46 protein-coding genes (2 of these 46 cut by a window edge) are annotated in these 57310 nt (G+C 72.2%); 28 read left to right on the top strand and 18 right to left on the bottom strand.

Annotated elements, in window-relative coordinates:
- Positions 1-361, bottom strand: partial view of a Gfo/Idh/MocA family protein gene (locus LZ198_RS25535; protein WP_253974656.1) — the 5' portion only. It extends 758 nt beyond the left edge of the window; only the first 361 of its 1119 coding nucleotides appear in the window; the start codon lies at positions 359-361; its stop codon lies off the left edge, out of view.
- A 182-nt stretch (positions 362-543) separates the two neighbouring features.
- Between LZ198_RS25535 and LZ198_RS25540 the strand changes: the two genes are divergently transcribed.
- The 3 genes from LZ198_RS25540 to LZ198_RS25550 all read left to right on the top strand — a co-directional run bounded on the left by LZ198_RS25540 (position 544) and on the right by LZ198_RS25550 (position 5219).
- Entirely contained in the window at positions 544-1155 is a 612-nt protein-coding gene (locus tag LZ198_RS25540) for a TetR/AcrR family transcriptional regulator (protein WP_253974657.1), read from the top strand.
- A 94-nt stretch (positions 1156-1249) separates the two neighbouring features.
- Positions 1250-4447 carry a TonB-dependent receptor gene (locus LZ198_RS25545; protein WP_253974658.1) on the top strand — a complete coding sequence of 1066 codons (3198 nt, stop codon included), beginning with the start codon at positions 1250-1252 and terminating at the stop codon, positions 4445-4447.
- A 28-nt stretch (positions 4448-4475) separates the two neighbouring features.
- Positions 4476-5219, top strand: coding sequence for a hypothetical protein (locus tag LZ198_RS25550; RefSeq protein ID WP_253974659.1), 744 nt, complete (start codon positions 4476-4478; stop codon positions 5217-5219).
- Between the two features lie 45 nt (positions 5220-5264).
- On the opposite strand, the gene LZ198_RS25555 is transcribed toward LZ198_RS25550, so the two are convergent.
- The 4 genes from LZ198_RS25555 to LZ198_RS25570 all read right to left on the bottom strand — a co-directional run bounded on the left by LZ198_RS25555 (position 5265) and on the right by LZ198_RS25570 (position 9840).
- Positions 5265-6641 carry a right-handed parallel beta-helix repeat-containing protein gene (locus LZ198_RS25555; RefSeq protein WP_253974660.1) on the bottom strand — a complete coding sequence of 459 codons (1377 nt, stop codon included), beginning with the start codon at positions 6639-6641 and terminating at the stop codon, positions 5265-5267.
- Positions 6642-6729: 88 nt separating this feature from the next.
- Complete coding sequence (locus LZ198_RS25560) at positions 6730-7476, bottom strand: hypothetical protein (RefSeq protein ID WP_253974661.1); 747 nt, start codon at positions 7474-7476, stop codon at positions 6730-6732.
- A gap of 62 nt (positions 7477-7538) precedes the next feature.
- Entirely contained in the window at positions 7539-8315 is a 777-nt protein-coding gene (locus LZ198_RS25565) for a hypothetical protein (RefSeq protein WP_253974662.1), read from the bottom strand.
- A 76-nt stretch (positions 8316-8391) separates the two neighbouring features.
- Positions 8392-9840 (bottom strand): DUF3943 domain-containing protein, encoded by a 1449-nt coding sequence (locus tag LZ198_RS25570; protein WP_253974663.1) that lies wholly within the window; start codon positions 9838-9840, stop codon positions 8392-8394.
- Positions 9841-10004: 164 nt separating this feature from the next.
- Between LZ198_RS25570 and LZ198_RS25575 the strand changes: the two genes are divergently transcribed.
- From LZ198_RS25575 to LZ198_RS25590, 4 genes are all read left to right on the top strand, one after another.
- A complete protein-coding gene (locus LZ198_RS25575) occupies positions 10005-10652 on the top strand; it encodes an HAD family hydrolase (protein ID WP_253974664.1) in 648 nt (215 codons plus the stop codon).
- 22 nt (positions 10653-10674) lie between these two features.
- Complete coding sequence (locus LZ198_RS25580; protein ID WP_256559903.1) at positions 10675-11733, top strand: Rieske 2Fe-2S domain-containing protein; 1059 nt, start codon at positions 10675-10677, stop codon at positions 11731-11733.
- An 8-nt stretch (positions 11734-11741) separates the two neighbouring features.
- Positions 11742-12317 carry an RNA polymerase sigma factor gene (locus tag LZ198_RS25585; RefSeq protein ID WP_253974666.1) on the top strand — a complete coding sequence of 192 codons (576 nt, stop codon included), beginning with the start codon at positions 11742-11744 and terminating at the stop codon, positions 12315-12317.
- A 131-nt stretch (positions 12318-12448) separates the two neighbouring features.
- Positions 12449-13111: a methyltransferase family protein gene (locus LZ198_RS25590; RefSeq protein WP_253974667.1), complete on the top strand. Its 663-nt coding sequence runs from the start codon at positions 12449-12451 to the stop codon at positions 13109-13111.
- Positions 13112-13148: 37 nt separating this feature from the next.
- Here the strand turns inward: LZ198_RS25590 and LZ198_RS25595 are convergent, their stop codons facing one another.
- Together LZ198_RS25595 and LZ198_RS25600 are read right to left on the bottom strand one after the other, a co-directional pair.
- Complete coding sequence (locus LZ198_RS25595; protein ID WP_253974668.1) at positions 13149-13361, bottom strand: hypothetical protein; 213 nt, start codon at positions 13359-13361, stop codon at positions 13149-13151.
- Positions 13362-13510: 149 nt separating this feature from the next.
- Positions 13511-14923 carry a TolC family protein gene (locus LZ198_RS25600; RefSeq protein ID WP_253974669.1) on the bottom strand — a complete coding sequence of 471 codons (1413 nt, stop codon included), beginning with the start codon at positions 14921-14923 and terminating at the stop codon, positions 13511-13513.
- A gap of 319 nt (positions 14924-15242) precedes the next feature.
- On the opposite strand from LZ198_RS25600, the gene LZ198_RS25605 reads away from it, so the two are divergent.
- On the top strand, positions 15243-15725 hold the full coding sequence (locus LZ198_RS25605) for a MarR family winged helix-turn-helix transcriptional regulator (RefSeq protein WP_253974670.1): 483 nt from the start codon (positions 15243-15245) through the stop codon (positions 15723-15725).
- Positions 15726-15741: 16 nt separating this feature from the next.
- On the opposite strand, the gene LZ198_RS25610 is transcribed toward LZ198_RS25605, so the two are convergent.
- The 6 genes from LZ198_RS25610 to LZ198_RS25635 all read right to left on the bottom strand — a co-directional run bounded on the left by LZ198_RS25610 (position 15742) and on the right by LZ198_RS25635 (position 21819).
- Positions 15742-16542 (bottom strand): energy transducer TonB, encoded by an 801-nt coding sequence (locus LZ198_RS25610; RefSeq protein ID WP_253974671.1) that lies wholly within the window; start codon positions 16540-16542, stop codon positions 15742-15744.
- Between the two features lie 22 nt (positions 16543-16564).
- On the bottom strand, positions 16565-17002 hold the full coding sequence (locus LZ198_RS25615) for an ExbD/TolR family protein (protein ID WP_253974672.1): 438 nt from the start codon (positions 17000-17002) through the stop codon (positions 16565-16567).
- Between the two features lie 3 nt (positions 17003-17005).
- Complete coding sequence (locus LZ198_RS25620) at positions 17006-17716, bottom strand: MotA/TolQ/ExbB proton channel family protein (protein ID WP_253974673.1); 711 nt, start codon at positions 17714-17716, stop codon at positions 17006-17008.
- Positions 17717-17907: 191 nt separating this feature from the next.
- Positions 17908-18903: an aldo/keto reductase family protein gene (locus tag LZ198_RS25625; RefSeq protein WP_253974674.1), complete on the bottom strand. Its 996-nt coding sequence runs from the start codon at positions 18901-18903 to the stop codon at positions 17908-17910.
- A 110-nt stretch (positions 18904-19013) separates the two neighbouring features.
- A complete protein-coding gene (locus LZ198_RS25630; RefSeq protein WP_253974675.1) occupies positions 19014-19838 on the bottom strand; it encodes a helix-turn-helix transcriptional regulator in 825 nt (274 codons plus the stop codon).
- Positions 19839-19854: 16 nt separating this feature from the next.
- Positions 19855-21819, bottom strand: coding sequence for an alpha-amylase family glycosyl hydrolase (locus LZ198_RS25635; RefSeq protein ID WP_253974676.1), 1965 nt, complete (start codon positions 21817-21819; stop codon positions 19855-19857).
- Between the two features lie 244 nt (positions 21820-22063).
- Between LZ198_RS25635 and LZ198_RS25640 the strand changes: the two genes are divergently transcribed.
- From LZ198_RS25640 to LZ198_RS25680, 9 genes are all read left to right on the top strand, one after another.
- Positions 22064-23599 carry a hypothetical protein gene (locus tag LZ198_RS25640; protein WP_253974677.1) on the top strand — a complete coding sequence of 512 codons (1536 nt, stop codon included), beginning with the start codon at positions 22064-22066 and terminating at the stop codon, positions 23597-23599.
- Positions 23600-23620: 21 nt separating this feature from the next.
- Positions 23621-24619 carry an AAA family ATPase gene (locus tag LZ198_RS25645; protein ID WP_253974678.1) on the top strand — a complete coding sequence of 333 codons (999 nt, stop codon included), beginning with the start codon at positions 23621-23623 and terminating at the stop codon, positions 24617-24619.
- Entirely contained in the window at positions 24612-26396 is a 1785-nt protein-coding gene (locus LZ198_RS25650; RefSeq protein WP_253974679.1) for a hypothetical protein, read from the top strand. Before LZ198_RS25645 ends, LZ198_RS25650 begins: the two co-directional genes overlap by 8 nt.
- Entirely contained in the window at positions 26393-27373 is a 981-nt protein-coding gene (locus LZ198_RS25655; RefSeq protein WP_253974680.1) for an ABC transporter ATP-binding protein, read from the top strand. Before LZ198_RS25650 ends, LZ198_RS25655 begins: the two co-directional genes overlap by 4 nt.
- On the top strand, positions 27370-28869 hold the full coding sequence (locus LZ198_RS25660) for an ABC transporter permease (RefSeq protein ID WP_253974681.1): 1500 nt from the start codon (positions 27370-27372) through the stop codon (positions 28867-28869). Before LZ198_RS25655 ends, LZ198_RS25660 begins: the two co-directional genes overlap by 4 nt.
- Entirely contained in the window at positions 28866-29726 is an 861-nt protein-coding gene (locus tag LZ198_RS25665) for a DUF58 domain-containing protein (protein ID WP_253974682.1), read from the top strand. The genes LZ198_RS25660 and LZ198_RS25665 overlap by 4 nt, the downstream gene beginning before the upstream one ends.
- A complete protein-coding gene (locus LZ198_RS25670) occupies positions 29723-31459 on the top strand; it encodes a BatA domain-containing protein (RefSeq protein ID WP_253974683.1) in 1737 nt (578 codons plus the stop codon). Before LZ198_RS25665 ends, LZ198_RS25670 begins: the two co-directional genes overlap by 4 nt.
- A complete protein-coding gene (locus LZ198_RS25675; protein WP_253974684.1) occupies positions 31456-34227 on the top strand; it encodes a VWA domain-containing protein in 2772 nt (923 codons plus the stop codon). The genes LZ198_RS25670 and LZ198_RS25675 overlap by 4 nt, the downstream gene beginning before the upstream one ends.
- A 263-nt stretch (positions 34228-34490) precedes the next feature.
- Complete coding sequence (locus LZ198_RS25680; RefSeq protein WP_253974685.1) at positions 34491-36191, top strand: hypothetical protein; 1701 nt, start codon at positions 34491-34493, stop codon at positions 36189-36191.
- A 19-nt stretch (positions 36192-36210) separates the two neighbouring features.
- On the opposite strand, the gene LZ198_RS25685 is transcribed toward LZ198_RS25680, so the two are convergent.
- Positions 36211-37536, bottom strand: a complete 1326-nt coding sequence (locus tag LZ198_RS25685; protein ID WP_253974686.1) for a hypothetical protein — start codon at positions 37534-37536, stop codon at positions 36211-36213.
- 222 nt (positions 37537-37758) lie between these two features.
- Here LZ198_RS25685 and LZ198_RS25690 point away from each other — a divergent pair, with 222 nt between their 5' ends.
- The gene (locus LZ198_RS25690) at positions 37759-38811 is read left to right on the top strand and encodes a hypothetical protein (protein WP_253974687.1); all 1053 of its coding nucleotides are present in this window, start codon (positions 37759-37761) and stop codon (positions 38809-38811) included.
- Positions 38812-38840: 29 nt separating this feature from the next.
- Here the strand turns inward: LZ198_RS25690 and LZ198_RS25695 are convergent, their stop codons facing one another.
- Positions 38841-43562 (bottom strand): translocation/assembly module TamB domain-containing protein, encoded by a 4722-nt coding sequence (locus LZ198_RS25695; protein WP_253974688.1) that lies wholly within the window; start codon positions 43560-43562, stop codon positions 38841-38843.
- Positions 43559-45676, bottom strand: coding sequence for a BamA/TamA family outer membrane protein (locus tag LZ198_RS25700; RefSeq protein ID WP_253974689.1), 2118 nt, complete (start codon positions 45674-45676; stop codon positions 43559-43561). Before LZ198_RS25700 ends, LZ198_RS25695 begins: the two co-directional genes overlap by 4 nt.
- 183 nt (positions 45677-45859) lie before the next feature.
- Here LZ198_RS25700 and LZ198_RS25705 point away from each other — a divergent pair, with 183 nt between their 5' ends.
- Positions 45860-46150 carry a hypothetical protein gene (locus LZ198_RS25705; RefSeq protein WP_253974690.1) on the top strand — a complete coding sequence of 97 codons (291 nt, stop codon included), beginning with the start codon at positions 45860-45862 and terminating at the stop codon, positions 46148-46150.
- Between the two features lie 98 nt (positions 46151-46248).
- Here LZ198_RS25705 and LZ198_RS25710 read toward each other — a convergent pair whose 3' ends face one another.
- Entirely contained in the window at positions 46249-47799 is a 1551-nt protein-coding gene (locus tag LZ198_RS25710) for a 4-alpha-glucanotransferase (RefSeq protein ID WP_253974691.1), read from the bottom strand.
- A gap of 85 nt (positions 47800-47884) precedes the next feature.
- Here LZ198_RS25710 and LZ198_RS25715 point away from each other — a divergent pair, with 85 nt between their 5' ends.
- From LZ198_RS25715 to LZ198_RS25745, 7 genes are all read left to right on the top strand, one after another.
- Positions 47885-48517 (top strand): DNA-3-methyladenine glycosylase, encoded by a 633-nt coding sequence (locus LZ198_RS25715; protein ID WP_256559905.1) that lies wholly within the window; start codon positions 47885-47887, stop codon positions 48515-48517.
- Between the two features lie 35 nt (positions 48518-48552).
- A complete protein-coding gene (locus LZ198_RS25720; protein WP_253974693.1) occupies positions 48553-49167 on the top strand; it encodes an RNA polymerase sigma factor in 615 nt (204 codons plus the stop codon).
- 71 nt (positions 49168-49238) lie between these two features.
- Positions 49239-49478 (top strand): anti-sigma factor family protein, encoded by a 240-nt coding sequence (locus LZ198_RS25725; RefSeq protein WP_253974694.1) that lies wholly within the window; start codon positions 49239-49241, stop codon positions 49476-49478.
- The gene (locus LZ198_RS25730) at positions 49475-50551 is read left to right on the top strand and encodes a radical SAM protein (RefSeq protein WP_253974695.1); all 1077 of its coding nucleotides are present in this window, start codon (positions 49475-49477) and stop codon (positions 50549-50551) included. Before LZ198_RS25725 ends, LZ198_RS25730 begins: the two co-directional genes overlap by 4 nt.
- 176 nt (positions 50552-50727) lie before the next feature.
- Positions 50728-52029 carry a hypothetical protein gene (locus LZ198_RS25735; protein ID WP_253974696.1) on the top strand — a complete coding sequence of 434 codons (1302 nt, stop codon included), beginning with the start codon at positions 50728-50730 and terminating at the stop codon, positions 52027-52029.
- Positions 52030-52146: 117 nt separating this feature from the next.
- Positions 52147-52719, top strand: a complete 573-nt coding sequence (locus LZ198_RS25740; protein ID WP_253974697.1) for a hypothetical protein — start codon at positions 52147-52149, stop codon at positions 52717-52719.
- 108 nt (positions 52720-52827) lie between these two features.
- The gene (locus LZ198_RS25745) at positions 52828-54015 is read left to right on the top strand and encodes a DUF6183 family protein (RefSeq protein WP_253974698.1); all 1188 of its coding nucleotides are present in this window, start codon (positions 52828-52830) and stop codon (positions 54013-54015) included.
- Positions 54016-54047: 32 nt separating this feature from the next.
- Here the strand turns inward: LZ198_RS25745 and LZ198_RS25750 are convergent, their stop codons facing one another.
- The gene (locus LZ198_RS25750; RefSeq protein ID WP_253974699.1) at positions 54048-54392 is read right to left on the bottom strand and encodes a hypothetical protein; all 345 of its coding nucleotides are present in this window, start codon (positions 54390-54392) and stop codon (positions 54048-54050) included.
- A 120-nt stretch (positions 54393-54512) separates the two neighbouring features.
- On the opposite strand from LZ198_RS25750, the gene LZ198_RS25755 reads away from it, so the two are divergent.
- Together LZ198_RS25755 and LZ198_RS25760 are read left to right on the top strand one after the other, a co-directional pair.
- Positions 54513-55133 (top strand): DedA family protein, encoded by a 621-nt coding sequence (locus tag LZ198_RS25755; protein WP_253974700.1) that lies wholly within the window; start codon positions 54513-54515, stop codon positions 55131-55133.
- 68 nt (positions 55134-55201) lie between these two features.
- On the top strand, positions 55202-57310 hold the 5' portion of the coding sequence (locus LZ198_RS25760; protein ID WP_253974701.1) for a hypothetical protein. The gene runs 78 nt beyond the window's last position; only the first 2109 of its 2187 coding nucleotides appear in the window; it begins with the start codon at positions 55202-55204; the stop codon falls past the right edge of the window.

The following is a 57310-nucleotide window of genomic DNA, read 5'->3' on the forward strand; positions in this document are numbered from 1 at the left end:
CCAGCGACACCCCCAGCGGCCACTCGCAGAACACCTGCTTCCCCGCCGCCAGGGCCGCGCGCACCAGCCGCGCGTGCTCCGGCGCGCGCACGGAGACGACCACCAGGTCCACCTCCGGGTGCTCCACCAGCGGCTCGAAGCTCGAGAAGGCGTGCGGCACGTCGAAGCGCCGCGCCGTCTCCGCCGCGCTCTCCTGGCGCGTGGTGCTCACCGCCGTCACGCGGAAGCGCGGCGAGGTCTGGAGCGCGGGCAGGTGCGCAGACGTCGCCCAGCCCCCATGCGCATACGTCGACCCGCCCGATGGGGTGCTCGCCCCGATGATGCCCACCCGAATCCGGTCCGACCCGCTCGTCTTGCTCATGTCCCCGCTCCTGGCGGCGAGAGAACCCTCGGCCACGGCCGCCGGAGGGCAAGCTAGCGAGCGATTCCCCTGGATTCAAGATGACCGGTCATATTCATTGAAAACATCTGGAGAATCATGAGGTTGCCGCGCGTGGGCGCGCGCTTTTGACGCCCGCGGGGGAGGGCCCTAAAAGGGGAGGGATGCCAAGAGCCAGCGTTCGCGACAGGTTGCTCGCCGCCGGTCTGGAGACGCTGCGTCAGCAGGGCTTCAACGGCTGCGGCGTCCAGGACATCACCGATGCCGCCGGGGTGCCGAAGGGCTCCTTCTACAACCACTTCGACAGCAAGGAAGCGCTGGGCGCGGCCGTCGTCGACCACTACATGCAGGTGGGTGAGGCGCAGTGGACGCGGCTGGAGGACACGTCGCTGACGCCGCTGCGCCGGCTGCGCGCGTACTTCGCGGAGCAGGTGGAGACGCTCGTGGCGGGCCGCTTCGAGTGCGGCTGCCTGCTGGCGAACTTCGCCGCGGAGCTGGCGGACCACAGCCCCGCCATCCGCGAGCGGGTCGCCGCCTCCTTCGCCCAGTGGTCGGCGCGCATCGAGCGCGTGCTGGAAGCGGCGCAGGCCGCAGGCGAGGTGGCCCCGGACGTCGCGCCCGCCATGCTCGCCACGTTCCTGCTCGGCGCCTGGGAGGGCGCGGTGCTGCGCAGCCGCGTGATGAAGGACCGCGCGCCGCTGGACGCCTTCCTGCGGCTGGCCTTCGACCGCTCCCTGGAGATGGGCACCCCCGCCTGCGCCCCCGAGGCGACCTGAACCCGGGTCGCCGGCTGCACTGTCTAATTGGGGATTGTTGCTTTCTCGTGTCTTGAGACAGAGTGACTCCCGGGTTCAAGGGAGGGAGTCAGCTTTGTCCATACGTGTGGGTCTTGCTCGCGGGCTGTGTCTCGCGGTCCTGCTCTGTGGCGCGGGGGCATTCGCGCAGGGCGTCTCGGTCATCACCGGCACCATCACCAGCGCGGAGGACAAGCGCCCGCTGGCGGACGCGGTGGTGACGGCCACCTCGCCGAAGCTCCAGGGCGAGCGGGTGGTGGTCTCGGATGCCAGTGGCCTGTACCGCATCCCGCAGCTGCCGCCCGGCACGTACACGCTGCGCGTGGAGCGTGACGGGCACGAGCCCTACGTGCGGTCGGACATCGTCCTGCGCGTGGACCGGACCATCCGGGTCAACATCCAGCTGTTGCCCACGTCGTTCGGCGAGGAGATCTCCATCAGCGCGGCGCCCACGCTGGACATGGGCTCCAGCACGCAGGGCCTGAGCGTGGACGCGGACTTCCTGCGCAACGTGGCGGTCATCCGCCCGGGCACGAAGGGCTCCGCGTCGCGCTCCTTCGAGTCGCTGGCGGAGCTGGCGCCGGGCGCGACGGAGGACCGCTACGGCGTGAGCGTCAGCGGCAGCAGCTCCCCGGAGAGCCAGTACGTCGTGGACGGCCTGTCCGTGAACGACCCGAGCGTGGGCACCCTGGGCACGCCGCTGTCGGTGGAGTTCGTGCAGGAGGTCAACGTCATCACCGGCGGCTACATGCCGGAGTACGGCCGCTCCACGGGTGGCGTGCTCAACGTCGTCACCAAGTCGGGCTCCAACGAGTTCCACGGCTCGGTGTTCGCGAACATGGCGCCGGGTTCGCTGCAGCGCGACGGCACCGAAATCCGCCAGGAGGGCAGCGTCATCTCCGCGCAGGGCAAGCCCTGGCTCCAGGGTGACTTCGGCTTCGACCTGGGCGGCCCCATCCTCAAGGACAAGCTCTGGTTCTACGTGGGCGTCGCGCCGTCGTTCAATCGCGTCCGCGTGGACCGGCAGTTGAGCGCGCTGGAGCTGTGCGACGAGGTCGACCCGGCCAACGGCTGCTCCGCCGTGGGCGCGCGCCGCAAGGACCCGGCCACGGGCTTCACCGTGGTGAACCCCATCGAGGGCACACGCACCAGCCGCTTCGCCGACGAGCGCAGCGTGCAGTACATGACCAAGCTGACGTACCTCTTCACCCCGGACCACAACCTGTCCGTCTCCGTCTTCGGCACGCCGCGCTTCTCCGGCGGGGACGGCTCGTATGCCTTCAGCGACGACGGCGACCCGGAGGTCTGCCTGGGCCTGTCCTGCACCGCGTACGTGCAGGGCTCCTACGACTCCATCGCCACGAAGCGCACCAACGGCGTGCTCGACGTGGTGGCCAAGCAGTCCTCGTCCTTCTTCGACAAGAAGTTCCTCGTGGACGCCACGCTGGGCTGGCACCACCAGACGGACGACACGCTGCCGTCGGACGGCTCGAGCCTGGGGTCGGCGGAGGGGCTGGCCGGGCGCTCCAACATCGCCTGGCGCCGCACGCGCAACCCGGGCCCGCACTCCATCACCGAGTTCGAGGTGCTGCCGGACCCGTCCGTCTGTGGCGCCACGCCCGCCGAGCAGTCGCTGCGCTGTCCCGTCACGGCCTACTCCACGGGCGGTCCCGGCACCATCAGCGTCCAGGAGCTCAACCGCGTCCAGGGCAAGGTGATGGGCACGCTGCTGGTCCAGGCGCTGGGCCACCACATCATCAAGGCGGGCTTCGACGCGGAGCGGATGAGCTTCTACAACAACCGCGCGCGCACCGGCGGCACGCCCTGGCAGGAGTGCACCGGCGGCGACTGCTTCTTCACCCTCAACCAGTACGGCTACCTCGAGGGGCCGGACCAGCCGGTGTTCCTCGCGAGCAAGGAGGGCACGTCCACGTCGATGACGGTGGGCGGCTTCGTGCAGGACAGCTGGTCCATCCTCGACAAGGTGACGCTCAACGCGGGCCTGCGCTACGACGTGCAGACGCTGTGGGGCCTGGACGACAAGGTGGGCCTGCACCTGCCCAACCAGTGGTCGCCGCGCGTGGGCGTCATCTACGACCCGACGCAGTCGGGCCGCTCCAAGCTCTTCGTCAACTACGCGCGCTTCTTCGAGAACGTGCCCCTGGACATGGCGGACCTGTCCTTCCCGCAGCAGCAGCTCCTGTCCGCCACCTACGACGCGCCGCCGTGCAACCCCAATGACCGCAACTCGCTGCTCACGGACTGCGTGGCGCCGGTCAACCGCCAGCCCATCGGCAACCGCGAGAGCCCCAACCAGGTCTGGGACGCGCAGGGCGGAGACCGTGTGCCGGTGGACCCGGACATCCGCGCCCAGTCCGCGGACGAAATCATGCTGGGCGGCGAGTACGAAATCCTGCTCGGCCGCTTCGGCGTGACGTACACCCGCCGCGTCCTCAACGACGTCATCGAGGACATGAGCCGCGACGACGGCAACACCTTCTTCCTGGGCAACCCGGGCAAGGGGTACTCGTCCGACTTCCCGGAGGCGAAGCGCAAGTACGACGCGGTCAACGTCTACTACCAGAAGGCGTTCTCCGACGGCTGGCTGGCGCAGGCCAGCTACACGTGGTCGCAGCTGCGCGGCAACTACTCCGGCCTGTTCCGCGCGGACACCGGCCAGCTGTCGCCCAACCTGACGCGCGACTTCGACCTGCTGTCGCTCACCACCAACCGCGACGGCCCGCTGCCTGGGGACCGCGCGCACTCGTTCAAGTTCTTCGGCGCGCGCGAGTTCCGGCTGGGCAAGCTGACCAGCTTCAACGTGGGCGGCGGCTACCGCACCCGCTCCGGCACGCCGCTCAACTACCTGGGCGCGCACCCGCGCCGCAGCGGCTCGGAGACGTTCATCCTGCCGCGCGGCAGCGCCGGCCGGCTGCCGTGGGTCCACAACTTCGACACCCACGTGGGCCTCAACCAGAAGCTGTCGAACGACTACACCGTGGGCCTGTCGCTGGACGTCTTCAACCTCTTCAACTTCCAGCAGTACACGGCCGTGGACCAGACGCTCACCTTCACGCGCGTCTACGCCATCGAGCAGGGTGGGAAGCCGGAGGACCTGACGGCGTGCCTCACGGCGGACAACCCGGGTTGCAAGGTCATCTCCACCGCCACCAACAAGCCCATCACCCCCGCGGACATCAACCCCAACTTCAAGCGCCCGATTGCATACCAGGCGCCGCGCGCCATCCGCCTGGGCGCGAAGCTGACCTTCTAGGCCCGCCACCATGAGAGGAGAACGGAACATGACGATGCGTTGGATGGGCCTGGGCGTCGCGGTGCTGGCGCTGGCGGGCTGTACGGGCGAGGACCCGGAGGCCCAGTGTGTGGTGGCGCGCGCGGTGAGCGACGGCTCCATCGGCTCGTTCGCCACGGTGTACACGCTGCTGCCCGGACAGAACCCGGACCTGCAATGCGCCCAACTGCGGCCGGAGCCCGTCGGGCTGCAGAAGTACTACAGCTCCAACCCGGACGCGCCGGACACCGTCGCCGTCCGCAGCGCGCGGATGGGGCGGCTCCTGGAGGACTTCGACGAGCGCCCGGACACGGACCCGGGGCACACGCCGTACTCGGTGGGCGCGTTCGCCTCCGAGTCGCCGGGGGCGGACCACTTCTGCGCCGTGCCGGAGCTGACGTCCACGCGCCTGGACGTGCCCGCCACCGACACGCTGCCCGCGCAGAGCTTCGAGTACGCGTGGACGAACCTGCGCATCTACAACACGCCCGGCATCCCCGGGACGCAGTTCGTCGCGGACCTGACCTATACGGAGAATGGCTGCACCGCGCGCTACCAGGCCAAGGGCATCTGGCCGGTGGTGGGCTGCGCCACCAGCGGCAAGCCGGACGAGGCGAAGTGCGACCCGTATCCGGACTTCTCCGTGGGACGGCTGCGCGGCTCCGGCATCAACCCGCTGTTCCCCGTCAAGTGCGACCCCGTGGCGCTCATCTGCGTGCTCACCGGGGACGTGCCCTCCGACGAGACGCCCTGAGCCCGGGCGAGTGTCCCTCCGCCCAGGCGCGGGCGGGGGGACGCGTCAGCGCAGCTCGGTGGACTCGTCGTCCACGCCGGAGGCCTTCTTCCAGCGGGTGATGCTGGAGATCTCCTCCGGGTCCACCTTGAAGAGGCCGCCCGGGCCGTACTGGTTGCGGCCCATCTTCAGGCCCGGGCGGTGCTGGCCCAGGCGCACCAGGTGGCGGCCCTGGATGACGTTGCCGCGCACCGTCAGGTCCTCGCTGGGCGCGCCGTTGGAGCCCAGGCCGAGCATCATCCCGTAGCCCTCCGTGCGGTCGATGGCGTTGTCCTCCACCCGCACGTCCCGCGAGTTCTCCACGCGGATGCCCGCGCCGTCGCTGCCCCCGGCGCGGGTGATGTCGCGGATGACGTTGCCGCGCACCACCACGTGCACGGGGCTGGGCTGGTCGCCCTCGCGCGAGCCGCCCACGGCGACGCCCCGCCCCGAGTCGTAGATGAGGTTGTGCTCCACCCGCACGTCCCGCGCGGAGAAGTGGATGACGACCGCCTCGCCAGCGGAGGTGGGGGACTTGCGGAAGCCGTGCATGGTGTTGCGACGGATGGTGACGCCCTGGCACGTCTTGATGTCCACGGCGTTCTCGCCGTTGGCGTGCAGCAGGTTGTCCTCGATGACGAGGCCCCGGGCGGGCACCTCGTCCGGCTTGTCGGGCAGGAGGCACTGCACGGAGTCGCCCGAGTTGTCGTGGATGTCGTTGCCGCGCACGGTGATGTCGCGTGAGGTGGCCTGGACCACGACGCCGTGCGAGTCGCCTCCGGGGCGCCGCTGGAAGTGGTGGATGTGATTGTTCGTGATGAGCACGTCGCGGGCGCCGCCGAACGTCGCCACGCCCGCGCCGAGCGAGCCGTGGTGGATGTGGCAGCTCGCGAGCACCGAGCCCCGCGTGTCCCCCGCGAAGAGGACGGCGAAGCGCGGCTGGCCCCGCACGTCGAGGTCGAAGCCCTCGACAATCCAGTGGGGCTTGCGCACCTGCACCAGCGTGCCGCCGCCCTTCGCGGGGACGATGCGGGGCTGGCCCTCGCCCAGCAGGGTGATGGGGGCGTCCTCGCGCCCGGCCTTCACCGCGCCGTCGATGACGACGCCCTCGGCGTACTCCCCGGGCGCGACGCGGATGACCTCCCCGGGGCCCACCGAGCGCACGGCGCGGCCGATGGTGCGCAAGGGCGCCTGCTTCGTCCCCGCGGCCTGGTCCGAGCCGCTGGGGCTGACGAACCACTCGCGCGTGAAGCGCTTGGGGCGTCCGGGGGCGGGCCGGGTGAGGTCCACCGCCATGAAGCTGGCGCCCGTCTTCCGGGGCGCCGCGCTCCAGGCCGGCGCCTGGGCGCACAGCGTCCACAAGAGAACGATGCCCAGCCGCCCAAGCCGCTCGCCACGCCCCATCGCCCCTCCCGCCGCCAGCCACACCACCGGGCCGCAAGGTGCTCACGCGGGGCGGGCCGTGCATCCCCGGAAGGACGGGCGCGGACGCCTACATCTCGCGGGTGGGGACCAGGGGGATGCCGTTCCACTGCTCGTAGACCTGACCCAGCGCCAGGGCCAGCGCCTCCTTGTAGAAGACGCGCTTGCCCTTGTGCCGGACCTGGGTGTCCAGGTGGCGCGAGGCGCTCAGCAGGTCGAAGGTGCCGATGAGCCAGGGAGTGACCTCGGCCCGCTGCTCGGCGTCGAGGGCGGACAGCTCCGCGTGGAGGTGGTCGAGGGCGTCCTCGAGCACCATTTCGTCGGGCGTGACGGACTCCAGGAAGGTGAACAGGCGCGGCTGGGGTCCCTTCCGGGCCTCGGTGATGTTCCGGCGCGCCCGCCGGGCCTCCGGTTCGGGCTCGGTGTGGAGGGCGAAGTCGATGCGCTCCTTGATGGCGCGCAGGAAGTCCCCGGAGGTCTGGAGCCTGGCATCGTCGAGGAGGTCGCTCGCGAAGCCCTCCTGCACCAGCGGGCTGTCGGGCTCGCCCAGGTCCACCAGCTCCCGCGACAACTGGACGTGCGCATCCAGGAACGCGTTCACGCGAGGGCTCTGGAGGTCGAGCTGGTCGAGGGGCGTGCCCCAGGCGAAGTCACAGCCGTCGAACAGGGCACCGTCGTCGTAGACGAGGAGCCTGACGCACAGGTCCCCGTCGTCATCGACGAAGAACGAGACCCGAAGGGCCGAGTCGACGCCGAGGGCGTCTGTGTACCGCGCGGCGAGGGAGGTCAGTGTCTGCTCGAGAGCGGAGTCGGGCATGGTGCGGTGTCACATCGGATGGGAGCTGCAGCGGTCCATCGATTTCGAGGCGGTGGGCGCGCCTACATCTGCTTCGTGGGGACGAGGGGGATGCCGGTCCACTGTTCGTAGAACCGTCCCAGCTCCTGCGCCACCGTGGCCTTGTAGAAGACGCGCTTGCCCTTGTATCGGACCTGGATGTCGTCGGGGCGGGCTCGCGTTCGCGGCATCCACCCGAGCAGGTCGTCGAAGGTGACGATGAGCCAGGGGGTGAGGTCGGCCCGCTGCTCGGGCGTCAGGGCGCCCAGCTCCTCCCGGACCCTGTCGAGCACGTCATCGAGCGCCGTCTCGGCGGGGGTGGCGGACTCCAGCAGCCTGAACAGGGCGGGCCGCTCCCCGGTCAGGTTCTTCGCGAGGTCCCTCCTCGCGACGCGGTGCTCGGGGTCGGGCTCCGACAGGATGTCGAAGTTCGTCAGCTTCTTCATGGCCTTCAGGAAGTCGTCGGTCGACTGGAGCCGGTCGTTCAGCAGGATCTCGTGCGAGAAGGTCTCCAGCAGGTCGCCGAAGGCGCCGAGCCGCGCGTCCAGGCTCGCGATCCCCATCCTCGCGTGTGCGGAGCAGAAGGCGTCCAGGCGCGGGCCGCGCGAGGGGAGTTGCTCCAGCGCGAGCGGGGTCCTGCCTTCAGCCAGGTCCTGGATGGCGCCGTTGGCGTCCAGGGTGAAGACCCGGATGGCCAGGGCTCCGTCGAAGTCCTCGCCGCCCAGGAAGAATTCGACGCGCAAGCGGGGCTCGTGGGCCAGGTGCTCGGCGTAGCGCGTGTTGAGGAAATCCAGCGTCGAGGCGGTGTCGAGGTCGGTCATCGACGCCGGAGACTATAGAAATGTGAATGCACAAGTCACATGGTTGATGCCTGGCGCAACGACCTGTGGCTCCACCTCAGTGGATGGAGAAGAAGACGCGCAGCTCGTAGGTCTCCTTCCGCACGTCCGGGAAGTAGTCGAAGCGGCTGTGGCGCTGAAAGAGGTTCAGCTCCGTGCCCAGGCCCAACCGGTCGACCACGGGGAAGTCGAGCAGCGCCCTCCCGGTGAGAATCTGGTGCGTGCCTCCGGCGCCGTCCAGAATGACCACGCGCGCGATGCCCGCCTCGAGCGTGACGATGTCCCAGGAGTCCCGTCCGTAGATGACCCGCCCCTCCAGACCCACGCCCGGGCCGTAGTCGTAGTTGCGCCCCTCGCCGCTGTGCTCGCTGGAGATGCCCGTGAGGATGTGACCCTCCAGTCCGAGCGAGGACTTCAGCAGGGTGCTCCGGGACAGCCGGTGCTGTTGCATGAGGACGGCCGACAGGGATTGTCCCCCCACCTCGTAGGCCAGCGTGTCCACGTAGCTGAGCTGCTGGACGAGCGCCAGGCGGAGGCTGTCCTCCTCGGAGCGCTTCAGGGACTGCGTCACCAGGACGCCCGCCAGACGCGCATGGCTGACGAGGCTGTTCTCGCGCGTGGTGAACTGGACGTGGCCCTCGAACGCGTCGAACGGGCGGCGGATGTCCCCGGTGAACGCGTCGCCATAGCGCAGGGAGAGCTGGGCGAAGAACTGGTTCTTGGTCTCTCGCAGGAGCTTGCCGTCGCCCAGGTTGAGGTAGCCCAGGGTCCCCCAGCCGGCGAAGTCGAGGGGCCACCACTCGGCGGGCGTGGGCTCCTTGCGGAAGGAGTCCCCGCGCAGCAGCCGGTTGATGCCGCGCACCGGGCTGATGGCGCCCGCGAGGAACTCGCGCCCGAACCGCTCGCGCCCGGTGGCCTCCGTGTCGAGCACCATGCTGGACAGCCGATACAGGGCCTCGCCCATGGCCATGCCGCCGATGGAGGTGTTGATGAGGTCGTTGATGGAGGGCGGCTCGTTCTCCGCGAACAGCTCCCACTGCGCGCTGCCCAGCAGGGTGTAGGGCAGGCACGCCACGAAGGGCAGGCCGTTGTCCCGCGCGGCCGTGTAGTAGAGGCCCCCGTGGTACGGATGCGCGAACTGGTTGGCGGAGAAGTCGTCCGCGTCCCAGACGAAGCCCGTGCGCAGGTTGTTTCCCCAGTCGTCGAGCGTCACCCGCGCCCATTCCTTCTGGCCAATCGTCCGGTCGTAGAGCCACACGGCCAGGTTGATGGCGGTGACCTCGCCCAGGGCCAGCCAGGGGTGGACCTCCCGCGACTGCTCACGGTCGGACTCGATGGTGGGGGCGTCCGCGGGACGGGGGGGCGGCTCCTCCTCCTCCGCCTGGGCGCGCGCGCTGGCGGCCGTGAGCAGGAGCGCCAGCAGGAGCAGCCCTGGGGCGCACGGCGGGCCGCCATGGCGTGGCTCCTGGGTACAGCGTCCCGTTGCGCGCGACCCCCTCCCTCTCATCCACCCGCCCCATCGTGGTCTTCCACCACGCTCCACCAAGGTAGGCATCCAGGCGCCCCCCGCCGCCCCTGGCGAGGAGGGAGGGGCAGGCGAGAGGGGCGGGCCGTCGTGCGGGCCACGCTCCGGCCGTGCATGTGTGGACCGGACGACGTATGCACGCGGGCATGCCTCGCAACGACCTCCGCGGAATCCTCTTCGACCTCGACGGCACCCTCGTGGACTCCCTGCCGGACATCATCGACACCTTCCTGCAGGCGTTCCCGGAGCGGGGCCTGACGGCGCCCACCTACGCGCAGGTGCGGGCCCACATCGGCCATCCGCTGGACGTCATGTATCGGCAGTTCGCGGCGGAGGAGCACGTGCCGGCGCTCTGCGCCGTGTATCGTGAGCACTACCCGCGCAACTTCCTCAATCGCTCACGTCCCTATCCCGGCGTCCAGGAGGCGCTGGGCACGCTGCGCGAGCGCGGCTACCTGTTGTCCGTCGCCACCACCAAGCGCAGCGACATGGCTCGGCGCTTCGTGGACGCGGTGGGCCTGGGTGGGTTGTTGCACCACGTCCAGGGCACGGACGACTTCCCGCACAAACCCGCACCGGACGTGATTCGACGCGCACTTTCTGCGCTGGGCACGCAAGGATTGTGGATGGTGGGTGACACGACGCTGGACCTGCGTGCGGGCCGGGCCGCGGGGCTGCGCACCTACGCGGTCACCTGGGGGACCCATCCGGTCGAGGAGCTTCGAGGAGAGGCGCCCGACGAGCTCCAGCCGGACCTGAGACGCCTGGTGGAGCTGCTCCCTCCCCTGGCATGAGTCCTGGATATACTCACCAGGTATGGAGCCACCATCCGACGTCATCCGGCATTTCCATCCCGTGCTCCCGGCCCGTGCGCTCGGAAAGCAGCCCGTGCGAGTGCAGGTGGCGGGGTTCTCCTATGCCTTGTTCCGGGATGCCGCGGGGCGGCCCGCCGCGCTCGCGGATGCGTGCCCCCACCGGTTCGCGCCCCTGTCCAAGGGCAAGGTCCGTGGGGATGGTCGGCTCCAGTGTCCGTATCACGGGTGGCGCTTCGATGCGCAGGGCCACGGCTCCAATCCCAGCCAACCGGACCTGAAACATTGTGACGTGAAGAGCTTCCAGGTGATGGAGCGCCACGGCTATCTGTGGCTGGCCCACCGGGACACGCCCGCGTCGGCGATGCCCGAGCTGGGGGGCGACGACTACGTCTTCGGCGGCAGCTTCTCCTCCTTGTTCGAGGCGCCGCTGCACGTCGCGCTCGACAACTTCAGCGAGGACGAGCACACGCCCTACGTCCACACGCGCCTGGGCTGGGACGACCCGCACGCGGGAGAGGTGGAGTTCGAGGCGCGCAACCTGGATGACCACACGGAGGTGTCGTATCTGGCGCCGCAGCGGCCCGCGCCGCTCATGAAGCTGCTCGGCGTGCGCGACGGCGACCGGTTCCGCAACGAGTGGGTCGTCCGCTTCGACCCGGTGCATGCGCAGTACACGGTGAGCTGGGAGGCGCCCGACGGGCGGGTGCGGCCCTTCGTCACCCGCGCCAACATCTTCTTCGTGCCGGAGACGGCGAAGACGACGCGGCTGCACGTCTTCTCCTTCCTGCGCACCCCCGTGGCGCTGATGCGGCCGTTGCTGCCGGCGTTGGCCCGGGTGGCCATGCTGCTGACGTGGTGGGAGGTGAGTGACGACGCGCGCTTCATCCCCACCGTCGCGGACACGCCGTACAGCCACAAGGGCATGCGGCTGGACAAGTACGACAAGCCCCTGGTCCACCAGCGCAGGCTGATGGAGCGCATCTACTTCCGGCAGGGCGCGGTCGACGTGGCCGAGCCGCCCGCCGCCGTGCCCCTCGTGCGCGAGGCGGTGGGAGGCTGAGGGGCGGCATGGGTCTGGAGCCTCGGGTCATCGAGGAGCTGGTGGCGCAGCGCCGCCGGTTCCTCGCGTTCCTCGCGCCGCGCGTGGGCAGCCCGGAGGAGGCGGAGGAGGTGCTCCAGCTCGCCCTGGTGAAGGGCCTGGAGAAGGGCGGGGGCCTGCGCGACGAGGAGAGCGCCGTCGCGTGGTTCTATCGCCTGCTGCGCAACGTGCTGGTGGACCGCCACCGCCGCGCGGCGCGCGAGGAGCGCGCCCTGGAGGTGGAGGGGGCCGACGCGCCTCGCTCCACCGAGGACGTGGAGGCGTGGGAGTCCAGCGTGTGCGCGTGCGTGGCGGGCCTGACGGACACGCTCAAGCCCGAGTACGCCGCCATCCTCCAGGAGGTGGACCTGAAGGGCACGCCCGTGGCCGCCTATGCCCGCGAGGAGGGGCTCACCGCGAACAACGCGGCGGTGCGTCTGCACCGGGCACGACAGGCCCTGGGCAAGCGCCTCATCGCGCTGTGCGGCACCTGCTGCACCCACGGCTGTGTCGACTGCACCTGTGGGCCGGACCTGCCGCGCGTGGGCGACGTCGCGGAGGAGTAGTCCCCGGGGCGCGGTGCCGGAGTCGACGGCGAAGGTCGGTGTAATGCCCCGCGCGCGGCGGCGTCAGCCTGGGCGACACCGGACGCGAGGGGCTTTTCCCCCGTCGTCCCATGGACCCGAAGAGGCCTCTCATGGACGCCCACACCTTCCACCGCGTCGCGCTGCCGAGCGCCACGCTCGCCTTCCTCTTCCTCGCCATGGTGCTGCCCACGCTGCGCCTGCGGCGGCGCGGCGGCGGCTCCGCCTTCGTGCTGCATCAACGCGTCAACCCGTTCCAGCGCCTCATCGGCGTGGCCATGGGCGTGTTCGTCCTGGGGATGACGGCCTGGAGCGCGCTGTACGCGGCCACGGGCGGCGCGGGGCTGGGGCTGTGGGCCGTGCCGCAGGCGGTGCGGTGGGCGGGCTGGACGCTGGTGGCGGCGGGGCTGGGCGTCGTGCTGGTCGCGCAGGTGCAGATGGGGGCCTCGTGGCGCATCGGCATCGACCGCGAGCCCACGGCGCTGGTGACGCGCGGCCTGTTCACCGTCGTGCGCAACCCCATCTTCGCGGGCATGCTGTGGGTCGTCACCGGCGTCGCGCTCGTCACGCCGGGCGCGTGGACGGTGATGGCGTGGGTCGACTACGTGCTGCTCGTCTCCCTCCAGGTGCGATTGGAGGAGGCCCACCTGCTGCGCCTGCATGGGGAGGACTACGCGGCCTATGCGTCGCGCGTGGGACGCTTCTGGCCCGGCGTGGGGCGGCTGTCGCCGACGTCCCACGCGCAGGAGGGGATGGCGCCCCGAGTGACCCCTTGAGCGGATGCCGGGGACGCGGGGCGCGTCGAACCGGGTGTCAGTGCGCCGGTTGGGCGGGCTCCTGGTACTGCGCCGCGCCCGCGCCCGCCCGGGCCTCGAAGGCGTTGCACCCGCTGGCGCCCGACACCTTCAGGTCGAACGCGCGCAGCTCCTGCTGGTTGCAGCGCTGCGTCTCGTTGTCGCCGGGGTTGGGGTTGTTGCTGCCGAAATAGCGACAACCCTTGCAGTTGCCCCACTGTCCTCCCGCCATGTCGTCCTCCTCGGAAAAAGGGTTCAGCGGCCTTCCTTCCGAGGGTGGGGCTGGCGACGGGGGCACACAAGCACCCCGGGACACGCGCCCCAAGGGGCGGCTGGCCCGACGCCTGGAGGAAGGGCGTCGGGCTCGGCCGGGCTCGTGAGCTACTGCTGCGGCGCGGGCTGCTGCTGGGGCGCCTGCTCCTGCGCCGGCTGCTGCTGGGTGCCCGTGACGCCCGGCACCGGCTGGATGGTCGGCGGCGCCACGTTCGGATCCTTCAGGTCGGAGTCCAGCGGACGCGCCTCGAAGGCGCCCACCGCGCGCAGCAGGCGCAGGGCGGCGACGCTCGCCTGCAGCCGCTCGCTCACCAGGCCGATCTCGGCGTTGGTCAGCGCGGTGTTCGCGTCGGCGACCTCGAGGTAGGTGGCCACGCCCGCCTTGAAGGAGACGTCCGTGAGGCGGTTCGACTCACGCGCCAGGTCCACCGTCTGCTCCGCCTTGAGGCGGTTGGCCAGGGCGCTCTCCAGGTCCAGCTGCGAGCGCTTCACTTCCTCGCGCGTCGTCAGCTCCGCCTTGCGGGCGTTGGCCTGGGCCTCGACGATGCGCGCGGACGCCTCCGTGAGGTTGGCCTCGCGCAGGCCGCCGTCCCAAATCGTCCAACTGGCGCCGAAGGTGATGAGCCACAGGTCCGACTGGCCGGTGAAGCCCGCGGCGTTGGCGGCGCGGTAGGTGCCCGTCACGCCCAGCGTGGGCAGGTAGCTGAACCACACGCCGCGCTTGTTCGTCCGGGCCAGCTCCACCGCCTCACGGGTGGCCGCCACGTCCGCGCGGTTCTCCAGCGAGCGCTGCACCAGCACGTCCGAGTCCGTCTTCACCGGCACCTGCGGCTCCGGCGGGTTGGTGATGTCGAACTCCGGGTTGTCCAGCGCGAGCAGCGTGGCCAGCACCAGCTTGGCGGAGGCCAGCGCGTTGCGGGCGCGGATGAGGTCCTGCTCGGCGCGCGACAGGTCCTGCTCGGCGCGCAGCAGCGCCACGCGCGTCACGGTGCCGGCGTCGAAGCGCACCTTGGTGTCCTTGGCGCGAGCGGCGTTGAGGTCCACCAGCCGCTCCTGCACCACCACCGCCTGGGCCTGCGCCGCCGCGCCGTAGTACGCCTGCGCCACGCCGAAGAGGATCTCCCGCCGCGCCTGCTCCACGTTGTACGCGGCGACCTTCTCGCTCTGGTACGCGCCCTGGATGGTGGCCCACAGCTGCGGCGCGATGATGGCCTGGCGCGCCTCCACCTGAATCTGCCGCTGGATGAGCGGCTGGATGACCACGTCCACCGGCGCGATGGTGCCGGCGGGGATGATGGCCGCGTCGGAGTTGCGGATGATGGCGCCGCTGACCGTGAGGCTGGGCAGATAGCCGCTCCAGGCCTTGCGGGAAGCGGTGTCCGCCTGCTCCAGCCGCGCCTGGGCCGCCTTCAGGTCCAGGTTCTCCTTGCGCGCCCGGACCAGGGCGTCCTCGAGTGTCAGCGTGGGGGGCGGTGCCGCGGCCAGGGTGGCCGCCAGGGTCAACGCCAGAAGTGAGCTCATAACCGCCTCTGCCTCCTCGGAGCTCGCGCCGGCGCGAGCCCTTTGCGTCCGTGATGGACTTGCTACGGGTTGTGACTCGCGTGTGGTCGGCCGGATTTCTGGTCAGGGTGCGTCATGAGCGGCAGGATTCCCGCGCCATCCGTTGCCTCGGCTCTTATGAAGGGCATCCACCGCCGCATGGCTTTCCGCTGTCCTGTCGTCCGGTCGGGGCCCCCACATAGGCCATGACGTTCTATTTTGGAAGCTCCGGAATGTAGTAGCCCTCAATAGTTGATGAAGTCAATTGTTTAGGTGGGCGGGGCGAATTACCATGTGGGTCATGAGCTCGAGCAGCGAGGACGTGGAGCGTCGTGGCAGACCACAGCCTTCCGGGGCGGAGGGCGAGCAGGCGGAGCCCCTGTCCAAACAGGCGTGGACGCTCCTGTTCGAGCTGATGCACGCGCACATGCGCAACTTCCCGGCGCTGGCGGCGGAGTTCGAGCTGTCCCCGGTGCAGGCGCACGTGGTGCGGCAGTTGGGCGAGGGCCCGCTGGCGATGAGTACGCTGGCCAACTACCTGTCGTGTGACGCGTCGAACGTGACGGGCCTGGTGGACCGCATGGAGGCGCGCGGGCTGGTGGAGCGGCGCGGCAGCGAGCAGGACCGGCGCGTGAAGATGCTGGTGCTGACGGAGGCGGGCGTGGCCCTGCGGGAGCGGCTCCTGGAGCGGCTGGCGGAGCCGCCGGAGTCCATCGCGTCGCTGTCGGAGCCGGACCTGTGCGCGCTGCGCGACATCATGCGCCGGGCGCTCAAGTCGCAGTGAGCGCGCGGGCGCGGCGTCAGTCCAGCAGGAACGTGTACGAGTACTTCATCTCCGTGGAGACGGGCTCGCCGCCCTTGATGGCGGGCTTGAAGCGGAAGCGCTTGATGGCGTCGCGCGCGGCCTCGTTGAGGCCGTAGCCCGGGCCGGAGAGCACCTTCACGGCGACGACGCGGCCCTCGTGGTCGATGGTGATGGACATCGTCACCGTGCCCTCGATGCCGGCGCGCCGCGCCTCCTCCGGGTAGGGAATCTTCACCTCGGAGGCGACGGAGGGTTCGGAGTCGACCTGGTAGATGGGCGTGTACTTGGGCGCGGAGTACCCCTTCACGTCCTTGGGGTCCTTCGCGGTGCCGTCCACCTTGCCGTAGGACGTGTTGCCCACGGGCGCGGCGAAGCTGCCGGCGCTGGTGGTGGACGACATCGTCATGCCCACCACCAACGGAGGCGGCTTGGCCTGGGGCGTGGGCGGCGGCTCGTTGGGCGGCGGCGGGGCCTGCTCGGGCGGGGGCGGCTGGGGCTTGGGGGCCTCGGCCACCTTCACCGGCGGCGGCTTCACCACCTTGGGCTTGGGCGGAGGCGGCTTGGGCTCCTCCTTCTTCTCTTCAGGAGGAGGCGGCGGGGGCGGCTTCTGCACCTCCACCATGACCAGCTCCACCGGGCGCTGGGCCGCGGGGCGCGGACGCTCGGCGACGTGGCTCAGGTACCAGAAGCCCACGCCGTGCAGCACGAGCGAGGCGAGCAGGAAGACGCCCACCACCACCAGCGAGCGCTCGCGGCGCGGGAGGAGCACCCTGTCGTCGACCACCGCCTGACTCATGTCCGGAACGCCTCGCGTGCCTCTAGGGCGCGGTGGGCGCGGCCGCGGGGGCCGCGTCCTTCTCGATGTTGAGCGCGAACTTCGCGATGCCCTGGCCCTTCACGGTGTCGATGAGCCGCATCACCTGGCCGTACGCGATGGTCTGGTCGGCGCTGATGATGGCGCGGGTGTCCTTGTCCTTGGCCACCGCCTCCGCCACCTTCCTCGACAGGTCCGCCTCGCTGACCTCGGCGCCGTCGAAGTAGAGCTTGCCCTGCTTGTCGAGCACCACGTTGACCAGGCCCTGCACCGTCTCGCCGCCGTTGGCCGCGCGGGGCAGGTCCACCTCCACCGTCTCGCGGACGATGAAGTTGGCGGTCACCATGAAGATGATGAGCAGCACCAGCACGATGTCCACCAGCGGCGTGACGTTGATGCCGGTGATTTCCTCGTCGTTGTCCTGCTGGGCGCCTCCGGCCATGGGCTAGCGGCCCTCCGCGGCGCGCGGCGCGGACTCGGGCGTGCGGCCCTCGGCGCGCAGGCTGCCCACGAGCGCGTACCCCAGCGCGTTGGCGCGGCTGGTGAGCGTCTTGAGCTGGCGGTTGAAGATGTTGAAGGCCACCACCGCGGGAATCGCCACCGCGAGGCCCACGGCCGTGGCGACGAGCGCCTCGGAGATGCCGGCCATGACCGTCTGCTGGATGGCCGCGCCCTTGGCGCTCATCGAGCCCAGGTCGTGGAAGGCCTTGATGATGCCGAGCACCGTGCCGAACAGGCCGATGAACGGCGCGTTGTTGCCCAGCGTGCCCAGGAACGACAGGAAGCGCTCGTACTGGGGCCGCTCGCGCGCCATGGTGGAGGCAATCACCTGCTCCACGGTGTCCGCGCCCTGGGTGGAGGACGCGAGCGCCTCGCGGATGACGGCGGCCTCCATGCCCGTGCGCCCCTCCACCGCCTTGCGGGCCGCCTCGAAGTCACCCCGCGCCAGCCGCACCGCCAGCGCCTCCGAGTCCGGCAGCCGGTGGCGCGCGAAGTACACCGCGCGCTCCAGCATGATGGCGATGGAGACGACGGAGAGGACGACCAGAATCCAGAGCACCCACTCGGCGGAGGTGAGCGTCACGCCGAGCAACTTGCTGCTCAACCATCCGAGCTCGGGTTGCCCTGCCTGGGCCAGGAGAAGGGAAAGCGTCATGAAGGGAAGCCTGGGTGGAAGTGGGTGACGGGTTGCGTAACCCGGTGGCCAACTCGCGCGCCCATCTCTTGTTCCGTCCGCTCTGAAAGTCAAATGGAACGGCCGGCTTGTTGGCTCCCTGGCCACCCGGGGGCCGGGGCTGAAACAGAAAAAATCCCCGGCCGTCCGCTTCCCTTCGGGCCCCCGGGTGCCTAGCGGCCGCGGTCGGGGGTCTCGGTCAGGGCGGGGTTGCGCTCGATGATGGGGCCGAGCGCGTCGTCGATGCGGCGCAGGAGCTCCGGCGCCAGCTTCACGCCCGCGGCCTTCACCGTGTCACGGACCTGTTCCGGCCGGGACGCGCCGATGATGGCGGAGGAGACGGCCTTGTTCTGGAGGACCCAGGCCACGGCGAGCTGGGCCATGGTGAGGCCGGCCTCCTGGGCGAGCGGCTTGAGCTGCTGGACGCGGGTGAGGACGTCCTCCTTCATGAAGCGGGCGATGAAGCGCGAGCCGGTGGGGTCCGTGGCGCGGCTGCCCGCCGGGGGCGGCTGGCCCGGGAGGTACTTCCCGGTGAGCACGCCCATGGCCATGGGCGACCAGACGATCTGCCCCAGGCCCTCCTCGACGGAGGCGGGGATGACCTGCGCCTCCGGGACGCGCCAGAGCATGGAGTACTGCGGCTGGCTGGAGATGAACGGAACGCGCAGCTCGCGGGCCAGCGCGGCGCCCTGGCGGATCTGGTCCGCCGTCCACTCGGAGACGCCGATGTAGAGCGCCTTGCCCTGGCGGACGATGTCCGCGAACGCCAGCATCGTCTCCTCCAGCGGCGTCGCGGTGTCGAAGCGGTGCGCCTGGTAGAGGTCCACGTAGTCCGTCTTCAGGCGCGCGAGCGAGCCGTCGATGGACTCCAGGATGTGCTTGCGCGACAGGCCCCAGTCGTTGCGGCCCGGGCCGGTGGGCCAGAACACCTTGGTGAACAGCTCATAGCCCGCGCGGCGCTGCCCCTCGAGCGCGCGGCCGAGCACCGCCTCCGCCTTCGTGCCCGCGTACACGTCCGCGGTGTCGAACGTGGTGATGCCCACGTCCAGCGCGGCCTTCACGCACGCGAGCGCGGCCTCCTCCTCCACCTGGGAGCCGTGGGTGAGCCAGTTGCCGAAGGAGATCTCGCTGACGACCAGACCGCTGCGACCGAGATGACGGAAGTGCATGGGGCCGGGAGCCTAATCATGCGGGCCAGGGCTCGCACGCGATTGAACGCCCGGAGGGCCCCGCGGCGTCACGCCCCCGTGACGTGGGGGGCGGGGCGGGGGGCGGGCCTTCAGCGGGGAGGGGCCTGCCGGGCCCGCGCGCCGACGCGGGGGCTGTTGCGCTGGAGGAGCGAGGGCGCGGTGCCGAACATCCGCCGGAAGGTGCGGGTCAGGTGCGCCGAGTCGGAGAACCCCGCCGCGTGGGCGGCCTCACCCAGCGGACGTCCGGCGGCGATGGCGCCCGCGGCGCGTTGGAGGCGGAGCCACAGCAGATAGGGCCGGAGGGGCACGCCGGTGGACGCGGTGAAGGCGTGCATCAGTCGACTGGGGGACAGGCCCGCCACGTGGGCCAGGGCCTCGAGCGACGTGTCCTCCGGACCCGAGGGCGCGCGCAGGTGCTGGAGGAGCTTGCGCACGCGGGGGTGCATGGGCGGCGGCGCCCCCGGCGGCCCCGCGAGCGCGTCGAGCGTGGCCTCCATCCAGGGGCCGATGGCGTCGTGGGGCCAGGGCCCCGCGCGAGGCAGCGCGGCGAGCAGCGCGTCCCGCTCGCGCTCGTCGAACAGCCGGACGGACGCGTCGAGCGCGGCGCGCAGCCGCTCCCCGTCGCGGCTCTCCGGCTCGACGAAGAGCAGGAGGACCTCGCCTCCCCGCGCGTCGAGCGCGTGCGGGACGTCCGGACCCACGAGGACGCCGGCGGCGCGCGTGTCGGAGCCCATGCCCTGCGCGCGGACACGGAGCGTGCCCTCGCGGCGCAACACCAGGTGCAGGGCGTGGTGCGCGTGGCGCGAGGACGTGTCGCCCGGCCCCCACAGCGCCAGCGCGGCCGGCCACACCACCAGGGGCATGTCCGGCCACGGGGCGCGCGGCGCCAGGTCGGGAGGTCGGGCGAGCAGCATCCTGGCCCGGGTTCTATCAGCGGTCGCGGGACAGGATGACCGCGCTGTAGGCCCCCAGCGACACGCTCCCTCGTGCGGGCAGGCCGTCCTGGGCGTCCCACTGCCCCCACACGTCGTGGACGGAGGTGTCGCCGAAGTCGGGCGAGTAGCCGCGCCAGTCGCCGTTGAAGCGCACGCGCCAGCACCCGTCCGAGGGCAGCCCCAGCCCGTAGTCGGTGAACGCGCGGTGGCCCAGGTTGACCACCACCACCACGTCGTCCCCCGGGCCGCCGTGCTGCCAGCGGTGGAAGGCCAGCACCTTGTCCTCGTGGTTGAGGTGGAAGACGTGGATGTGCTCGCCGCGCAGGCCCGCGGTGGTGTCGTGCCAGTTGCGGCGCAGGTGGACGAGGTCGCGGTGGGCCTGGAGGATGCCGGCGAACCACCCGGCCTTCGACCAGTCGAGCGGGTCGCCGTCGTCGAAGTGGCCGTCCTCGAGGAACTCCTGGCCCATGAAGAGCATGGGGATGCCCGGGGCGGTCAGCGTCAGCACCGCGCCCAGCAGGGCCTTCTTCTTCGCCAGGAGGTCGCCCGGGTTGTACGGCGACACCTCCGTGGGCAGGCGGCTGCGGCCGTTGGCCACCTCGTCGTGGCTCTCCGTGAAGACGACGCGCTGGGTGCCCTGGCCGTTGTAGCGGAAGCAGAGCGCGTCACGGACCGCGTTCAGGTCGCGCCACTCGTCGAACGGGGCGATGAGCGCGGCGCGCACCGGGTGGACGAAGGCCGCGTCCCACTGCGTGTCGAAGCCCGCGCCCCGCGGGTGGGTGAGGGCGGGGTCGGCGGCCATGTCCTCGGCGATGAGCAGCTTCCAGGGGAACTCGCGCTTCACGGCCTCGGAGATGGAGCGCAGCAGCTCCCAGCCGGACGGGTTGTCCACGCCGCTGGCGGTGCGGATCTCCTTCGTCGCGTCCAGGCGCAAGCCGTCCATGTGGTACTCGCGCAGCCACATCAGCGCGTTGTCCCGCAGGTAGTCGCGCACCTCGTGGCGGCCGTAGTCCGGGCGCGTGTCACCCCAGGGCGTACTCGCGCGCCAGTCCGTGTAGAAGTAGCTGCCGCCCTTGCCGAACGTCTCGCCGTCGAAGTCCCAGTGGGGCAGGTCGCTGGGGCCCAGGTGGTTGTAGACGACGTCCATGACCACGCCGATGCCGCGCCGGTGCGCCTCGTCCACGAAGCGCTTCAGGTCGTTGGGCGTGCCGTAGGAGCTCTCCGGCGCGAAGGGGAAGGTGGGGTTGTAGCCCCACGAGAAGTCGCCGGCGAACTCGGCGGAGGGCATCAGCTCCATCACGTTGACGCCCAGGTCCTTCAGGTAGTCGAGCTTGTCGATGGCGCTCAGCCAGTGGCCGGGGCCCCAGCCCGGCGAGTCGTTGAAGGTGCCCACGTGCAGCTCGTAGAGCACGACCTCCTCGAAGGGCGGCATGTGGAAGTGGTGGTCGTAGCGCCAGAGGAAGTCCCGGTGGTCGAGGATGACGCTGTTGCCGGTGGAGTGCGTGACGTCCGCGGCGCGCGGGTCGTTGCGCCAGCGCCAGTCGCCGTAGCGCCCCTGGATGATGAACTGGTACTGCTGGCCGTTGCTGGCGCCGGGGATGTCCCGGGAGAAGTTGCCCGAGGGCTCGCGCGCCAGCTCCACCGCGTGCCAGTGGCTGAAGTCGCCCACCACCTGCACGCGCTGCGCGTGGGGCGCCCAGACGCGGAAGGTGGCGCCGCCGTCGTAGGGGACGGCGCCCATGCCGGCGCGCCACGAGGGCTCCGGCACGGGCTCTATCATCGAGAGGGTCGTGAGGAAGTCCGGCGTCTGGAGCTGGTCCGCCGGTCCGAACAGCTCCGGCGCGGCGCGTGAGCGCGCGGTGCGCTGGACGACCTGGTTGCCGCGGGTCTTGCGGACCGACTCGCTGAAGTCCTTGCGCGCGCGGTGCAGCTCGTTCGGTCTGCCGTCTCGTGTCGACATGCGCTCCCCCCGGGGATGACTCGCGTGGCCGCGATGCACGACCTTCCGACGTCGAAGGACACGAGGGCAACTCCGACCCCGCGCCCGCGCGTTCAGTTCATGGCAGTGAAGCGGAGGGCCGCGCGCGCGGGCAGGGCGGGCGACCGTTCATGAAGGACAGGCGGCCGTCCGACCCGAGGTGGTGACGGTCCGGCGCCGCGTCGCTTGTGGGGGCGGTCCGAGTGTCCGACACTGGTCCTTCGACATGGCTGCCAGCGACGAACGCCGCCTCCAGGCCCTGGTGCTCGCCCCGGTGCGACGCGTGCAACGGCGCCTCAACGCCGTGGCCTGGGCGCATGCGGGCATCGCCCCCGTGTGGGCCACCGCCACCGCGTGTGTCCTGGCCCGCCTGCTGTTCCGAGACGCCGCCGTCTGGGGCATTGCCCCGCTGGTGCTGCTGGGGGGCGCCGCGTGGCGCTGGCGGGCCCGCGGGGTGAGCGTGTCGCTGGAGCACGCCGCCGTGCTCGCGGACCGCTCGGCCAACGCGGGAGGACTGCTGCTCACGCGGCTGGAGCGTCCGGTGGGTGAGTGGGAGCTGGCCGTCAACCAGCTCGCCGGCACGGTGAAGCCACCGGACGTGGAGTGGCGGCGCCCCGTGGGCGCGGTGGCCGGCGCGCTGGTGTTCCTGCTCGTCGGCTTCCTCTTGCCGCTGCCCCCCGTGAAGGGGCCCCGGAAGGTCCACGCCGCGGCCGCCGCGAAGGTGGACGCGGTCCAGTCTCAGGCGGAGGCGCTCGCGCGCGAGGAGCCGCTGGGCGAGGCGCTGGAGGACGAGCTGCGCCGCCTCTCCGAGGAGGTGGCCGCGGGGCGCTTCGACGCCACGGACTGGGAGGCGGCCGATTCGCTGGAGCGTCGACTCGCCGAGCGCGCCTCGGAGGCCGCCGCGGAGCTGGCCCGGGCCTCGGAGGCCGCGCGCGAGCTGGAGGAGGCGCTGGGCGCGGCCGGTGGCGCGGAGGCGGCCAACCGCGAGCGCGAATCGCTGGAGCGCGCGCTCATGGCGCTGGACGCGAAGCCCCCGGAGCAGACGGAACGCGGGGGCCCGGGGCAGGCGTCCAACGACGCGTCGCGGCCCGGACAGTCGGGGGCGCGGGGCGACGGAGAGGGGGCGGAGGGGCAGGAGGAGGCGCGGCAGCGGGCGCGCGCGCAGGCCTCGGGCTCCGTGGACCAGGTCGCGGACCTGCGTCGCTCGTTGGAGCGCCGGCAGCAGTCCCTCGAGCGGCGCTTCGGGGAGCAGGAGGGGCAGTCCCGGTCCGGCGAGCGGAGCGCGTCGGCGCGGCGCCAGGGACAGGGGCAGCAGGGCGCGGAGGGGCGCGAGGGGCAGGGCCAGCAGGGCGCGGAGGGGCGTGAGGGACAGGGTCAGCAGGGGCGCGAGGGACAGGGGCGCCAGGGCGAGGGTGAGGGGCAGCAGGGGCGTGGCGCGTCGCGGGGACACGCCAGTCGGGGCGCCCGCGAGGGGACGGGGGCGCCCGGGCGCGAGGGTGGGCACGAGTCGCTCGTGTTCGGCGGGGAGGCGGAGATGGACCCGGACCGCCTCGCGTTCCAGCCGCTGCCGGAGGGACGGGGAGGCGAGGCGGGGGAGCTGTGGGGGCTCGAGGCGGCGGACCCCCAGCGGAGCGCGGGACCCGCGGGCGCGGCCGGCGCGAAGGGCACGGCGGCCCAGGGCGAGGGGACGGCGGGGCCTGGCGCGCAGCCGCTGCTTCCGCGCAATCGGGACGTCGTGAAGCGGTACTTTGGTGGTCGGTAGTCCTCGAAGGGGAGAACACACGTGGCAGCGGAGCTTCTGAGTCCCGCCGAGGCACAGGGGGCGGCGCAGACGGCGACCCGTCTCAAGGATGGCTTGAACGCGGTGCTGCTCGACCAGACCACGGTCGTCGAGCAGGTCGTCGTCGCGGTGCTCGCGCGCGGGCACGTGCTGTTGGAGGGCCTGCCGGGCCTGGGCAAGACGGAGCTGTGCAAGTCGCTGGCGCGGCTGTTGTCCCTGCCCTTCCGCCGCATCCAGTTCACGCCCGACCTCCTGCCCGGCGACATCACCGGCACCTACGTGCTGGAGGGCGAGGCCCGGCGCGACTTCGTCTTCCGGGAGGGCCCGCTCTTCGCGAGCCTGGTGCTGGCGGACGAAATCAACCGCTCCAGTCCCAAGACGCAGGCCGCGCTGCTGGAGGCCATGCAGGAGCGCAGCGTGACGGTGCTGGGCCAGACGCGCCCGTTGCCGGACCCGTTCTTCGTGCTGGCGACCCAGAACCCCATCGAGCTGGAGGGCACCTATCCCCTGCCCGAGGCGCAGCTCGACCGCTTCCTGTTCCGCGTCCAGGTGCCTCCGGTGGGCGCGAAGACGCTGCGCACGCTGCTCACCACGCGCGTGCGCGGCGCGCCGCCGGAGCTGTCCCCGGTGCTGGACGCGGCGGGACTCGCGCGGCTGTTCTCCGCCGCCGACCGGGTCCACCTGCCCGGGCCGGTGGCGGACTTCATCGGGAGGCTGGTGGAGGCGAGCGACCCGCGTCAGCCCTCCGCGCCGGACGCCGTGCGCCGCTTCGTCCGCTATGGCGCGAGCCCCCGCGCCGCGCTCGCGCTCGCCGCGGCGGGTCGGGCCCGCGCGCTGCTCAACGCGCGCCCCAACGTGGGCTTCGACGACGTGGTGGCCGCCGCGCCCGCGGTGCTCAACCACCGCCTCGTCCTGGCGTACGAGGCCTCGCTGGAGAAGGTGTCCTCGACGGACGTCGTCGCCGCGCTGCTGGCGGCCGTGCCCGAGGTGCCTCGTGCGTAGCGCGCTCCTCGTCGCGTTGGGAGTCCTCTTCCTGGGGGCGGCGCCCGCGCTCGCGACCTCGCCCGCGCCTCCGCGCATGGTGGTGACCCACAAGGCCGCTTCGGTGGCGACGGTGTCCGGAGAGAAGGCCCCCAACGGCTACCGCGTCTCCAGCGCCTCCACGGAGACGGCGACCGAGGGCTCCCTGCGCGCCACCTTCACCATGTCGGCGCTGCGTCCGCCGTGGGGCTTCACCTCGTTCCAGGTGGTGGTGAACAACACCGGCGCGAGGCCGCTGCCGGTCCGGGTGCGCTTCCAGTCCACGTACTCGCAGCCCGAGCGAGGCAGTACTCGCGACGTGGAGGTGGGGCCCCATCAGCGGGTGGTCGTGTGGCTCCCGGTTCCGGAGGTGTTGAGCTCGGGAGAGCTCTCCGTCGAGTCACCGGGCCTGCCGGCCATCCGTCGCTACGTGTACTCCGACGACCACCGCGGTGGCGCGCTGCTGGTGCTGGGCGGGACGGAGGACTTCGAGCGGGCCACCGGGCTGACGAAGGCCGGGGAGGAGGACGAGCCACACTTCGCCGCGCGCTTCGTCGACGTGAAGGACGCGCCGCGGGAGCTGGCCTCCTATCTGGGCTTCAACGCGGTGGCCGTCACGGTGGCGCCCGAGTCGATTCCGGCGGACCTCTGGGCCGTGCTGGAGGCCCATGTGCTGACGGGAGGACGGGTGCTGTTCACCCAGCCCCTCGCGCGCACGCGCGAGCATCTCCCGCTGTTGTCGGGGGAGCTGGGGCCCTCCCCGGCGCTCTACGGCTTCGGCGAGCTCTGGGCGTGCAAGGCCCCGGTCGAGTTCTGTCTGCCCAAGCTCCAGGAGATGCTGGACCGCGAGGAGCCCTCCCGGGGCGTGGTGAGCCCCCTGAGCGTGGGGCGTGACACGATGCCGGGGGCCTGGATTCCCGCGGGCCAGGATTCCCTGCTGTCCAGCGCGAGGGCCCCGGTGGGGCGCCTGCTGTTGTTCATCCTCACCTTCGTGGCCGTGGTGGGGCCGGGCGCGTGGATGCTGGCGCGGCGGCGGGGGCCCACGGCCGTCCTCGTGGTCATCCCGTCCGTGTCGCTCGTCACCTGTCTCCTGCTCATCTCCTGGTCGGTGCTGGTGGATGGCTTCGCCACGCACACGGCGCGCTACAGCATGACGTGGCTGGATGACGCGCGGTCCCGGGCGGTGACGGTGGGCGTGGGGGCCTGGTACGCGAACCTCTCGCACGACTCGGTGCGGTTGACCGGCACCTCGGTCCTGGTGGGCCCGCCCTCCTCCACCGAGGAGACCGCGGAGCTCGATTGGACGAACGGGCAGCACCTGGGCATGGGCTTCCTGCCGGCGCGCACCTATCGCGAGTGGGGCGAGGTGGCCGTGCGGCCGACGCGGGCCCGGTTGGTGGTGCTCGGCGACGACCGCGTCCAGAACGCCCTGGGCGCGCCCGTGGAGGAGGGCTATGTGCGGTGGCGCGGCGCCCTGCGCAAGCTGCCCCCGATGAAGGATGGAGAGGAGGGCCGGTTGGGCGCGTCGGAGCCGCCGGGGGATGCCGAGCCCGCGGCGGCCCTGGTGGCGCAGTCCCTGGAGCCGGACGTCTCCTCCCGGCTGACGCACGACAAGCAGTCCTTCCGGGCGGAGCTCCCCGAGGGCGGGTTCATCGCGCGGTTGAGCGGTCCCGGTCCCATGCCGACCGCGGACCTCGAGACGACGCTGGAGAAGGGGGTTCATCTGGTGCGGGGAACCGTGAGGGAGGAGCGGCGATGAGCCTGCTGGAGGTGAAGGGGCTGCGGCGCGACTACGGCGCGCTGCGCGCCGTGGACGACGTGTCGTTCGAGCTGGAGGCGGGCAGCATCCTGGGCTTCATCGGGCCCAACGGCGCGGGCAAGAGCACCACCCTGCGCATCCTCGCCACGCTGGACGTGCCCACCACGGGCACCGTGCTGCTGGACGGCCATTCGCTGGTGGACGCCCCAGACCGGGCGAGGCCGCTCATCGGCTACATGCCGGACCGCTACGGCACCTATGACGACGTCACCGTCGCGGAGTTCCTCGACTTCTTCGCGCGGGCCTATGGGCTGAAGGGCGCGCTGCGGCGTCAGCGCGTGGCGTCGGTCATGGAGTTCACCGGGCTGGGGCCGCTGGCGGACCGGCTCGCCACGTCGCTCTCCAAGGGCATGCGGCAGCGGGTGGCGCTGGGCCGCACGTTGCTGCACGACCCCAAGCTGCTGCTGCTGGACGAGCCGGCGGACGGGTTGGATCCGCGCGCCCGCATCGAGCTGCGCGAGCTGCTGCGCGCGCTGGCGGACCAGGGCAAGGCGGTCATCATCTCCAGCCACATCCTCACGGAGCTGGCGGAGATCTGCGACACGTGCGCCATCATCGAGCAGGGGCGCCTGCTGGCGACGGGCCGGGTGGACGACATCCTCCGCCAGGGCGCGGGGATCGCGGAGCTGGAGCTGACGGTGCGGCTGGCGGTGGGCGCGGAGGGCGAGGCGGCGTGGGCGCGCGCGGAGCGGCTCCTGCTGGAGCAGCCCAAGGTGGCGCGCGTCACGCGGGACGGCAACAGCTTGCGCGTGCGCGTGGAGCTCGCGTCGGGCGCGGGGACGGAGGCGATGGACGCGGCGGCGGCGGCGCTGCTGGCGACGCTGGTCTCCGCGGGCCTGCCGGTGTGCGCCTTCGGCACGCGGGAGCGCAACCTGGAGGATGCGTTCATGACGGTGACGCAGGGGAGGCTGGCGTGAGCGCCCCCATGCAGACCGCCGAGGTGGCCCCGGCGCCCGTGGCGGTGACGTCGTCGCGGTGGGAGCAGTGGTCGGACCGCGTCAATCCCCTGGTCATCAAGGAGATCCGCCAGGGCCTGCGCACGCGCGTGTTCTGGGTGTGCTTCGGCCTGATGTTGATGGCGTGCACGCTGCTGGCGCTGCTGGCGTACGTGCAGAGCCAGGACGCGCGCGACTTCTCCCGGGCGGGTCGGGACTTCTTCCTCGCCTTCTTCTGCTGCTTGTCCGTGGTGCACTTCTTCGTCATCCCCTACACCGCGTACCGCTCCCTGGCGCGCGAGCGCGAGGAGGAGACGTGGGTGTTGCTGGTGCTCACGGGGCTGGGCGCCCGGCGCATCCTCCGGGGCAAGGTGTCGTCCTTCCTCGTCCAGGCCGCCCTGTACGCGTCGGCGGTGGGGCCCTTCCTCCTCTTCAGCTACTACCTCAACGGCATCTCCCTGCCGTCCGTCCTCGTCGTGTTGGGACTGGGCGGGGCCTGGCTCGTCTTCCTGACGCTGGTGTCGGTCTGCGCCGCGACGCTGGCGGATGGGCGGATGGGGCGTGCCCTCGTCCACTTCATGCTGCTGGCGGTGCTGGTGGTCGCGCTGGGGCAGGGCGTGGGCATCTCCTTCATGTTCGGCCACTCGGGCGACCGGGTCCTGCGCGACGATGACTTCGGCTTGGGCCTGGCGACGGCGCTGATGGTCATGCTCACCCACGGATGGTTGTTGTTCGAGACCGCCGTCGCGCGGCTGTCGCTCCCCACGGAGAACTATTCGCGGGGCCCGCGTCTCGCGTGGGGGGCGCAGTGGCTGTTGGGGCTCGTCGGAGGGGGCGCCGTCTGGTGGTTCGCGGGTCGGAGCCATGCGGTCGCCGAGGCCTTCGGCGTCGCGGGGGCGCTGCAACTGGGCGTCGTGGGCCTCTTCGTGGCGACGGACGTCGACGGACAGGCCCGCCCGCTGCGCGCGGCGACACGCCCCTGGAGCCTGCTCCGTCCCGGGGCGGTCCGGGGCTTCCGGCTGACGGTGCTGCTGCTGGTGCTCTGGGGCGCGGCCTGGGTGGTGCTGCAGTCCCAGTCGGGGATGGTGACGTACAACGCGGAGTCCATGCGCATGGCGATGGCGGCGCTGCCCCTGTACGGCCTCCTCTATCTCTCCGGGGCATTGCTCATGGGGCGACTGCCGCGCTCCAACAGGGCCGCGTCCCCCGTGGCGGTGCGGGTGTTGTTCGCGCTGGCGGTGGTCCTGGGCTCGGCGCTGCCCCCCTTGCTCGCCCTGCTGGTGGGAGTGGACGCGGACGACCCGCTCATCAATCTCCTGAATCCGCTCGTGGGGACGGTGAACTTCGGCACGCAGACCTCTGGGGGGCCGAAGATGACCTGGGGGCTGCTCCAGTTCCTGATGGGCGTGACCTTCCTCGCGGTGTTCGCCGCGGACCGGGTCCTCGTCGAGCGGGAGAGGCAGGCCCACCAGCCGTGAGCCGTCGTCTGGACGAGGCCGCCGTGGCGCGGTTGGCGCCGGGGTTGTCGCTGGCGCTCCCCCGGGTGCCGCACCGGGGTCGCGTGGGTGAGGTGCGCGCGGCGTCCACGGGCAGCTCGATGGAGCTGCACGACTTCCGCGCGTACCAGCCTGGAGACGACCTGCGGCAGCTCGACTGGAACGCGGTGGCGCGCACCGACGAGCTCATCCTCCGTGTGCGGCAGGACGAGGTGTCCCCTCGCGTGGAGGTGGTGGTGGACGCCTCTCGCTCCATGGCGTTGTCGGAGCGCAAGGGCGCGTGCGCGCGGGAGGTCGCGCTGCTCGTCTGCGAGGTCGCCGCGCGCCAGGGGCTGAGCCCCACGCTGCGGGTGGCGGGCGTGCGCGGCGAGCAGGTCCAGGGCCCGTCGTGCCGCGCGGCGCTGCGCGCGCTGGAGTTCGAGGCGCGGGACGACCTCGTCGCCGCGCTGGGGCGGATGGCGCCGCCGCGTCCGTGTGGCCTGCGGGTGGTGGTGAGTGACTTCCTCTTCGAGGCGGACCTCGCCGCGTTGTGCGCCCGGCTGTCGCGGGGCGCGGCGGGGCTCTTCCTGGCGCAGGTGCTGGACGCGGAGGACCTGTCGCCCTCGGGAGGAGAGGGCGCCCGGCTGGTGGACTCCGAGAGCGGCGCGGCGCTGGAGGAGCTGCTGACACAGGACGTGCTCGCCGCGTACGCGCGGCGGTTCACCGAGCACCAGCGGTCCTTGAGGGGCGCGGCGCTGCGGGCCCGGGGGACGTTGCTGACGGCGTCCGCGGAGCACCCGCTGGAGGCGTTGGTGGCGGGAGCGCTGCGGCCCCTCTTCGTCGCGGGAGGTGGCGCGTGAGCTTCGGCTTCCCGTGGGGCTTGTTGGCCCTGGGCGCGCTGGTGCCGCTGGTGGCGGCGTACTTCCTGCGGCGCCGTCAGAAGCCCGTGGTGGTGAGCGCGCTGTTCCTGTGGCGCACGCCACGTCCGCGCGCCGAGGCGGGGCCCCGGTGGGAGCGCTTCACGCGCGAGTCGTCGCTGTTGCTGGAGGCCCTCGCGGTGGTGGCGGCGGCGCTGTTCCTGGCGGACGTGCGCCTGGCCGAGCCCGCGCGGCGCCATCACCTGGTGCTCGTGGTGGACGGCAGCCTGTCCATGTCCGCGCGAGGCCCCGACGGTACGACGGTGCTGGAGCGGGCGCGGCGGGAGGCGGCGAAGCGGGTGGAGGAGGCAGGGGCCACGCACGTCACCGTGCTCGCGACGGGGCTTTCGCCGCGCCTCCTGGCGGGCCCGGAGGCGGAGCCCTCGAAGGCGCTGGCCTCGCTGGAGGACTTCCAGGCGCGCGGGGCGGACCACGACCCCATGCCCACGCTCCTGTGGGCGCAGGAGCTGGCCGGGAGCGGCAGGCCGATGGCCTTCTTCACGGACGTCGCGCCTCGCGAGGGGCTGGTGTTGCCGCCATCCCTGCGGTGGACGGCGTTGGGCGTGGCGCGCGACAACGTGGGGCTCGTCTCCGCGCGACGCAGGGACGAAGGGCGGGAGACGACGGTGACGCTCTGGGTGGCGCGCTTCGGCGGCGGTCCCGCGTCGGTCGACCTCCAGGTCCGTGCGTTGCCCGGCGTGGGCGCGAAGGAAGGCGCGACGCGGGTGGAGCACGTCGCCCTGCCGGAGGAGGGCACCGCGACGGTCCGCCTCACCTTCCAGGGCGCCGGGGACGTGGAGGTGTCGCTGCCCGACGACGACCTGCCCGAGGACGGACACGTGACGTTGCCCGCGGCCGGGACGCGTCCCCTGGAGGTGCGCCTGGCGCAGGGCCTGGGGGCCCCCGAGCGCGACGCGCTGGAGCGCTTCCTCCAGTCCACGCCGGAGGTGGCGCCAGGTGCCGCGGGTGAGGAGCGGGAGGTGCTCCTGTTCGGTCCGCAGGGGACGGATGCCCGCGTGACGGTGGGGACGACGGGCACGCCCCGCAGCTTCGTGGGGCCGTTCTTCGCGGAGAAGGGGCACCCGCTCCTCGACGACGTGCAGTTGTCGGGCGTGCGGTGGACGGCGGGGACGAACCCGCCGGGTCGACCGCTCGTCACGGCGGGGGAGGCGGTGCTCGTGTCGGAGGAGGAGGACGGTCGGGTGCACGTGAACGTGGACCTGTCGCGCTCGAACGTGCAGCGCGTGTCCGCGTGGCCGGTGCTGCTGGCGAACGTGGTGCGCCAGGCGCGTCGCACACACGAGGGCTTCACGCGTCGGCAGTTGTTGTTGGGTGAGCCCCTGGAGGTGGTGACGGAGCCCGGGGCGCGCTACACGTTGGTGGAGCCCTCCGGGCGCAGGCCCGTGTTCGGCGCGGGGACGGTGGGCCTGCCGCCGCCGGCGGGCCCCGGGCGCTTCGTGTTGGAGCGGGAGGGAGACGCGGTGGACACGGCCGTGGTGCTGCCCCTGGACGCGCGCGAGTCGGACCTGCGCGGTCGCGGGAGCGTGGACGTCGCGGCGCGCGAGGTGGACTCGGAGGACGCGCGCCCGCATGACTCGGACCGGGCGTGGTGGCCGCTGGTGCTGTTGCTGTCCGCGCTGCTGGCGGACTTCTACGTCACGAGGAGGGGGGGATGACCTTCTCGCTCCCCCAGGTCTGGGTGTTGCTGCTGCCGCTGGGCCTCTTCCTCTGGAAGTACGGACGGCGGCCGGGGCCGCCCATGTGGATGCGGGCGGCGCTGCTGGTGCTCGTCGTCGGCGCGCTCTCCGGGCCACGGCTGAAGCTGGCGGACGCGGGCAGCGACGTGGTGGTGGTGGTGGACCGCTCCGCGTCGATGCCGACGGACGTGGACCGCACGGCGCAGGAGCTCGTCGCCCTGGTGGAGTCGCAGCGGGGCCCGGAGGACCGGGTGGGCGTCGTCACCTTCGGCCGCGAGGCGCGCGTGGAGCGCCCGCCGTCCGCGACGGGGGGCTTCGGCGGCTTCACGCGCCCGGTGGACGTGGAGGCGTCCGATTTGTCCTCGGCGCTCGACGCCGCGAACGCGCTCATCCCGCGCGAGCGCCTGGGGCGCGTGCTCGTGTTGTCCGACGGGAAGGCCACGGGCTCGGACGCGCGCGGCGCGGCCCGACGGCTGGCCGCGCGAGGCATCGCCGTGGACTGGCGGCAACTGGCCCGGCCGGAGCCCGCGCTGGACGTGGCGGTGGTCTCCGTGGACGTGCCCGCCGCGGTGAGCGTGCGCGAGCCCTTCCAGTTCTCCGCCACGGTGCGCGCGTCGAAGGCCGTCACGGGCACCGTGCGCCTGGAGCGCAATGGCCGTGTGCTGGTGAAGGGGCCGTTCGACTTCCAGCCCGGGACGAACGTGCTGCCGCTGCGCGACCTCGTCGAGGAGCAGGGCCTCGCGAGCTACCGGCTCACGGTCGAGGCGCCGGGGGATGGCGTCCGGGAGAACGACCAGGGGCTCGCGGTGCTGCGCGTCGAGGGGCCTCGGCGCGTGCTGCTGTTGACGCACCAGCCGCAGGGCACGCTCGCCAAGGTGCTCGGGGACACGGGGATGCAGGTGGTGGTCCGCGCGCCCTTCCGCGTCTCCCTGGACGACCTGGAGGGCGTGGGCGCCGTGGTGCTGGAGAACGTGGACGCGAACCTCCTGGGCGAGCCGGGCCTCGACGCGCTCGCGTCCTACGTGGAGCAGGCGGGAGGCGGGTTGGTGATGACGGGCGGGCGCGAGAGCTTCGGCGAGGGCGGCTATCGGCGCTCGCCCCTGGAGCCGGTGCTGCCGGTGTCCCTGGAGATGCGCGAGGAGCAGCGCCGCGCGGCGGTGGCCATCAGCGTGCTGATGGACTGCTCGTGCTCGATGGGCGCCACGGTGCCGGACGGGCGGACGAAGATGGAGCTGGCCGCCGAAGGCGTGGTGTCCGCGCTCACGCTCCTCAACCCCAGGGACGAGGCCTCCGTCCACATGGTGGACACGGCGCCGCACGAAATCTTCCCACTCAGCCCCGTCGAGGACGGCCTGCCCCTGGGCAAGGTGGCGCGGGGCTTCAGCGGAGGCGGCGGCATCTACGTGGGCGAGGCGCTGCGCACCGGCAAGGAGCAGATCCTCCGCAGCCAGAAGGCCACCCGGCACGTGCTCCTCTTCTCCGACGCGGCGGACTCCGAGGAGCCGGACGACTACCTGCGCACGCTCGCGGCGCTGGCCGACGCGTCGGTGACGGTGTCCGTCATCGGGCTGGGGTCGCCGAAGGACTCGGACGCGGACCTGCTGCGCGAGGTGGCGCGGCGCGGGAAGGGCCGCATCTACTTCGCGGAGGATGCGACGAGCCTGCCGCGCATCTTCAGCCAGGAAGCCCTCACCGTGGCGCGCGCCACCTTCGTGGACGAGCCCGCGTCGCTGGAGGCGGCGCCGGACCTGTCGCTGCTCGGGCGGCTGCCGACGGAGGGGCTGCCGCAGGTGGGCGGCTACAACCTGACGTACCTCAAGCCGCGCGCGAGCGTGGGCCTGCGCACGCTCGACGGGAACACGGCCCCGGTGCTCGCGCTGTGGCCGCATGGCGCCGGGCGCGCCGTGGCCTTCACCGCCGAGGTGGACGGGCCCTACACCGGCGAGCTGCGCGAGTGGCGGGCGCTGCGCTCGACGCTGGAGGCGATGGTGCGCTGGGCCGCGGCGGGGGCCTCGCCGCTGGGGGACGCGGTGGTGCGCTCGGAGCGCCGGGGCCACCTGCTGCGCGTGACGCTGGACCTGCCGCCGGGCGAGCCGCTGCCGGGGACGCTGCCGACGCTGGTGCTGCTGCCTGGCGACGGCGGGCCCGCGCGCGCGGAGCTGCCCATGCGCTGGGAGGACGAGGACCGGCTGGTCGCCGAGGTGCCACTGGAGGGCAGCGGCACCTGGCACCCGGTGGTGCGCGTGGGCCCGCGCGCGCTGAGGGCGCCGCCCGTCGCGCTGCCCTACGCGCCGGAGTTCGAGCCCGGAGGACCGAAGGAGGGCGAGCAGTTGCTGCGCGCGCTCGCGGGGGTGAGCGGGGGCGTGGAGCGACTGTCGATGACGGGCCTGTTCGACGACGCGCCGCAGTCCGAGGGCTCCCGGCAACTGGCTCCCTGGCTGGTGGCCCTGGCCCTGGCCCTCTTCCTCGCCGAGGTCGCGGTGCGCCGCTTCCTCTCCGGCCCCCGGCTGCGCAAGCCCGCGACGGCGAGCACGCCCGGGATGGCGTCCCCCGCCCTGGCGCCGGCGCCGCCCCGGGTTCGCGAGGGCGCTGGCGCCACCCCGGGTTCGGACACCGAGGCGCCCACCGCCACCACCCCCGGGGCCACGTCGCCTGCTGCGTCGGAGGAGACGCGTCCGGCGCAGGGAGGCGTGGACTCCGCGCTGGACGCGGCCCGGGCCCGTTCCCGCAAGCGGATGGATCGCTGAGACGGTTCGCACGGGAGGGGTACGCACCCCACTCACCTGTGCGTAACGGGCCGCCCCCAACTTGGAGGAGTCATCGAAGATGAGGGGGGCGGCCCGCTCCCCATGTGTCCACAGGGTAAAGAAAGAGATATCCGAAAACCTTGAAAGGCACAATAGGGTCGAAAGAATTCTCTTTTATCAAAATTCGCGGCAGGGTGATTCAGACCCCACCCAGGTCGTGACGAGGGCGGAGGCGGCGAGGCGTTCGCGGTATGAGGGCGCCGATGACGGACGGATGGAGAGGCCGCGTCCTGCGGTGGGGGCTGGGTGCGAGCCTCCTCGGGTTCGCGTTCCAGGCGGTGCGGCTGGCGCTGCACAAGGCCTTCAGCATCGACGAGTTCCAGTACGCCCACGCCGCGTGGCTCGTGGCCCGGGGGCAGGTGCCGTACCGGGACTTCTTCGAGGTCCACTTCCCGTTCGTCTACCAGGTGCTCGCGCCGCTGTTCTGGGGGGTCGGGGACGCGCCGGTCGCGGTGCTCGCGTTGCGCGCGGCGATGCTCGTCCCCCTGGCGGGGGCGTGTGGCGCGGTGGCCCTGCTCAACCGGCGCGAGGGGCGCCCCGCCGCGTGGTTGGCGCCGCTGCTGTTGCTCGCCCTGACGCCCTTCACGCGCTTCGCCACGGAGATTCGTCCGGACGCGCTGGCCGCCGCGTTGTTCCTGGGCGCGCTGGCGGCCCTGTCGATGCGGCCGTCCACGAGGGCGCGTGGCTTCGCCGGGGGGCTGCTCCTCGTCGGTGCCGTCTGGGCCTCGCAGAAGGTGCTGTTCTTCGGTGGGCTCGTGGGGGTCGTGCTCGCGGTGGACATCGCGCTGCGGCGGGGGCGGGTGCCCGCGCTCGTGGGCCATCCCCTGGGCTTCCTGTCGGGCCTGGGCCTGGGGCTCGCGAGCGTGGCGGCCTATCTCACCGCGACGGCGTCATGGGGCGCGTGGTGGCAGTGGTGCTTCGTCTGGGCCGCGGAGCACCAGCAGCGCTACCCGGGCTTCCCGGCATCCGAGTACCTGGGCCCGGTGGCGGAGGAGCAGTCCTGGCTCCTCCTGCTCGCCGCGCTGGGCTTCGCCGTGTCGTTGCGCGCGTGGTGGCGTTCGGGGCCCTCGCGGTGGGCGGACGCGGACCTCCCGCTGTTGCTCGCGGTGCCGGCGACGTTCGGCTCGTTCGCGCTGCAGCGCGCGCCGTTCCCGTACAGCCTGCTGCCCTTCCTGGGTGTGCTCGCGCCCTTCATGGCGCGGGGCGCCCTGTGGCTCGTGGCCGCGCCTCGCGTGTCCTGGGCTCGCGCGGCCTGCGCCACGGCGTTGGTGGTGCTCGTGGGGATGCAGGCGTGGCGCCTGGAGCAGCTGCTGGCGGGTGATGGCAACGCGCGCCAGCGCGAGGTGTTCGCGCGCATCGCGACGCTCACCGGACCGGAGGACGTGGTCTACGACAACTCGGGCGGCTACGTGAGCCGCCCGCACGCGCACTTCTACTTCTACACGGACGCCTACCTGCGCGGCGCCATCCCCGACGTGCTCTCCCGCGAGGTGCCCGAGGCGCTCGTTTCGAGTGGCTGCGTGCTGCGCGTGGACGACCTGCGGACCTCCGGGTTGCCACCCGCGCTGCGGCGGTTCCTGGACAGGCACTACCAGCCGCTCGACGGCGACCTCCACCTGTGGGGGCAGCGATACGACGTCCCCGGGACGGGCGTGCTCGAGGACCGCTTCCTCGCGGTGCGAGAGGCCCGCTACTTCGTCGAGCCCGCCGACGCCCTCGACCAGGGCGCGCTGTTCATCGACGGCGCGCGAGTGACACGGGCCGAGGTGCGCCTGGCCCGCGGCGAGCATGGGGTGCGCTACGAGGGGCGGGCGGCCCGCTTCCACCTGCTCTGGCTGCCCCGCGATGGGCAGCGGTGGACGCCGCGCCCCCAGGCACGGCCCTCGTTCTCCCGGCTGTTCTGAGCGGCGGGGCGCGCGACGCCTACGGTGTGCAGACGCCCTGTCCGCCGGTCTCGTCGTAGAGGCGCACGCGGCGCACGAGGTTGCCGTTGTCCGTCTCCGGCGACGTCTGCTGTCCCTCGCCGGCGCCGAACGAGAAGCCCACCGCGTGCGCGGCGGCGACCTCGTCCGCGTGCGCGAAGAAGTAGTCCACGCGGTTGTCGCGCCAGCGCTGGTTCGTGTTCGGAAGGCTCATGTTGCCCACGGGGAGCTGCCACCAGAAGTTCGGCTTCTGCATCCGCTCGGAGAGGGCGCGGGCCCAGGTGAAGGCCTGACGGAAGTTGGGCAGGGAGGTGTTGTTGGCGTCCCACCACGTGGCCTCGCCGATGCTGTCGTAGTAGCCCGCGTCGCGGTCGGAGGCCTCCACCACCACGAAGTCGGTGTCGGCGGCGCCCAGGGCCAACAGGAAGTCGGCGACCTTGCGGGCCTCGCCCTCGACGTCGAAGGACGTGTTCTCGTTGAGGTACACGTCCTGCTTCGTGGCCCAGGGGCTGGCGTGCAGGCCCACCTTCGCGTTGGGCGCGTACTTGCGCGCCATGGCCACCATGCAGCGCGCCATGCCCGCCGCGTTGTTCTCGAACGCGCCACAGTCGGTGCTGTTGGCGGTGGCCACCTGCGCGGGCACCGAGCGCGGGTCTCCATTGGAGAAGAACTGGAGGTAGCCCCAGAGGTCCGGCTCGATGTGCAGCAACGCGCGCGTGGTGCCCACCTGCTTCAGCGTGAAGCGCCAGTCCGCGAGGTAGCGGCGCATGAAGCCCAGGTTGTTGAGCGCGCCCACCTGCTGCTGCCCTTCGCCGACGCCGCTGCCCAGCAGGTGCTGGTAGTAGGTGATGAACGGGAGCTGTCCACGCCCCGTGGCGCGCGACGAGAAGCCGCGCACGTAGTCACCCGGTGCCTGCGACACGTCCTGCCAGCACCCCCACCACGCGCAGCCACCCTGCGCGCAGGTGGTGCCGCTGCTGGTGCAGTTGCTGCGACACGAGTTGCACGCGTCGTTCGAATCGAACAGGCCACCGGCGATGTACAGGTAGTGCACGTCGAAGGGCGCGCTCGCCGCCGTGCTGTCCTCCATCTGCGCGCCCACCAGCAGGTGGTTCCGCTGGAGCGACGTCAGGAAGGGCCCGTTCAGGCAGCCCGACGGCCCTGGTCCAGGCCCTCCATCCGGCGAGCCTCCATCCGGAACGCCGCCACCATCGGGGCCTCCCGTGGGCGGCTTCTCGCCGCCGCCGCCGCAGCTCGCGAGCACGACCAGGGCCAGGGAGAGAGTCGCAACGCACTGCGGCCACGGGGAGGAGGAGGGATGGCGCATGGGGACGAAGAGGGTACTCCTTCCAGCTCACGCACGTGCTCGCGCTCGGCCCGCGGGGGGCCTCATCCAGGTATGCGATAAATGTATGTTAGTCTTTCATGTCAAGAATTGCTTGAGTCATTCCTGCCGCCCTGACTAGACGATGCGGCTCCCCCCAAGCCGCGCCCGCTGGGTGGTTCGGTCCGCTCCTCGGTCGCGGCGAATCCCCCTCGAGGACGTTGCATGAAGACGCGACTGTGGTGGCTGGCCGTGCCCCTGCTGCTGGCGGTGGGTTGTGGTCCGGTGGAGGAGTCGGATGGTGTGGTCATCGACGAGCTGACCGGTGAGGTGCTCCAGGCGGCCACGACGAAGTACGACATGCACCGGCTGTTGGAGGACTCGCACCTGCTGGGGCACCAGTGGGTGACGGCGGCGAAGGTGCAGGCGTTCCTGGAGCAGCAGGGCTCGTATCTGGCGACGTACAAGGACCCGGCCTTCGCCAACAAGTCCGCGGCGACGCTCATCGTCGAGCGCTCCACGGCGTATGGCATCAGCCCGGTGTACATGCTGGCGCGCATCCAGGTGGAGTCGAGCCTGGTGCAGAGCGGCACCTCCACCAACCTGGCCAAGGCCACCGGCTGTGGTTGTCCGGACGGCAGCGGGTGCGACGCGCAATACACCGGCTTCGGCAAGCAGGTCGAATGCTCGGCGAAGAAGCTGCGAGGCTACTTCACGGACCTGGACGCGGGGCGCGCCACGGTGTCCGGGTGGAAGGTGGGCACGGCGAAGGCGACGCTGGACCCGTGCACGGCGACGCCGACGAACAAGGCCACGGCGGCGCTCTACACCTACACCCCCTGGGTGGGCGCGTACGCGACGCAGTGTGGCCGCGCCACGGTGGGCGGCTCGTCGCTGGTGGCGGTCGTCTACCACCGCTACGCGGACAGCGGCTTCGACTGGGGCAGCGCGTCGGCGGGCTGCGTGTCGGAGACGGCGGGCACGACGGTGCCCGACCTGGGCTGCGTGCAGAGCTCGTCGGACGCGATGTGGCGGCAGTGTGTCTCCGGCGTGTTCACCGCGGGCAGCACCACGAAGCCCGGCAACTGCACCCAGTCCTGGCCGTGGTGTTCGTCCGTGACGCTGGGGCGCTCGGTGCCCGCGCGCACCTGCGTGCAGTCCGCCTCCAACCAGTCCTGGCAGCAGTGCGGCGTGGAGGGCGGCTGGGTGAGCGCGCCCGCGGCACCTCAGGGCGGCGCGGGCCCGGTGGGCGCGTGCTTCGAGATGTACGCGCTGTAGTCCCCACCCGGGGATGACCGCGGGCGGCCTCAGTACTCGTTGCTCCAGATGAGGTCGAGGCCGCCCGAGCGCGCGTCGCCATACTGGCCTTCCAGGCTCCAGCGCGGGCTGAACTGGTACTCGAAGCGGACCGCGTTGGAGTTCTCCCCCTGCTGGATGTTGGCGCCCACGCGGCCGGTGTAGCCGACGTAGATCTTGTCCGTCACGTAGGTGCCCACCTCCAGCTTGGTGCCGGCGAAGCCCGCGCCGCCCGCCTCGATGGAGAGCACGTCCAGCGGCAGCTTCGCGGCCAGGGCCTTGCGGGCCTCGTTGGCGACGAGCGAGCCCACCACGGAGGCCGCCTGGGCGCTGGCCGTCATGGACGCGCCGGAGCCGCGCTCGAGGGTGCGGCGGCCGGTGGCCAGCAGCGTGTAGATTTCGGACTCCGGCAGTGGCGGCTCGCTCGTGGGCTTGAGGGTGATGTCGCGCCCCTGGCCACGGATGGTGACGAACACCGTGACGTTGGCGCTCTCGTTGCGGTGCTCGGCGGTGACGTTGATGTACGGGACGGCGGCGGGGCCGGTGAAGCTCACCATGCTGTCGCGCTGCACGTCGAAGCGGCGGCCCAGCACGTCCACCCGGCCGCGCAGCACGCGGACCTGCCCGAACAAGCGCGCCGTGTCCGTGTACTCGACGCGGAAGTCCTCGGACAGCCCCAGCTCCACGTTGAGGTCGGAGCCCTTCACCCACAGGTTGCGGGGCGCGTTCACGTTGATCCAATAGCTGCGCGGACGCGCGTTCCCCTCGCCCTCGTCCGTGTCCTCCTCGCCGCTGCCGCCGGTGGCGACGACCGCGGGGGGAGGCGTGGCCTCCGCGGAGGGGGGCTGCGCTTGCGGCGTGGGCTCTCCCGGTGACGGGAGCTGCTGTTGCCGGCGCCTGCGCCGCTCGATGGGCACGCCCTTGCGCACGAGCACGATGTCGTCGGGCCGCTCCAACGCCTGGAGGTCCTTGCGCTTGACCTCCGGCAGCTCGATGGTGGCCTCGGGGATGGAGACGTTGCGCAGGTTGACGAGCTGGTTGGTGAGGGTGCCCTCCACCTTGGCGCGCATGCTGAGCAGCGCCATCAACTGGTCGTCGTAGATGATGGGGAAGTTGCGGGCGACCAGCGGGTAGGGCCTCGCCTTGTCGGAGGTCAGCTCGAACTCGCCCGCGCCGTTGCGCGTCGCCGTCAGGGGCGCCTCCAGCGTCAGCGTTCCGGCGCCGGCCTTCGCCGACAGCGTCTTCACCGCGAGCTTCTCGCGGCTGGCCTCGAGGTCCAGTTGGATTTCGCGGTACTCGCCCAGCCCCATCAATCCCAGCCGTCCGTCCCGCCACGTCAGCCGGCCCTGGAAGCCGGGCGCTCCGAGCGTGCCGTCCAGCTTCGCGTCCGCGCGAATCATCCCGCCGATGCTGCGCAGCATCTCCACCGAGCCGGAGAGGAAGGTGGGGTCGAAGTCGCGCGCCTCCAGCTTCACCTCCACGGGGGCCTTCGCGGTCTCCAGGCCTCGCTGGATGGCCGGCAGCGACACGTCCATCCGCAGGCCGCCGTCCACCAGCAGCGTGCCGCCCGACGGGGAGGTGAGCAGGAGGTCGAACGCGGATCGCGCCTCCGCGTAGCCGTAGTGCAGCCGCGCCTGTCCCAGCGCGAGGTCGCCCATGCCCAGCTTCTGCACGCCCGCGGTGAGCTCCACCCGGGGCGTGTCCAGCGTCCCGCGCGCGCCCATCTCCACGGAGAGCACGCCCTGGATGCCGCGCGCCGCCTTGCCCCGGGGCGTGCCCACGCCCTGCACGCGCGCCTTCGCCACGCCGGGCAGGTGCTGCAGGTCCACCGGCCCCAGGCGCCCCTTGAGCTGGAAGGGGATGTGGCCGTAGACCTCGCGGTCCTGCAGCGCGCCCAGGGGCGCGTCCAGCGTGGCGTCCAACTGCGCCAGCGGCCCGTCGTCTCGCTGCGAGGCGAGCGTCACCTTCACGTTCTTGTCGGTGCCCACGACGCCCAGTTGGGTGTCCACCGGCGGCAGGCCGTAGGCGGTGAGCGCCTGGCCCGTCACGTTCAGGCGGGCCTGGGGCACCAGCGCGGAGCCGGTGAAGTTCAACTGCGCGGACACCGTGCCGCCCGCCTGCTCCAGCCCACCCACGCCCTCGAACGAGGCCAGGGGCAGGTCCGCCACGCGCGCCTCCAGGTCCAGCACGGTCGTCAGGAGCGTCTCCAGCGTGGGGGGATTCGCCAACAGGCCGGAGGGCGTGAAGGGCGTGCGCAGCGACACATACGTCTGCGAGCCCAGGCCCTGGATGTCCAGCCGCGCGTCCAGCGTGTCGTCCTCGCGGTCCGACGCCGCGCGCAGCTCCAGGTCCAGCGGGTCCTTCAGCGAGAAGCCCGGCGGCGGCGCCGTATAGGTGAGCTGCCGGCCGCGCATCACGAAGGACACCTTCGGCTCGCGCGCGGGGCCGGAGACCTCCAGCTGCGCGGACACGCTGCCGCCCACCGGGTCCTCGCGGCCGACGAGCTTCACCGTCCCGGCCACGTCCACGTCCTCCAGCTTCACGTTCAGGGACATGGGGTCGCGGCGCCGGCGCAGGAGCCCCTGCACCGGCACGTCGAAGTCCGCGCCGAGCCGCGCCACCGGCAGGCTGGCCTCCAGCCGGCCCGAGGCGCGGTCCTTCACGTAGCGCGCGTCGACCAGGACCTGGAGCTGCTCGTAGCCCTTCGCCCGGCCATCCCGCCACTGGAGCCGCGCTTGCGCGTCGGGCCTCGGCAGCCGGCCCGTCGCCGCGGCGAAGCCCGTCACCGTGCCGCCCAGCCCCAACGACTCCGGCACGGCCACGCGCGGCAGGAGCCCCAGGTCCACGCCGTCCAGCTCCACGCGCGCGGTGAGCTGCTCGCCCGCCAGGGCCCCCACCACGGAGAGCGACTGGGACCCCGCGGAGAGCACCAGCGCGGGCTCCACCGCCACGCGGCCCCCGCCGAAGCCCACGTGCGTGGGGCGCTGGAGCTTCCACGTCGCCTCCGGCCACGACAGCGTCAGCGTCCGCACGGCCAGGCCCTGGCCGTCCTCGTCCACCACGCCGCCCAGCATGAGGCCCAGCGGCGCGTCATGCATCGCGCGCACGGTGGCCTCCAGGTTCCGGTCGTCCGTGGCGATGGTGGCGGACAGGTCGCGGAAGTCGCGCCCGCCCGCGTGCAGCGAGCCCACCAGCAGCGTGGCGTCCGTGGTGAAGGGCCGCGTCACGTCCGGCACCTTCGCGTCGAGGGTGAGGTTGCGCACCGCGATGTCGCCGTAGACCAGCGAGGTGAACATGCCCTCCGCGCTGACGGCCGGCGCCCGCGGCGGCCCCTCCGCCCGCAGCTCCAGCGTGCCGCTGCCCGCCAGCGGCGGCACCGCGCCGGGGAGCAGCTTCGTCAGCGCGTTGGACAGCAGCGCCAGGTTGCCCGCCGAGAGGCTCGCGTCCACGCGCAGCGCGTCCAGGTTGCCCACGCCCCTGGCCTGGAGCGACGCGCCCGGCACCAGCACCAGCAACCGCTCCAGCGTGTACTGGCCGTCCTTCGCGCGCGCGTGCAGCTCCACGGGCCCCAGCGGCTGGCCCAGCAAGCGCGACGGGGACACGGTGAGGTCCACCTCGCCGTCCAGCGTCTCCAGCCGCGTGCCACCTCCGCGCGCCTTCAGGTCCGCGGACAGGTTCGTCTTCGGGCCCTCGTCCAGCAGCGCGGAGAGGTCCACGTCGCGCGCCTTCACCGTCACGCCGCGCGTGCGCAGGTGCTCCAGGTCGAGGTCCCCGTCCACGTCCAGCCTCGCGTCGGCGGCGCGCGCCTGGGCGGTGACACGCGCCACGTCGCCGGCCAGGCCCGCCTTGCCCTCGAGCGACACGGGGACGCGCAGCGGGTACTCCGGCGCGAAGCCGCGCACCAGCTCCGGCGGGACCGACAGCCGCCGCAGGTCCAGCTCCGCCGTCAGCGCGGCGGTGGGCGGCTGGCCCGGAGGCGGCTCGGGCGGCAGCTTCACCGCGCCGCTCGCGTCGAGCACCAGCCCCGCGGCCTCCAGGTCCAGCGTGGCGCGCAGGTCGCCCTCCTCGCCGCCGCCCTCCACGCGCAGCCGCACCGGCCCCTTCGTGGGCAGCTCGAGCGCGGCGGTGGCCTCCAGCTTCGCGCCCACGCCCTGGGTCGCCGCCGCGAAGTGGCCGGAGGCGCGCGCCTCGAGCGCCGACAGCCGCGCCCTGCGCTCACCGCCGTCCTCCAGCTCCTGCCGGAAGTCGACGTAGCCCTGTGTCAGCACCACGTCGCGCGCCTCCACGCGCAGCTTGCCGCGAGGGGAGGGCGGCTCCTCGGGCTTGGGCACCCGGGGCGCGAGGGCCCGCGACAGGTTGAGGCCCCGCTCGTCCTGGGCGAGGTACAGCCGGGGCGCGTCCACGCGCACCTCGGTCAGGTCCACCCGCTGGCTCAAGAGGCCGCCCAGCCGCACGCGCGCCTCCACGCGGGCAATCTCCGCCACCAGCTCGCCCTCCGGGTCGTACAGCTTCACCCCCGTGAGGACGGCGCCCGGCGGCGTCAGGTCCAGCGCGCCCACCTCCAGCCGGCCGGAGAACTGCTCGTTCGCCAGCTCGAGCCCCTTGCTCACGAGGAACGCCTCCCCGGGCGAGGAGGTCAACCAGGTGAGCGCGCCCAGCACGACGAGCACGACCAGGGCCACGAGCCCGAGCGCCCCCCACCGCAGCCGTCGCCCCCAGCGTCGCGCGCTCAAAACGCCTCTCCAATGGACAGGTGCAGCGCGCACTGTCCGTCTGGCGCTCCCGCGAACGTGTCCGAGCGGGAGGTGGGGCCATCCTGCTTCCACTTGCTGCCGATGCCGAAGCAGCCACCGGCAGTGGGATAGATGTACCCCGGCGTGGCGACGGGCAATCCCCGGCCGATGTTCAACCGGCGCGCGAGGTCCAGCCGCACCGGGCCCACCACCGTGAGGTAGCGCAGCCCCAGGCCCACCGCGTGGTAGTGGTCGGGACCGAACAGCGTGGGCGCTCCCCGGTGCTCGAAGCCCTCCACGCCCACCAGGCCCGAGTCCCAGAAGGCCGCTACCATGATGCTGCTGGACAGCTGGTAGCGCAGCTCCACCGACGACTCGAAGAGGCTGTTGCCGCCCACCGGCACCGTGTCCCACTCCGAGGTCTGCGTCGTCTCCGGCACGCCGTCCCCGTCCAGGTCCTCCGTCCTGGGCAGCGCGACCATGGGCGACAGGCGCTGGCCGTTGAAGCCGCGCATGGACGTGGCGCCGCCGGAGAAGAAGCGCGTGACGATGGAGCTCTGCGTGTCGTTCGCGGGGTTGAGCGTGCCCAGGCGCAGCTTGGCGGCCAGCACCACCTGCCGGTCCTGTCCGAACGAGCGGTAGAAGCGCAGGTCCGGCAACACGCGCACGTAGGTGAAGTCACCCTGGAGGATGCCGCCGCCCTTCTGGACGGACAGGCTCAGGTAGAAGCCGTCCCGGGGCTCGATGGGGTCGTCGCGCCGGTCCCACGCGAAGGCCACCTCGAGGAAGCTCAGCGCCACGTTGCACTGCGTCTGGTCCGCGGGGCAGCCGAGCACCACCGGCGGCACGCGCGAGTCCGCGCTCACGCGCCCCGACAGCCGGTAGATCTGGAGGTTGTAGGACGGGAAGACGGAGAAGCTGCGGTGCGGCTGCCAGATGACGCCCGTCTGGAGCCGGCCCCCGTAGTAGTCGTACGCCTGCTCCAGGCCCTTCTCCAGGGTGATGGACGACTGCTGCCGCAGGTCCCGCAGCAGGAAGCGGGGCTGCTCGTATTCGCCCGTCACCTCGAAGACGGGGCCGTGCTTCGTGGAGGACAGGATGTTGGGGATGTACGCGTAGCCCACGCGCCCCCGCACCGTCACGCGGCGCAGGCCGCCCAGGAAGTTGCGGTGGGTCCACTCCCCCAGCAGGCGTCCCTCCTGCCGGGCCGCGTCCACGCCGACACCGCCGCCCAGCCGCACGGACCGGAAGGGCGCCTCGCGCACGTCCACCACCACCGGCACGGACGCGGACTCGCGGTCCGGCGCGCCCCGGTTCACCTTCACCGCGCCGAACACGCCCATCCGGAACACGCGCGCCTGGGCGTCCGCCAGCGCCGTCTCGCTGTACCAGTCTCCCTTCTTCAGCGAGCCCTGCACCTGCTCGATGATGCGGCGCGGTGGCACCTGGGGGTTGGCGTCCGTGGCGACGAACGTGTTGCCGAAGCGGTAGCGCAGCCCCGGCTTCGCGTCGAGCCGCACGTTCGCCAGCCGCGTCTCCACGTCCACCTGCACCTCGCCCGTCACCTCCGCCTCCGCGTAGCCCAGGTCCTTGAGCCGGTCCTGGATGAGCCCCTTCACCTCTTCCCAGGGGCCCTCGCGGAACACGTCGCCCTTCTCGAGGGGCAGCTTGGCCTCCACCCGCTCGCGGTGCTCCGGCGTCAGGGCCTCCAGGCCGGTGACGGTGATGTCCCCGATGCGCGTGGGCTCGCCCTCGCTCACCTGGACGGACAGCGCCACCTCGTTGCCGTCCTCCTGCTTCACGTCGCTGTTCACGACCTCGGCCTGGTAGAAGCCCTGGGCCTGGTAGTAGCGCTCGATGCGGCGCAGGTCCGCCTGCCACGCGTTGGGGTCGAAGTAGTGGGGCCCTCCGAAGGGCCAGAACGCCCACCACGGCGTCTCCGAGGTGAGGATGCGGTCCTTGATGGCCCCTTTCTTCACCTGCTTCGTGCCCTCGATGTCCAGGCTGACGACCTTGGGACCCGGGGGCGGAGTGGACGTGGTGGCACACGCCGTGAGCCACAGGGGCACGGCGAGCGTGGCGAGGCGGAGGATTCGGAGAAGGTCGACGGCCACGGGGTGTTCATACCCGGAAGGCAAGCGTCTGACGCGTCTCCAGGTGGACGTTCGTCCGCCATTGTCGCATTCCAACGTCCCGGCGCCGGCGCGTGTGTCCGCTGGTCCTTGCCCTCCGGGGAGAGTCGCGTGCAAGCCGGGCCGAGGTGCGCCAGATTGGGCCCCATGGTCCAGTCCCGGCGAATGCGGCTCCTGGTTTTCGGTGTGCTCTCGGCGCTCGGCTCCGCCTGCGGCGTGGACGAGGACGAGGTCGTGCGGCTCAAGGAAGGCGAGAGCCTGGCGGACGCCCCGTACTGCAGCTCCGTGGGCTGCACCGGTGCCTACGAGTTCTGCGCGGAGTTGTTCTTCGATTTCGGTCGCTCCCCGCCGCTGTGCATCACCGACGACATCTGCGAGCGGCTGGAGTGCGCGAACTCCAACCGCCGCTGCGCCATCTTCGACGGCTTCCCCGGCCAGGTGAAGTGCATCGACTGATGAAGTGGAGGGGCTCCGGACCGGGGTGACGCCCCGCGGGGCCCCCGGGGCCGGGAGGTCCGCTCCCGGCCGGGGCCTTCGCCGTGTCGGGCGCCCGCTCAGCGCCGCGCGGACGCGGTGAGCCAGGCCAGCCGCTCCGCGGCCTCGCGCGTCCGCGGCTCCGTCAGCAGCGACGACGTGTCCTGGGCGATGCGATAGGCCCAGTTCGAGTCGCTCATGGAGCCCGGCAGGTTGATGCGGTCGCGCGTGCCGAGGATGTCCTGCCAGGGCAGCACGCACAGCTCGCTCGACGCGTTGAGCGCCGCGGCGAGCAGCGCGCGGAGCAGGTCCGGCGTCACCTCGCGCGTCACCGTCACCCCGTGCAGCTCCGGCCACGCGCGGGCGGCGGCGGCGCGCTCGTCGTCGCGCGCGCCCTCCCACCACTCCACCATCGTGTCCGTGTCGTGGGTGCCCGTCGTGACCAGGGAGATGGCGGGGAAGTGGTGCGGGTCGCGGTAGACGTGGTCGTCGCGCTCCCAGCGCATGACGCGGTAGCCGGGCAGCTTCAGGTCCGCGAGGATGTGGCGCACGAAGGGCGGGATGACGCCCAGGTCCTCGGCGACGATGCCGGCGCCCTCGGACAGCAGCTCGAAGTGCCTGCGGCCCTGCCGCTGGTGGCTCTGCTCGTCCGGGGGGATGAAGCGCCCGGTGGGCGTCTGCTCGTCGCGGATCCACTGGCGGAAGTAGCCCACCGCGTGGTCCACGCGCCGCAGGTCGTAGTAGCTGGCCGCCTTCTTCGCGCGCGCCTTGAGCCACGCGTAGTCGTCCTTCTGCATGGCGGCGAAGTCGAAGTAGGGCAGGCCCCAGTCCTGGCCGGTGGCGGAGAAGTCGTCCGGCGGCACGCCCAGCCGCGCGTCGCGGCGCAGGATGGTGGGGTAGGCCCAGCAGTCCGCGCTGTCCTGGCCGATGATGAAGGGCTCGTCTCCGCACAGCAGCACCTGGTGCTCGGCGGCGCGGGCGCGCGCGGCGTCCCACTGCTGCTCCGCCACCCACTGCAGCCACGCGTGGTAGCGCACGCGGCGCTCCAGCTCGGACGCCTTGGCGGCGAGCGCCTCCGGCTCGCGCGTGCGCAGGGGCTCCGGCCACTCCCACCAGGCGCGGCGCTGCTCCTGCTCGCTGATGGCGGTGAACAGGGCGTAGTTCTCCAGCCACTCGCCCTGGGCGGCGCGCCACTGGCGGAAGGCGCGGGCGCGCTCGGACTGGCTGGCCCAGTGGTGCTCCTCGAAGTGGTCGAACGCGCGGGCGAAGGCCGCGTCCTTCAGGGGGAACACCAGGTCGTAGCGCACGCGCGGCGCGGCGCGGGCCTCGGCCAGTTGCTGGCGCTGCGCGTCGGACAGCGCGCCCTCGCCGCCGGAGGCGATGAACTCCGGCAACTGGTGCAGGTCGATGAAGAGCGGGTTGAGACCGAAGGCCGAGCGCGTCGCGTACGGGCTCGAGTCCCCGGGCGCGGTGGGCAGCAGCGGCAGCAGCATCAGCATCCGCTGGCGGGCGGCCTTCATCCAGGCGAACAGCCCGTCGAGCGCGCCGAAGTCGCCGATGCCGAAGTCCGTCCGGGAGCGGAGCGAGAACAGGGGGAGCAGGAGACCGGAGAGCCGGCCGTGGTTGGACATGGTGCGGCGCAATCTGCCCCAGCCCTGCCCCGGAGTGAACTGCCGCGATGCCGCGATGTGCCGTGGTGCTTTCCGCTGGCGGACGATGTCCCCGGCCTGGGCGCCGCCGACTGTTGGCCGGTACAATCCGACCGTGAGTCCGCTGCCCGTCTCCTTCTACGCCCGCCCCGCCCTGGAGGTAGCCCGTGACCTCCTGGGGACCCACCTCGTGGTCGTCCAGGACGGCCTGCGCCGGGTGGGGCGCATCGTCGAGACGGAGGCCTACATCGGCGAGCACGACCTGGCCTGCCACGCGTCCAAGGGCCTCACCCCGCGCACGGAGGTCATGTTCGGCCCGGCGGGGCGCGCGTACGTCTACCTCATCTACGGGATGCACCGGTGCTTCAACGTCGTCACGGACGCGCCCGGGGTGGGGGCCGCGGTGCTGGTGCGCGCGGTGGAGCCGGTGGAGGGGCTGGAGGTGGACGCGCGCACGGATGGCCCCGGCCGGCTGTGCAAGGCGCTGGGGCTGACGCTCGGCCACAACCGCGAGGACCTCCAGTCGCCCGGGCTGCACCTGCTGCCCGGCATCCCCGTGTCGTCGTCCCGGGTGGAGCGCGGGCCGCGCATCGGCGTGGACTACGCGGGGGCGTGGGCCGCCGAACCCTTCCGACTGTGGGTTCGGGACAGTCAACACGTCAGCAAGCGGCCTGCGCCGAGGGCTCGCAACCGGCCTTGACGAAGGCGCTTCCGGCTGGTTGGGTGCGCCCCGCCATGTCCGACGAGGTCGCCACGGAAGATGATCGCCAGCTCCTCGCCCGGGCCCAGGTCGGGGACATGTCCGCCTTCGAGGCCCTGGTGGAGGCGCACCAGGACAAGGTCTACGGCCTGGCCCTGCGGATGACGCGCTCGGAGGCGGACGCCGCCGAAATCACCCAGGACACCTTCCTGTCCGCCTACCAACATCTCAAGGATTTCCGCGGGGATGCGGCCTTCGGGTCCTGGGTCCACCGCATCGCGGCCAACCACGCGCTCATGCGCCTGCGCCACCGCCGGGTGGCCCAGGCCGCGGAGGCGGAGCTGCAGGGGCCGGAATTCACGCCCCGTGGTACACTCGCCGACTATCCCGTCACCGACTGGAGCCGGGACGCCGAGGAGAAGGCGCTGGACGCGGAGCTGGGGCAGGCCATCCGCCAGGCGGCCGACCGGCTCCCCGAGGGCTATCGTGAGGTCTTCCTCTTGAAAGACGTGGACGGGCTCAGTTACGAACAGATTGCAGAGGTGACGGGGGACTCCATTCCCGCCATCAAGAGCCGTCTGCACAGGGCCCGACTCGCGCTTCGGGAAGCCATCGACACCTTCTACAACCGCGACAATCGCGGCCCGTGAAACGCGAACGGGGGGCTCCGCATCTTCCGATGGGAGCACGAGAAGGCGCGCCGCAGCCAGCCGAGGTTCGGATGTACACCTGTAAAGACTCGATCAACCTCCTGCTGGAATACCTCGAAGGGGAGATGGCACCCGAGGAGGCGAAGCACCTCCAGGAGCACCTGACCGGGTGCAGCCCCTGCGAGGAGTTCCTGGCCACCTACCGCGCGACGCCGGGCCTGTGTAAGCGCGCGCTGGCGGCGCGGATGCCCAAGGAGGTCTCGTCGAAGCTGACGGAGTTCCTGCGCGCCAAGATCAAGTCCGCCTCGTGAACCTGAAGCAACTGTCGCTCCCGGAGCTGGAGGAGGCGCTCGCGCCCCTCTCCCCCTCGCCCACCGCCGTGCGCAAGGTGTTCGCGGCCGTCTTCGCCCACGGGCGGGGTACGGTGGACGCGGTGGCCAATTCACCCCAGGTGCCTCGCCGCGTCGCGGACCACCTGCGGGCCCACGCGGAGATGCCGAGCCTCCAGGTGGTGGAGCGCCGGCGCGCGGACGACGGGTTCGTGAAGTACCTCTTCGACTCGCCCCTGGGCGGGCGCATCGAGGCCGTCCGCATCCCCATCTTCGACGAGAAGTACGTCATCTGCGTCTCCAGCCAGGTGGGCTGTGCGCTGGCGTGCGACTTCTGCATGACGGGGAAGTTGGGCTTCAAACGGAACCTCCAGACCTGGGAGATATTGGACCAGGTGCTGCAGGTGCGGGCGGAGGCGGACCGGCCGGTGCGGGGCGTGGTGTTCATGGGGATGGGGGAGCCGCTGCTCAACTACAAGGAGACGCTGCGCGCGGCGGGCATCCTGTCGAACCCGGCGGGGTTCTCCATCGCCGGGACGGCCATCACCTTCTCCACCGCGGGGCACGTGCCGGCGATCCGCCGCTACACGCGCGAGGGGCACCCGTACCGGCTGGCGTTCTCGGTGACGAGCGCCATCGCCGCCAAGCGCGCGCAGGTGCTGCCCATCGAGAAGACGCATCCGTTGCCGGAGCTCATCGAGGCCATCCGCGAGTACAGCCAGGTGCGGCGCGAGCGGGCGATGATCGCGTATGTCGCCATCCAAGGCTTCAACCTGGAGCGCGAGGACGCGGAGGCGCTGAAGGCGGCGTTCGAGGGCATCCCCATCAAGGTGGACCTCATCGACGTGACGGACCCGACAGGCAAGTACCTGCCGCCCACGCCGGAGGAGCTGAGCGCGTTCCGGGACCACCTGCAGATCCTCAAGGCGCCGGTGGCGCGGAGGTACTCCGGTGGCAAGGAGATTGGCGCGGCGTGCGGCACGCTGGCGGCCACGCAGTACGGCGGCACGGTGATGCCGGTTCCGGGTCCGTCGGTGTCCGCGCCCACCTCGTGACTCCGCGGCCCGGGTGGGCCGTGTCGAGGACGGGGAGGCTGCTCCCGCAGCGCGCGTGAGGCGCGGCCGAGTCCCGTGTCGCGCAGGCGCAAGCGCTTGTCAGGCTCGCGCAAGGGCGCGGCGACGCGGGTTGTCTAGCCTGGGGATGTTCGCGCTTCACCCAGGGGGACCTCACGATGACGCAGATTCGCAAGCCGGCTGTGTTCCTTCCGCCGCCCGTGCTCAAGTCGTCGCAGTCGCAGGCAGGGGCGGTCCGGTCTGGTGCCGTCACCACCGCGGCGTCGCCCGCGAGGCTGGACAGCTTCGGAGGCGGTGCTCGGACCGCCGGGCCGAAGTTGGACGAGGGAGCGCTGCGGCGGGGGCCGGAGCGTGACGCGCGGCTGGGCGGCGGGGAGGCGGTGCCGGTGCACCAGTTGCTGCGCTCGGGTGGGTTGGGGCGGATGGCGTTGGGGGGAGGGCGCGACGTCCGCCAAGCCACGACGCCGACGCCGGTGGCGACGCCGACACAGGTGGGCACGCCGACGCCGTCGGATGATCCGCGGAAGCAGCCGCTCGACGTGGGCGCGCTCATCGCGAACCCGGCGCAGGCCCAGGCGACCATCGACGCGCTGAAGCAGAGTGGAGACCCGCAGCTCGTGCGGTACGGGGAGACGCTGGCGCGGGCGGTGAACAACCCGACGTATCAGGCGTGGATGAAGCGGGCGGACCCGCCGCGCATCGTGCTCACGACGAGCGCGGGCAACGGCAACGAGCCCGTGTTGGTGTTGGTGCCGCCGGACTTCGCGGCGAACCCCACGAAGGACCGGCCGGTGCAGACGCACTACCACGGGCTGGGCTCGCCGGTGGGAGGGCATCCGGACGCGGCGGGGACGACGGCGGCCATCGACCGCATCTGGGCGTCGACGGACCCGGACCCCATCTTCGTGTTGCCGGAGACGGTGACGAACCCGCAGGACGAGCACCCGGAGAGCACGGGGAGTCATGGCGGGTGGCGGCTGAGCGGCCCCATCGACGTGGCACGGACGACGAACGACGCGCTGGCGGTGGCGTATCCGGGGACGCGGCCCGGGGACATGCCGATTGGCGAGCGGGTGGTGTCGGCGCACTCCCGCGGCGGCGCGGCGCTGGCGTTGTCGGTGCTCAACGACCCGGACTCGCTCCAGGCGGACCGGCTGGTGCTGCTGGACTGCCTCTACAACGTCAACGTCGCGCTCGACCCTTCCGGAGACACCCGGCGGGACGTGGACGCCGTGCTGGGCGACTGGGTGCGCGCGCAGCAGCGGCAGGGCCATCCGGTGCCGGCGATGGTGTTCTTCCAGAACGGCACCACGGACGACCCGCTGGAGCAGGCGGTGCGCGATGCGGGAGGGAGCTACCAGGAGTTCCGGCGGGAGAGCCACATGGCCCTCAACGAGGAGGGCATGGGGTTCGGCTATCCGGCGAACGAACCCGCCGCGACGCCGACGCCCGCGCGCTGACGGCTGCGCTCCTGGCCCGCTTCGTCAGGAGGGGATATGGGGCCGCGTGGGAGCGCTGGGCCGTCCCGAGCATGGCCCTACCGTCCACTCCCGGGCGGTCCACCCCGGAGGTCCATGATGTCGACACACCAGGACGAGGCATTCCACGAGCGCAACCGTCGCCTCGAACAGCAGGCGATGGCGGCGCTCGAGTCCCCGCAGGACGTGGCGCCAGCACTTCCCCGGGGAACGCCATGGCTGCGCATCTGGGAGTACCGGAGCCTGGGGCAGTACCGCTCCTGGCTCCTCTGGAAGGACGCCTCGAAGCTCGCTTCGGGGTTCCTCGTTCGTCGAGTCACCTGGACCCGGCACGGGGAAGTCGAACGGTCCATGAGTCCGGGGGGCGTCATCCAACACAGGGTCGCGAAGGAGCCGCGCCTGCTCACGGCCGACGCCCCCGTCGCTTCGGAGCGCTGGTGGGAACTCGAGGCCGAGGGCCGGGAACTCCCGGTCCCCAACATGTCGTTCGGGCCCCTGGGGATCTCCCTCGACGGAGTCCGGTTCGGCCTGGAGCAGCGCGCCGCCTTCCATTCGCTCCGCCTGGAGTGGTGGAGCCGCCCCCCGGCGGACTGGCGGCCCGTGGTGAAGTGGTTCGACCGCGTCCATGAACTCTTCGAGGACTGTCTCCCACCCTCGGAGCAGGAGCCCTGAGTCACCCACCGCCAACCAACGCCTCGCGGCACCCATGTCCCACGTGCCTCAGGAGGTCGTGTAAACCCGCTATTCCAGCACTGACCGCATTGTCTGTAGGCTGTCGCCATGGGTTCGACGGTGAGCGCTCTCTTCGAGGAAGTCGCCTCCGGCGTCGATGTTCAGGACGCACGGAACAAGGTCGAGGAACGGGCGGAACGGGGTGACTTCTCCACCCTCGTCGCGCTCGCCGGAGAGGTGGAGGCGCGGCTGCCCGCGACGTCCGCCGAGGCGCGAGGCCGACTCCATGCGCTCTCCGACCACATCGAGGAGACGCTCGCCCGGCGCGCGAGCGTCGAGAGCGCGCGGGCCCTGCTCGACATCGCGCGCCAGCCACGGGACGCGCGCTTCCAGGGCACCCACTCGGCCGCGCGCCGGGAGCGGGACCTCGCGGGGCTGCTCGCGCGTTGGAACCCGACGCCCGTCCTCCGCGCGCTGCTCCCACTCCGGAGCGGTCCGCGGGACCTGACCGAGCTGTTCGCCTGCTACGTGCAGGAGCTCGTCCTGCGCGGCGAGTCGCTGGAGGCGGAGCCCGCCGTCCGCGAGCTGTGGGCCCGACTGGTGGAGGGCGGCCATCCCCTGGCGCTCCTGCCGCTGCGCCGGGGGCGCTGGGAGTCGTCCCTGGGCCGCCTGCTGGGCGTCGAGGACGTGGAGGACGCGCTGCGGGACCTCCAGGCGCACCTCGCCTCGGCCCGCGCCGGGGACGCGGACGAGGAGGACACGCTCCCCCTGGGGCCGAGGACCCGGAGGTCGCCCGAGGAGGTCCCGCTCCCCGCGTCCGCGGGGGCCATCATCGACGCCTGGGCGGAGGACGTCGCTCCGGCGCGGGACTTCCGCCGCGCGTTCTCCCTGCGCCCCCCTCAGCCCGGGATGGGCGCGGACCTGCTCGCCGCCTTCCTCGAGGACGCGGACCTGGGGGGCCTCGTCCCGACGGATGACCCCGGCTGCGAACGCCAGGGGCCCGAGGATGTCGTGGCCACGCTCTTCACGCGCGCCGCCTTCGGCGCGGAGGGGTGGGTCGGCGCCCAGGGGGCCGCGTACGGTCGCCTCGCGACGTGGCGCACGCTGGCCGGGCTGATGGGCGTCGCGGGAGAGCCCCGCGACTGGCGCGTGCTCGAGCAGCAGGCCGGCGCGTGCCGCTGGTTCCGCTTCACCGTCACCACGTCGCGTCCCTCTTCGTCCTCACGCCTGGGACTGGCGTGCCTGCGCCCCGGGGGCACGACGCTGGCGCTCCTCGCCGCGAGCCTCCGGGCCTGAGCACGACGTGACGGGCCGCGCGCTCGTCACGCTCACGCCGCGCGGGGAGTCGCGGACGTGTTCCTGCGCTGCCACAAACGCCAGAGCCTCCGCGAGACGTGTCCCTCCGGGTCCGCGGGATGACGCGTGTCCTGTCCCCGCTCGTGGGCCATCCGGCGGAGCAGGGGCCCCACGGCGCCGACGGGCGACTCCTGCTCCGACAGGCTCTCGTTCACCACGTCCATGAACCGCCGCGCGCCCTCCGGGGTGTCCACGGCGAAGCCCCGGTAGACGAGGAACCGCCAGGCCTCCTCGGGACTCCCCTCGAGGTCCACGACGTTCAGCGTGGCGGCCAGCGCATCCCAATGGCGCGGAAGAATCATGGTGGAGCGGAGCATGGCCGACGCGGCAGAGGCGCCTCGGGCGTCCCCTCTGTTGACCATCGGAGACGGGTGCTTTCGCTCGCGCCAGGGGTGCCTTATGACTGTGGCTCGGCTCTCGGGAGGACGTGCGCGCGGATGGTGGAGTACATCGACCAGATCATCGGCGCGCTGGGGCCCCTGGGCCTGCTGGTGCTCGGGCTCGCGGCGGCGCTGGAGTACGTCGTCCCCCCGTTCCCCGGGGACTCCATCACCCTGTTGGGGGGCGTGTACGCGGTGCGTGGCACGCAGCCCTGGTTCCTCGTGTTCCTCGTCGTCATCGCGGGCAGCGTGGCGGGCGCGGCCATCAACTACGCGGTGGGCCGCTGGCTGGTGAAGCGCTTCGAGGCCCAGCCCGAGCGCAGCTTCCTCGGCATCACCCACGCGCGGTTGGCGGAGGTCCAGGCGCGCATGCGGCGCAACGGGCCCTGGCTGCTGCTGGTCAACCGCTTCCTCCCCGGCATCCGCGGCCTCATCTTCGTCGCCGCGGGGGCCTCGCACATGCCGCGCGTCAACGTGCTCGGCCTGGGCGCGGTGTCCGCCATGGCGCACACCGCGCTGGTGCTGGCGCTGGGCTCGGCGGTGGGTGGCAACCTGGAGAAGTTGACGCTGCTCGTCAGTCGCTACCAGTACGCGGTCATCGGCCTGGTGGCGGTGGGCGTGGTGGCGGCGCTGGTGCGCATGTTCGCTCGGCGACGCGCGCCGGCCCCCGAGCCTTGAGTCACCGGGACGACGCCGTCTCAGGTGAGCGTTGCGTGTCCTGGCCTCGGCGCGCTTGAGTCTCGCCCATGGCTCAGCGCGCTCGTTCCTGGAGTCCTCTGCTCGTCGTGCTCGTGCTGTCCGTGGCGGGGTGTCGCTGTGGTGACGAGCCGGGGCTGGGCAACGCCCGGTTGGGCTTCCGGCCCCAGGAGGAGGAGGTCGACTTCGGCCGCGTGCTGGAGGGCGAGCGGGGCACGCGGCAGGTGACGCTGGTGGCCACCGGCCGCGCCACCACGGAGGTCCAGGCGTCCGCGGAGTCTCCCTTCGCCGCGACGACGCCGGAGGTGAGCGTCCCCGGCAGCGGCTCCACGGTGGTGGAGGTGACGTTCCTCGCGGGCCATGGCGCGGCCGAGGGCGAGCTCGTGCTCCGGGGCGCCGGCAGCAGCGTGAGCGTGCGACTGAAGGGGCAGGGCGTCCGCCCGCTGAAGTGTGACCCGTCCGGGCCGTGCTTCGCGTCCCGCTTCGACCTCGAATCGGGGACGTGTGTCGAGACGCCGCTCACCGAGGGCGCCACCTGCATCCCGGAGAGCCGGTGCCAGGTGGACGGGCGCTGCGAGTCCGGCGCGTGCGTGGGCTCGCCGCGCTCCTGCGACGACGACAACCCGTGCACGGTGGACGCGTGCTCGCCGCAGTTCGGCTGCGTGCGCACGGACGTCGTCTGCCCCGACCCGAACAACCCCTGCAAGGTGGGCCTGTGCGACCGCGACGACGGGTGCCAGGAGGTGGACGTGGCGGACTTCGTCCGCTGTGGCGCCATGGACTGCGAGCAGTCCCTCCTCTGCTTCGGGGGCTCGTGCAAGGCGTTCGACACGCCGGAGGGCACCGTGTGCGCGCCCGCCACGGCGTGTCAGGAGGTGGGCAAGTGTCAGGGCGGCGCTTGCACGAGGCCCCCTCCCGGGGACTTCGAGGCGGACTTCTCCCAGGACCTGGGCGGCATCCCCTCGGGCGGCGGGGACGCGCCCATGCTGCTGGTCGACGAAGGCACCCTCTTCACCTCGGTGTGTGGCGGGGACGCGGGCTGCCGGCTCGTCTCCTTCACGGAGGGGGGCCTGCTGCGCTACGCGGCGCCCTATCCCGAGGACGCGCCGCGCGCGCTGCTGGCGGTGTCCGACGCGGGCGTGGTCGTCCGGGGACCGAAGGGGCTGGAGGCCTACGCCGCGCGCGCGCCGGGCGCGCGGAAGTGGGAGGCCTCGTGGACGGCGCTGGGCGCGCCCGAGGGCGCGGGAGCGTGGCGGGGCGTGGTGGGCGCCGGACAGGTCGCGCTGACGTCGACCGGTGACGTGGTGGCGAGCGTGGCCTGGAGCCAGGCCGCCGACGCGGGCGAGGACGGCGGCGCGTCGCCTCCACCTCCGGAGGGCCAGCGCTGGGTCTGGCTCGATGGCCACGGGGATGCGGGCACCGTGCTCTACGCGGGCCCGGTCGAGCCCTGGCACGGCGAGACGCGGCTCGGCCTGGACCCGGCGGATGTCGCCTACCGCTACACGGTGGATGGCCTCCTGGAGCGCGCGGAGGTGGTGACGGCGGGCGCGGACGGCGGCCCGGGGCTGCGGGTGGTCACGCTCGAGGACGCCGGGCCGCTCGCGGGCCTCGCGTCGCTGTCGGTGTCGGACGACCAGCTCCTGGTGGGGGCGCGGACCTCCGTGTTCCTCGATGGCGGGGTCGTGACGAAGGCGGAGGTGGACTGGGATGGAGGCACGCGGACGCTCGCGCCCATGGCGGAGCCCGTGCTGCTCGCGGCGGAGGAGCAGGGCGCCGCGCGCGCCCTTCTGCTCGCTCGCGCGTGCGCGCGGACGGATGGCGTGCCGTGCCAGCCCGAGGAGGAGCGCCTGGTCCTGCGCGGGGTGGCGGCGGACACGGGCCGTGGGGTGTGGGAGGCGGACGTGCTGCCCTTCGAGTCGCTGGAGGGGACGCCGCGGGAGGCGACCCTCCTCCAGCGGGGCCAGGTGGGCTTGCTCGTGGACGTGCTCCGGCGGGACGGGCGGCAGGTGTGGTTCGAGGTCTATTCGGAGGGGAAGAAGGTGAGCGCGTGCCCGTTGCCGGGCCGGCCCACGTTCGGTGGCGCGACGTTCTTCGCGGGCAAGCTGCTCGTGGTGGTGGAGCGCGAGGGCGTGTGGCGACTGGAGTCCTACGCCATGGGG

The sequence above is a fragment of the Myxococcus dinghuensis genome (assembly GCF_024198235.1).
GTDB lineage: Bacteria > Myxococcota > Myxococcia > Myxococcales > Myxococcaceae > Myxococcus > Myxococcus dinghuensis.

Coding starts and splice junctions, on each gene's coding strand:
- LZ198_RS25740 (WP_253974697.1), top strand. CDS start 52,147: ATGTCGACACACCAGGACGAGGCATTCCACGAGCGCAACCGTCGCCTC.
- LZ198_RS25675 (WP_253974684.1), top strand. CDS start 31,456: ATGACCTTCTCGCTCCCCCAGGTCTGGGTGTTGCTGCTGCCGCTGGGC.
- LZ198_RS25615 (WP_253974672.1), bottom strand. CDS start 17,002: ATGGCCGGAGGCGCCCAGCAGGACAACGACGAGGAAATCACCGGCATC.
- LZ198_RS25655 (WP_253974680.1), top strand. CDS start 26,393: ATGAGCCTGCTGGAGGTGAAGGGGCTGCGGCGCGACTACGGCGCGCTG.
- LZ198_RS25605 (WP_253974670.1), top strand. CDS start 15,243: ATGAGCTCGAGCAGCGAGGACGTGGAGCGTCGTGGCAGACCACAGCCT.
- LZ198_RS25745 (WP_253974698.1), top strand. CDS start 52,828: ATGGGTTCGACGGTGAGCGCTCTCTTCGAGGAAGTCGCCTCCGGCGTC.
- LZ198_RS25750 (WP_253974699.1), bottom strand. CDS start 54,392: ATGCTCCGCTCCACCATGATTCTTCCGCGCCATTGGGATGCGCTGGCC.
- LZ198_RS25630 (WP_253974675.1), bottom strand. CDS start 19,838: ATGCTGCTCGCCCGACCTCCCGACCTGGCGCCGCGCGCCCCGTGGCCG.
- LZ198_RS25715 (WP_256559905.1), top strand. CDS start 47,885: ATGTCCCCGGCCTGGGCGCCGCCGACTGTTGGCCGGTACAATCCGACC.
- LZ198_RS25600 (WP_253974669.1), bottom strand. CDS start 14,923: ATGAGCTCACTTCTGGCGTTGACCCTGGCGGCCACCCTGGCCGCGGCA.
- LZ198_RS25685 (WP_253974686.1), bottom strand. CDS start 37,536: ATGCGCCATCCCTCCTCCTCCCCGTGGCCGCAGTGCGTTGCGACTCTC.
- LZ198_RS25640 (WP_253974677.1), top strand. CDS start 22,064: ATGGCTGCCAGCGACGAACGCCGCCTCCAGGCCCTGGTGCTCGCCCCG.
- LZ198_RS25575 (WP_253974664.1), top strand. CDS start 10,005: ATGCCTCGCAACGACCTCCGCGGAATCCTCTTCGACCTCGACGGCACC.
- LZ198_RS25710 (WP_253974691.1), bottom strand. CDS start 47,799: ATGTCCAACCACGGCCGGCTCTCCGGTCTCCTGCTCCCCCTGTTCTCG.
- LZ198_RS25550 (WP_253974659.1), top strand. CDS start 4,476: ATGACGATGCGTTGGATGGGCCTGGGCGTCGCGGTGCTGGCGCTGGCG.
- LZ198_RS25705 (WP_253974690.1), top strand. CDS start 45,860: ATGCGGCTCCTGGTTTTCGGTGTGCTCTCGGCGCTCGGCTCCGCCTGC.
- LZ198_RS25635 (WP_253974676.1), bottom strand. CDS start 21,819: ATGTCGACACGAGACGGCAGACCGAACGAGCTGCACCGCGCGCGCAAG.
- LZ198_RS25565 (WP_253974662.1), bottom strand. CDS start 8,315: ATGACCGACCTCGACACCGCCTCGACGCTGGATTTCCTCAACACGCGC.
- LZ198_RS25570 (WP_253974663.1), bottom strand. CDS start 9,840: ATGAGAGGGAGGGGGTCGCGCGCAACGGGACGCTGTACCCAGGAGCCA.
- LZ198_RS25585 (WP_253974666.1), top strand. CDS start 11,742: ATGGGTCTGGAGCCTCGGGTCATCGAGGAGCTGGTGGCGCAGCGCCGC.
- LZ198_RS25725 (WP_253974694.1), top strand. CDS start 49,239: ATGTACACCTGTAAAGACTCGATCAACCTCCTGCTGGAATACCTCGAA.
- LZ198_RS25690 (WP_253974687.1), top strand. CDS start 37,759: ATGAAGACGCGACTGTGGTGGCTGGCCGTGCCCCTGCTGCTGGCGGTG.
- LZ198_RS25580 (WP_256559903.1), top strand. CDS start 10,675: ATGGAGCCACCATCCGACGTCATCCGGCATTTCCATCCCGTGCTCCCG.
- LZ198_RS25680 (WP_253974685.1), top strand. CDS start 34,491: ATGACGGACGGATGGAGAGGCCGCGTCCTGCGGTGGGGGCTGGGTGCG.
- LZ198_RS25595 (WP_253974668.1), bottom strand. CDS start 13,361: ATGGCGGGAGGACAGTGGGGCAACTGCAAGGGTTGTCGCTATTTCGGC.
- LZ198_RS25720 (WP_253974693.1), top strand. CDS start 48,553: ATGTCCGACGAGGTCGCCACGGAAGATGATCGCCAGCTCCTCGCCCGG.
- LZ198_RS25540 (WP_253974657.1), top strand. CDS start 544: ATGCCAAGAGCCAGCGTTCGCGACAGGTTGCTCGCCGCCGGTCTGGAG.
- LZ198_RS25560 (WP_253974661.1), bottom strand. CDS start 7,476: ATGCCCGACTCCGCTCTCGAGCAGACACTGACCTCCCTCGCCGCGCGG.
- LZ198_RS25735 (WP_253974696.1), top strand. CDS start 50,728: ATGACGCAGATTCGCAAGCCGGCTGTGTTCCTTCCGCCGCCCGTGCTC.
- LZ198_RS25625 (WP_253974674.1), bottom strand. CDS start 18,903: ATGCACTTCCGTCATCTCGGTCGCAGCGGTCTGGTCGTCAGCGAGATC.
- LZ198_RS25555 (WP_253974660.1), bottom strand. CDS start 6,641: ATGGGGCGTGGCGAGCGGCTTGGGCGGCTGGGCATCGTTCTCTTGTGG.
- LZ198_RS25590 (WP_253974667.1), top strand. CDS start 12,449: ATGGACGCCCACACCTTCCACCGCGTCGCGCTGCCGAGCGCCACGCTC.
- LZ198_RS25755 (WP_253974700.1), top strand. CDS start 54,513: ATGGTGGAGTACATCGACCAGATCATCGGCGCGCTGGGGCCCCTGGGC.
- LZ198_RS25620 (WP_253974673.1), bottom strand. CDS start 17,716: ATGACGCTTTCCCTTCTCCTGGCCCAGGCAGGGCAACCCGAGCTCGGA.
- LZ198_RS25610 (WP_253974671.1), bottom strand. CDS start 16,542: ATGAGTCAGGCGGTGGTCGACGACAGGGTGCTCCTCCCGCGCCGCGAG.